The 55,546-nt window shown below is 67.9% G+C and carries 54 protein-coding genes and 1 tRNA gene (1 of these 55 cut by a window edge); 33 read left to right on the top strand and 22 right to left on the bottom strand.

Annotation, left to right across the window (positions count from 1 at the left end; genetic code table 11):
- The 5 genes from FZ938_RS19120 to FZ938_RS19100 form a co-directional block, all read left to right on the top strand.
- Positions 1–96 carry the end of a branched-chain amino acid ABC transporter permease gene (locus FZ938_RS19120; RefSeq protein WP_149200059.1) on the top strand. Its footprint begins 777 nt before the window's first position, so 96 of the gene's 873 nt are visible here — the last part of the coding sequence; the start codon falls outside the window, past its left edge; the stop codon is at positions 94–96.
- The gene (locus FZ938_RS19115) at positions 89–1,804 is read left to right on the top strand and encodes a branched-chain amino acid ABC transporter ATP-binding protein/permease (protein WP_149200058.1); all 1,716 of its coding nucleotides are present in this window, start codon (positions 89–91) and stop codon (positions 1,802–1,804) included. Before FZ938_RS19120 ends, FZ938_RS19115 begins: the two co-directional genes overlap by 8 nt.
- Positions 1,801–2,502 (top strand): ABC transporter ATP-binding protein, encoded by a 702-nt coding sequence (locus FZ938_RS19110; protein ID WP_149200057.1) that lies wholly within the window; start codon positions 1,801–1,803, stop codon positions 2,500–2,502. Before FZ938_RS19115 ends, FZ938_RS19110 begins: the two co-directional genes overlap by 4 nt.
- A gap of 126 nt (positions 2,503–2,628) precedes the next feature.
- Complete coding sequence (locus FZ938_RS19105; RefSeq protein WP_149200056.1) at positions 2,629–3,957, top strand: hypothetical protein; 1,329 nt, start codon at positions 2,629–2,631, stop codon at positions 3,955–3,957.
- Between the two features lie 61 nt (positions 3,958–4,018).
- Entirely contained in the window at positions 4,019–5,860 is a 1,842-nt protein-coding gene (locus tag FZ938_RS19100) for a chloride channel protein (protein WP_149200055.1), read from the top strand.
- A 16-nt stretch (positions 5,861–5,876) separates the two neighbouring features.
- Here FZ938_RS19100 and FZ938_RS19095 read toward each other — a convergent pair whose 3' ends face one another.
- Both FZ938_RS19095 and FZ938_RS19090 read right to left on the bottom strand, forming a co-directional pair.
- Positions 5,877–6,323, bottom strand: a complete 447-nt coding sequence (locus FZ938_RS19095; RefSeq protein ID WP_149200054.1) for a TIGR02588 family protein — start codon at positions 6,321–6,323, stop codon at positions 5,877–5,879.
- 30 nt (positions 6,324–6,353) lie between these two features.
- On the bottom strand, positions 6,354–7,220 hold the full coding sequence (locus FZ938_RS19090; protein WP_149200053.1) for a TIGR02587 family membrane protein: 867 nt from the start codon (positions 7,218–7,220) through the stop codon (positions 6,354–6,356).
- A gap of 196 nt (positions 7,221–7,416) precedes the next feature.
- Between FZ938_RS19090 and coxB the strand changes: the two genes are divergently transcribed.
- Genes coxB through FZ938_RS19075 form a run of 3 tightly spaced genes read left to right on the top strand, consistent with a single transcriptional unit; the run spans position 7,417 to position 11,363 of the window.
- On the top strand, positions 7,417–8,436 hold the full coding sequence (coxB, locus tag FZ938_RS19085; RefSeq protein ID WP_149200052.1) for a cytochrome c oxidase subunit II: 1,020 nt from the start codon (positions 7,417–7,419) through the stop codon (positions 8,434–8,436).
- Positions 8,433–10,988 carry a cytochrome c oxidase subunit I gene (gene ctaD, locus FZ938_RS19080; RefSeq protein WP_149200051.1) on the top strand — a complete coding sequence of 852 codons (2,556 nt, stop codon included), beginning with the start codon at positions 8,433–8,435 and terminating at the stop codon, positions 10,986–10,988. Before coxB ends, ctaD begins: the two co-directional genes overlap by 4 nt.
- A gap of 12 nt (positions 10,989–11,000) precedes the next feature.
- Positions 11,001–11,363 carry a hypothetical protein gene (locus tag FZ938_RS19075; RefSeq protein ID WP_149200050.1) on the top strand — a complete coding sequence of 121 codons (363 nt, stop codon included), beginning with the start codon at positions 11,001–11,003 and terminating at the stop codon, positions 11,361–11,363.
- Between the two features lie 115 nt (positions 11,364–11,478).
- Here the strand turns inward: FZ938_RS19075 and FZ938_RS19070 are convergent, their stop codons facing one another.
- From FZ938_RS19070 to FZ938_RS19060, 3 genes are all read right to left on the bottom strand, one after another.
- On the bottom strand, positions 11,479–12,147 hold the full coding sequence (locus FZ938_RS19070; RefSeq protein WP_149200049.1) for a peptidoglycan-binding domain-containing protein: 669 nt from the start codon (positions 12,145–12,147) through the stop codon (positions 11,479–11,481).
- A 141-nt stretch (positions 12,148–12,288) separates the two neighbouring features.
- Positions 12,289–13,458: a c-type cytochrome gene (locus tag FZ938_RS19065; protein WP_149200048.1), complete on the bottom strand. Its 1,170-nt coding sequence runs from the start codon at positions 13,456–13,458 to the stop codon at positions 12,289–12,291.
- 4 nt (positions 13,459–13,462) lie between these two features.
- Positions 13,463–14,302, bottom strand: coding sequence for a cytochrome c oxidase assembly protein (locus tag FZ938_RS19060; protein ID WP_149200047.1), 840 nt, complete (start codon positions 14,300–14,302; stop codon positions 13,463–13,465).
- A gap of 698 nt (positions 14,303–15,000) precedes the next feature.
- Between FZ938_RS19060 and FZ938_RS19050 the strand changes: the two genes are divergently transcribed.
- The 3 genes from FZ938_RS19050 (at position 15,001) to FZ938_RS19040 (ending at position 17,085) form a co-directional block, all read left to right on the top strand.
- Positions 15,001–16,194, top strand: coding sequence for an OpgC family protein (locus FZ938_RS19050; protein WP_149200045.1), 1,194 nt, complete (start codon positions 15,001–15,003; stop codon positions 16,192–16,194).
- A gap of 97 nt (positions 16,195–16,291) precedes the next feature.
- Entirely contained in the window at positions 16,292–16,735 is a 444-nt protein-coding gene (gene panD, locus FZ938_RS19045; protein ID WP_149200044.1) for an aspartate 1-decarboxylase, read from the top strand.
- A 53-nt stretch (positions 16,736–16,788) separates the two neighbouring features.
- Positions 16,789–17,085: a hypothetical protein gene (locus FZ938_RS19040; protein WP_149200043.1), complete on the top strand. Its 297-nt coding sequence runs from the start codon at positions 16,789–16,791 to the stop codon at positions 17,083–17,085.
- Between the two features lie 73 nt (positions 17,086–17,158).
- On the opposite strand, the gene FZ938_RS19035 is transcribed toward FZ938_RS19040, so the two are convergent.
- Together FZ938_RS19035 and FZ938_RS19030 are read right to left on the bottom strand one after the other, a co-directional pair.
- Positions 17,159–17,599 carry a PRC-barrel domain-containing protein gene (locus FZ938_RS19035; RefSeq protein ID WP_149200042.1) on the bottom strand — a complete coding sequence of 147 codons (441 nt, stop codon included), beginning with the start codon at positions 17,597–17,599 and terminating at the stop codon, positions 17,159–17,161.
- Positions 17,600–17,736: 137 nt separating this feature from the next.
- Positions 17,737–18,363, bottom strand: a complete 627-nt coding sequence (locus tag FZ938_RS19030) for an ATP-dependent Clp protease proteolytic subunit (protein WP_149200041.1) — start codon at positions 18,361–18,363, stop codon at positions 17,737–17,739.
- A gap of 412 nt (positions 18,364–18,775) precedes the next feature.
- Here FZ938_RS19030 and FZ938_RS19025 point away from each other — a divergent pair, with 412 nt between their 5' ends.
- The 5 genes from FZ938_RS19025 (at position 18,776) to FZ938_RS19005 (ending at position 24,836) form a co-directional block, all read left to right on the top strand.
- Positions 18,776–19,621, top strand: a complete 846-nt coding sequence (locus tag FZ938_RS19025) for a glycosyltransferase family 2 protein (protein ID WP_246458040.1) — start codon at positions 18,776–18,778, stop codon at positions 19,619–19,621.
- Positions 19,622–19,715: 94 nt separating this feature from the next.
- A complete protein-coding gene (locus tag FZ938_RS19020) occupies positions 19,716–20,063 on the top strand; it encodes a hypothetical protein (RefSeq protein ID WP_149200039.1) in 348 nt (115 codons plus the stop codon).
- A 103-nt stretch (positions 20,064–20,166) separates the two neighbouring features.
- Entirely contained in the window at positions 20,167–21,321 is a 1,155-nt protein-coding gene (locus tag FZ938_RS19015; protein WP_149200038.1) for an efflux RND transporter periplasmic adaptor subunit, read from the top strand.
- Between the two features lie 4 nt (positions 21,322–21,325).
- Positions 21,326–24,439, top strand: coding sequence for an efflux RND transporter permease subunit (locus tag FZ938_RS19010; protein ID WP_149200037.1), 3,114 nt, complete (start codon positions 21,326–21,328; stop codon positions 24,437–24,439).
- Between the two features lie 16 nt (positions 24,440–24,455).
- Positions 24,456–24,836, top strand: coding sequence for a response regulator (locus FZ938_RS19005; RefSeq protein WP_149200036.1), 381 nt, complete (start codon positions 24,456–24,458; stop codon positions 24,834–24,836).
- A 121-nt stretch (positions 24,837–24,957) separates the two neighbouring features.
- Here the strand turns inward: FZ938_RS19005 and FZ938_RS30650 are convergent, their stop codons facing one another.
- From FZ938_RS30650 to folK, 3 genes are all read right to left on the bottom strand, one after another.
- Positions 24,958–25,116: a hypothetical protein gene (locus FZ938_RS30650; RefSeq protein ID WP_167393189.1), complete on the bottom strand. Its 159-nt coding sequence runs from the start codon at positions 25,114–25,116 to the stop codon at positions 24,958–24,960.
- 296 nt (positions 25,117–25,412) lie between these two features.
- Positions 25,413–25,820: a dihydroneopterin aldolase gene (locus FZ938_RS19000; RefSeq protein WP_246458042.1), complete on the bottom strand. Its 408-nt coding sequence runs from the start codon at positions 25,818–25,820 to the stop codon at positions 25,413–25,415.
- A 99-nt stretch (positions 25,821–25,919) separates the two neighbouring features.
- A complete protein-coding gene (gene folK, locus FZ938_RS18995) occupies positions 25,920–26,453 on the bottom strand; it encodes a 2-amino-4-hydroxy-6-hydroxymethyldihydropteridine diphosphokinase (protein WP_149200035.1) in 534 nt (177 codons plus the stop codon).
- Between the two features lie 202 nt (positions 26,454–26,655).
- On the opposite strand from folK, the gene FZ938_RS18990 reads away from it, so the two are divergent.
- The 3 genes from FZ938_RS18990 (at position 26,656) to FZ938_RS18980 (ending at position 28,488) form a co-directional block, all read left to right on the top strand.
- On the top strand, positions 26,656–27,114 hold the full coding sequence (locus FZ938_RS18990; protein ID WP_149200034.1) for a hypothetical protein: 459 nt from the start codon (positions 26,656–26,658) through the stop codon (positions 27,112–27,114).
- A gap of 143 nt (positions 27,115–27,257) precedes the next feature.
- Positions 27,258–27,977, top strand: coding sequence for an SRPBCC family protein (locus tag FZ938_RS18985; protein ID WP_149200033.1), 720 nt, complete (start codon positions 27,258–27,260; stop codon positions 27,975–27,977).
- A 130-nt stretch (positions 27,978–28,107) separates the two neighbouring features.
- Positions 28,108–28,488 (top strand): c-type cytochrome, encoded by a 381-nt coding sequence (locus tag FZ938_RS18980; RefSeq protein ID WP_149200032.1) that lies wholly within the window; start codon positions 28,108–28,110, stop codon positions 28,486–28,488.
- Positions 28,489–28,605: 117 nt separating this feature from the next.
- On the opposite strand, the gene pepN is transcribed toward FZ938_RS18980, so the two are convergent.
- The 6 genes from pepN to FZ938_RS18950 all read right to left on the bottom strand — a co-directional run bounded on the left by pepN (position 28,606) and on the right by FZ938_RS18950 (position 33,885).
- Complete coding sequence (pepN, locus tag FZ938_RS18975; protein ID WP_149200031.1) at positions 28,606–31,263, bottom strand: aminopeptidase N; 2,658 nt, start codon at positions 31,261–31,263, stop codon at positions 28,606–28,608.
- Positions 31,264–31,401: 138 nt separating this feature from the next.
- The gene (locus FZ938_RS18970) at positions 31,402–32,019 is read right to left on the bottom strand and encodes a hypothetical protein (RefSeq protein ID WP_149200030.1); all 618 of its coding nucleotides are present in this window, start codon (positions 32,017–32,019) and stop codon (positions 31,402–31,404) included.
- A 25-nt stretch (positions 32,020–32,044) separates the two neighbouring features.
- Positions 32,045–32,485 carry a hypothetical protein gene (locus FZ938_RS18965; RefSeq protein WP_149200029.1) on the bottom strand — a complete coding sequence of 147 codons (441 nt, stop codon included), beginning with the start codon at positions 32,483–32,485 and terminating at the stop codon, positions 32,045–32,047.
- A gap of 151 nt (positions 32,486–32,636) precedes the next feature.
- Complete coding sequence (locus tag FZ938_RS18960) at positions 32,637–32,903, bottom strand: hypothetical protein (RefSeq protein WP_149200028.1); 267 nt, start codon at positions 32,901–32,903, stop codon at positions 32,637–32,639.
- Positions 32,904–32,911: 8 nt separating this feature from the next.
- Entirely contained in the window at positions 32,912–33,271 is a 360-nt protein-coding gene (locus FZ938_RS18955) for a hypothetical protein (RefSeq protein WP_149200027.1), read from the bottom strand.
- Positions 33,268–33,885 (bottom strand): hypothetical protein, encoded by a 618-nt coding sequence (locus FZ938_RS18950; protein ID WP_149200026.1) that lies wholly within the window; start codon positions 33,883–33,885, stop codon positions 33,268–33,270. Before FZ938_RS18950 ends, FZ938_RS18955 begins: the two co-directional genes overlap by 4 nt.
- 243 nt (positions 33,886–34,128) lie before the next feature.
- On the opposite strand from FZ938_RS18950, the gene FZ938_RS18945 reads away from it, so the two are divergent.
- Positions 34,129–34,698: a hypothetical protein gene (locus FZ938_RS18945; RefSeq protein ID WP_149200025.1), complete on the top strand. Its 570-nt coding sequence runs from the start codon at positions 34,129–34,131 to the stop codon at positions 34,696–34,698.
- Positions 34,699–34,764: 66 nt separating this feature from the next.
- Here the strand turns inward: FZ938_RS18945 and FZ938_RS18940 are convergent.
- From FZ938_RS18940 to erpA, 4 genes are all read right to left on the bottom strand, one after another.
- Positions 34,765–34,854: transfer RNA gene (locus FZ938_RS18940), tRNA-Ser, on the bottom strand.
- A gap of 85 nt (positions 34,855–34,939) precedes the next feature.
- On the bottom strand, positions 34,940–35,512 hold the full coding sequence (locus FZ938_RS18935; RefSeq protein WP_149200024.1) for a hypothetical protein: 573 nt from the start codon (positions 35,510–35,512) through the stop codon (positions 34,940–34,942).
- 119 nt (positions 35,513–35,631) lie between these two features.
- Positions 35,632–36,405, bottom strand: a complete 774-nt coding sequence (xth, locus tag FZ938_RS18930) for an exodeoxyribonuclease III (RefSeq protein WP_149200023.1) — start codon at positions 36,403–36,405, stop codon at positions 35,632–35,634.
- 62 nt (positions 36,406–36,467) lie between these two features.
- On the bottom strand, positions 36,468–36,824 hold the full coding sequence (gene erpA / locus FZ938_RS18925; protein WP_149200022.1) for an iron-sulfur cluster insertion protein ErpA: 357 nt from the start codon (positions 36,822–36,824) through the stop codon (positions 36,468–36,470).
- Positions 36,825–37,016: 192 nt separating this feature from the next.
- Here erpA and FZ938_RS18920 point away from each other — a divergent pair, with 192 nt between their 5' ends.
- From FZ938_RS18920 to FZ938_RS18860, 13 genes are all read left to right on the top strand, one after another.
- On the top strand, positions 37,017–38,228 hold the full coding sequence (locus FZ938_RS18920) for a deoxyguanosinetriphosphate triphosphohydrolase (RefSeq protein ID WP_149200021.1): 1,212 nt from the start codon (positions 37,017–37,019) through the stop codon (positions 38,226–38,228).
- Between the two features lie 43 nt (positions 38,229–38,271).
- Positions 38,272–40,032, top strand: a complete 1,761-nt coding sequence (gene argS / locus FZ938_RS18915; protein ID WP_149200020.1) for an arginine--tRNA ligase — start codon at positions 38,272–38,274, stop codon at positions 40,030–40,032.
- Positions 40,029–41,102 carry an SPOR domain-containing protein gene (locus FZ938_RS18910; protein ID WP_174757519.1) on the top strand — a complete coding sequence of 358 codons (1,074 nt, stop codon included), beginning with the start codon at positions 40,029–40,031 and terminating at the stop codon, positions 41,100–41,102. Before argS ends, FZ938_RS18910 begins: the two co-directional genes overlap by 4 nt.
- A complete protein-coding gene (gene nagZ / locus FZ938_RS18905; RefSeq protein ID WP_149200019.1) occupies positions 41,074–42,168 on the top strand; it encodes a beta-N-acetylhexosaminidase in 1,095 nt (364 codons plus the stop codon). Before FZ938_RS18910 ends, nagZ begins: the two co-directional genes overlap by 29 nt.
- Before the next feature lie 16 nt (positions 42,169–42,184).
- The gene (locus FZ938_RS18900) at positions 42,185–42,862 is read left to right on the top strand and encodes a site-2 protease family protein (RefSeq protein ID WP_149200018.1); all 678 of its coding nucleotides are present in this window, start codon (positions 42,185–42,187) and stop codon (positions 42,860–42,862) included.
- A 10-nt stretch (positions 42,863–42,872) separates the two neighbouring features.
- Positions 42,873–43,703 (top strand): segregation and condensation protein A, encoded by an 831-nt coding sequence (locus FZ938_RS18895; RefSeq protein ID WP_149200017.1) that lies wholly within the window; start codon positions 42,873–42,875, stop codon positions 43,701–43,703.
- Positions 43,696–44,313, top strand: coding sequence for an SMC-Scp complex subunit ScpB (scpB, locus tag FZ938_RS18890; RefSeq protein ID WP_149200016.1), 618 nt, complete (start codon positions 43,696–43,698; stop codon positions 44,311–44,313). Before FZ938_RS18895 ends, scpB begins: the two co-directional genes overlap by 8 nt.
- A 185-nt stretch (positions 44,314–44,498) precedes the next feature.
- Positions 44,499–44,753: a twin-arginine translocase TatA/TatE family subunit gene (locus FZ938_RS18885; protein WP_149200015.1), complete on the top strand. Its 255-nt coding sequence runs from the start codon at positions 44,499–44,501 to the stop codon at positions 44,751–44,753.
- A gap of 75 nt (positions 44,754–44,828) precedes the next feature.
- A complete protein-coding gene (tatB, locus tag FZ938_RS18880; protein WP_149200014.1) occupies positions 44,829–45,353 on the top strand; it encodes a Sec-independent protein translocase protein TatB in 525 nt (174 codons plus the stop codon).
- Between the two features lie 15 nt (positions 45,354–45,368).
- Positions 45,369–46,160: a twin-arginine translocase subunit TatC gene (gene tatC / locus FZ938_RS18875; protein WP_149200013.1), complete on the top strand. Its 792-nt coding sequence runs from the start codon at positions 45,369–45,371 to the stop codon at positions 46,158–46,160.
- 130 nt (positions 46,161–46,290) lie between these two features.
- Positions 46,291–48,975 carry an alanine--tRNA ligase gene (gene alaS / locus FZ938_RS18870; protein ID WP_149200012.1) on the top strand — a complete coding sequence of 895 codons (2,685 nt, stop codon included), beginning with the start codon at positions 46,291–46,293 and terminating at the stop codon, positions 48,973–48,975.
- A 74-nt stretch (positions 48,976–49,049) separates the two neighbouring features.
- Positions 49,050–49,382 carry a DHCW motif cupin fold protein gene (locus tag FZ938_RS18865; protein ID WP_149200011.1) on the top strand — a complete coding sequence of 111 codons (333 nt, stop codon included), beginning with the start codon at positions 49,050–49,052 and terminating at the stop codon, positions 49,380–49,382.
- Between the two features lie 28 nt (positions 49,383–49,410).
- Positions 49,411–50,253: an AAA family ATPase gene (locus tag FZ938_RS18860; RefSeq protein ID WP_109153035.1), complete on the top strand. Its 843-nt coding sequence runs from the start codon at positions 49,411–49,413 to the stop codon at positions 50,251–50,253.
- 137 nt (positions 50,254–50,390) lie between these two features.
- On the opposite strand, the gene FZ938_RS18850 is transcribed toward FZ938_RS18860, so the two are convergent.
- Both FZ938_RS18850 and FZ938_RS18845 read right to left on the bottom strand, forming a co-directional pair.
- Positions 50,391–54,152 (bottom strand): AAA family ATPase, encoded by a 3,762-nt coding sequence (locus FZ938_RS18850; RefSeq protein ID WP_149200010.1) that lies wholly within the window; start codon positions 54,150–54,152, stop codon positions 50,391–50,393.
- Positions 54,152–55,396 carry an exonuclease SbcCD subunit D C-terminal domain-containing protein gene (locus FZ938_RS18845; RefSeq protein WP_149200009.1) on the bottom strand — a complete coding sequence of 415 codons (1,245 nt, stop codon included), beginning with the start codon at positions 55,394–55,396 and terminating at the stop codon, positions 54,152–54,154. The genes FZ938_RS18850 and FZ938_RS18845 overlap by 1 nt, the downstream gene beginning before the upstream one ends.
- Positions 55,397–55,546: the final 150 nt, after the last annotated feature.

The following is a 55,546-nucleotide window of genomic DNA, read 5'->3' as shown; positions in this document are numbered from 1 at the left end:
CCGGTGGCGCTGGGGGCCTTGTACCTGACGCTGCTGGCGATCCTGGTCCTGCGGCCGCAAGGGCTGTTCGGCGAAGCGGTGCGCCGCCGTGGCTGAGCGTCGGTCGGCCGTCATTCTCACCGCCGGCGCCCTCGCCCTGCTGGTCTATGCGCTCGCCTTCGCCTCGCCCTACGGCCTGCGCGTCCTGACCGTCGCCGGGGTCTATGCGCTGGCGGCCTTCGGCTTCCAGATCGTCTTCGGCCTCGGTGGCGCGCTGTCGCTGGCGCAGGGCGCCTTCTTCGGCGTCGGCGCCTATGTGACGGGCATCCTCGGCAGCCGCCATGGGCTCGGCTTCGAGGCGACCTTTCCGCTGTCGATGCTGGTTCCGTTTCTGCTGGCGTTGCCGGTCGGGCTGGCGGTGCTGCGGCTGGAATCGCATTACTTCGCCCTTGCGACGCTGGGGATCGCGCAGGTGCTGCATCTGCTTGCCGTGAACCTGCCGGAGCTGACCGGCGGCTCCAATGGGCTGGCCGGGGTGCCGGCGGCGGTGCTCTTCGGCTGGGCGGTGCCGCGCGGGCTGCCGATGGCCGGGCTGGTCTGGGGGCTGGTGGCGCTTGGCGGGCTGATCGGCTGGCGTCTGGCGCGGGGAAGGCTCGGCCGGTCGCTGACCATGCTGCGTGACGATCCGCTGGCGGCGGGAACGCTGGGGCTGGATGTCGGCCGGCTGCGGCTGGCCGCCTTCGGCATCAGCGCGCTGTTCGCCGGGGCCGCCGGAGCGCTGGCGGTCCACACCCAGCGCGTCGTGTCGCCGGAGGTGCTGGAATTCCCGGTCATGGTCTCCATCCTCACGATATCCATCGTCGGCGGGCGGGGACGAATGGCCGGGGCGGTGCTGGGCGCCGTGCTGCTGCTGCATCTGCCGGAATGGTTCCGCTTCCTGGAGCGCGGCTATCTGGTCATCTACGGCGCCGCGCTTCTGCTGACCATCGTGCTGGCGCCGGACGGGCTGACCGGGCTCCTCCACCGCCTCACGGCCCGCCTGTACGGCGGCAAGCCCCGTGCGCTGGTGGAGGCGAGGGAGCCGCCGCCACCACCCGCCCTGCCGGAGGGGCTGGCGGTCGAGGGCTTGCGGAAATACTTCGGCGGCGTGCAGGCGGTGGACCGCGTGTCGCTGGACCTGCGGCCGGGCACCATCACCGGGCTGATCGGGCCGAACGGGTCGGGCAAATCCACGGTCATCAACCTGCTGTCGGGGCTGGAGCGGCCGGATGCCGGGCGGGTGCGGCTCGGCGGGCAGGACGTCACCGGCGCTCGCGCCGACCGGCTGGCCCGTGCCGGACTGGCCCGCAGTTTCCAGGCGGCGGCGCTGCCTGCCGGGGCCGGCGTGCTGGAGGCGGTGGCCGCCGCCCGTCTCGCCTTCGATCGGGACGCCGCGACGGCGGAGGCGCATGCGCACTGGGCGCTCGACCGGCTGGGCGTCGGCGAGCTTGCCGGGGAATCCTGCGACGGGTTGCCGGCGGCACTGCGCCGGCGGGTGGAACTGGCCCGCGCCCTGGTCCGTCGCCCGGCGGTCCTGCTGCTGGACGAGCCCGCCGCCGGCCTGACCGATGGCGAGAAGGCGGATCTGGCGGCCCTGCTGCGCGATTTGGCGGGGGAGGGGATGGCGATCCTGCTGGTGGAGCATGACATGGGATTCCTGCTGCCGCTGGCCGGCCGGGTGCTGTGCCTCGATCGTGGGCAGTTGATCTATGACGGTCCGGCCGGCGAGGTGCGCCGGGATCAGGCGGTGGCGACGGCATACCTGGGCAGGGCGGGATCGGCATGAGCCCGCTGCTGTCCATCCGCAACCTGACCGCCGGCTATGGTGGGGCGAGCGCGCTCGACGGCGTTTCGCTGACTGTGGCGGCGGGGGAGACGGTGGCGTTGCTCGGCGCCAACGGGGCGGGGAAGTCGACGCTGTTGAAGGCGCTGCTCGGCCTCGTGCCGGCGCGGGGGGAGCTGCGTTTCGACGGCGCCGATCTCGGCCCGCTGGCGACCGAGGCGCGGGTGAGGCGCGGCATCGGCTATGTGCCGGAGGGGCGGCGGGTCTTCCCCGGCATGAGCGTGCGCGACAATCTGGAGGTCGCCGGCCTGCCCGCCGCCCGCGACCGCGCCCGGGATGTCGAGCGCGTCTTCGCCCTGTTCCCCGACCTTGCCGTCAAGAGCGGCGAGAGCGCCTGGCGCCTGTCCGGCGGCCAGCAGCAGATGCTGAGCCTGGGCCGCGCGCTGATGGGCCGGCCGCGCCTTCTGCTGCTCGACGAACCGTCGCTCGGCCTGTCGCCCAAGCTGGCCGACGAGGTCTTCTCCGCCGTCGGCCGCATCGCCGCCGCGGGCACGGCCGTGCTGCTGGCCGAACAGAGCGCGGCACGTGCCCTGGCGGTCGCGCCGCGCGCCGTCCTCCTGCGGCTGGGCCGCGTGGTCGGCGATGGGCCGGTGGCGTCGCTGTCCGACGAGGCGCTGCGCGGGGCGTTCTTCGGGGGGTAGGAGCATCCCCCTGCGTGTCCCGTGCAACAGGTGTCAGCCTCCCGCAACCGGAAGGGCGGTTGGGCTTGCGGATGGGGGCGGTCGCGGATAGCTTCGCCGCCACAACCATCTATGGATTACCTCGTGATGACCGCCCGCCTTGCCGCTTCGCTGTCCGCGCTTCTCCTGCTGGGGGTGGCGTCGACTCCGGCGGTGGCGGAGCTGGTGCCGGTCGAGCCGAACATGCCGCCGGCCGCCTATTACGGGCTGCCCGAGCCGGAAGAAGAGATCCTGACTCCTGCCGCGCCGCAGCAGGGTGCCAAACCAGCCAATCCGCCTGCCGCCGGCGCCCCCGGCGGCGACAAGGCCGCCGCTCCGCCCAAGCCGGAAGGGCCGGGCGAACTGATCGAGAGCTGGGACGGCGGCGCCGCCAAGAAGAAGGACGGCAGCTTCGCCTATTGCGTGGCGGAGGGGGAATTCACCTCCGGCCATGTGCTGATGTTCGCCCGCAGCCCGAAGGGCGAGATCAACATCGGCATCGGCATTCCCGGCGCCGATCTGCCGAAGGGCGGCGAATGGCCGGTGACCATCGAGGTCGACAAGAAGCTGAAGCGGGAACGGACCGCCATCGCTTCCCAGCCGGACATGCTGGTGGTCTCCAACGGCAAGGACGAGGAACTGGTCACTGCCCTGATGGGTGGCAACGAGCTGGTGGTGTCGTCGGCTTCCGACCGCATCGCCTTCAAGCTGGACGGCACCAAGAAGGTTCTGGGCGACCTGAAGACCTGCGTCGACAAGGGCGGGAACGTCCCGCCGATCAAGGTCGCCGCCGGCCGCCCGGCGGCGGAGAAGAACCGACTGCCGGAAGGGCTGGACAGCCTGCTGACGGCGGCCGGGGTGCACGACGCCGAACTGGTGCCGATGGACAAGGTCCCGCAGGAGCGGCGCCCGGCCGATGTCGCTTGGCGTTTCGGACCCATCGTCGGCGGCATCCGCGAGCGCGCGGTGGGCGAGGGCGCCAAGATCGACGAGTTGTCGGACAGCTTCGCCGACGCCATGAAGCAGCGCTGCGAAGGCACGCCGACGGTCAGCCTGAACCCGTCCGAACAGGCCGGTGCGGTCTGGCTGCGCACGGGATCGGTCGATTGCGCGATGCCGCAGGGGAAGCTGCACGTCACGCTGAACTTCCTGCTGTCGCAGCGTCGGCTGTTCACCGTGATCTTCCACGAGGCCGGCGAACCCGACGTTGCGCTGGCCGACAAGGTGCGCGACAACCTCGCCCAGGTGCTACGCCGTGCCGGCACCGCGCCGGCGCCGGCCACCACGGACGCGGCGCCGGTTCAGCCTGCGCCCGTTCAGACGGCCCCTGCGACGCAGACCCCCGCGCCGACCCCCGCACCGGCCCCATCCACTCCGTCGGCGCCCGCTCCGGCGACGGTGAAGCCGCAATCGAAGCCGCAACAGGCGAAGCCCTGACGGAACTCACGCCCTTCCGGCCCATTGTCCCCTTACGGAAGGGCTACCAATCAGCGTGATCATGCCTGACAACTCGGCTTCCCTCGACGGTGTGGGCGACAACGCCCGCGCCGGCACCGATCCCTATGCGACGCTCGATGCGTCCGCGGCCACAACCGTGTCCGACCGCTGGAGCGTCCGCAACAGCGTGCTGGCGGTGGTGGTGCTTGCCGCGCTGCTCGGCGGGGTGGTCGGGCTGGCGGTCGGTCTTCTCCACGAAGCGGTGCTGCTGATGCAGGCGCTGGTCTTCGACCTGCCGGAGGGAGAGCGGCTGGGGCAGGGCACGCCCGACCTGCTGCGGACGCTGGGTGTACCGGCCGCCGGCGGGCTGCTGCTGGGCATCCTGTCGACGCTGGTGCGGCGCTGGCGCCCCAACGCCATCGTCGACGCGGTGGAGGCGAACGCGCTCTATGGCGGCAAGATGTCGCTGATCGACAGCCTGCGGCTGACGGTGACGACGGCGTTGTCCAACGCTTCCGGCGCGTCGGTCGGCATGGAGGCCGCCTACACCCAGGCCGGCGCCGGGTTGGCGTCTTCGTTGGGCCAGCGGCTGCGGCTGCGCCGGGCCGATCTGCGCACCATGGTCGGTTGTGGGGCGGCGGCGGCCATCGCCGCGGCCTACCACGCGCCGTTGGCCGGCGCCTTCTACGCCTTCGAACTGGTGCTGGGCGGCTATACGCTGGCGGTGCTGGCCCCGGTCGGGGCGGCGGCGGCGATGGCGGTGGCGGCATCGGCCCTGCTGACGGGCGGCGAGGTGCCGCTGGCGCTCGGCCGCCCGGTTGAGATCGCCAGTTGGGATTATGCCGCCTGCGGCGTGGTCGGCTTCCTGGCCGGCTGGCTCAGCATCCTCGCCATGCAGGCGGTGACGGTGGCGGAGCGCGGATTCAACCGGCTGCCGGTCCCGCGTTGGATGAGGCCGGCCATCGGCGGGGTGATGGTGGGCGCGCTGGCACTGGCCGTGCCGGCGGTGATGGGCAGCGGCCCCGGCGCCGTCCCGCCGGAGCTGGCGGGTGGCGCGCTGGCGCTGGCCTTGACTCTGGTGGCGAAAATCCTGGCATCGGCGTTGTCGCTGGGCTCGGGCTTCCGCGGCGGCCTGTTTAGCGCCTCGCTGTTCATCGGCGGGCTGTTCGGCGGCCTGCTGGGGCAGACGACCTCCGCCTTCCTGCCGGGGCTGGGGATCGACAGCGGCCTGCTGCTGCTGGTCGGCATGGGATCGGTCGCCGCCGGCATCGTCGGCGCGCCGGTCACCATGGTGCTGCTGGTGCTGGAGACGACGCAGGATCTGTGGGCGGCGTCGGGCGTGCTGATCGGGGTGGTGCTGTCGACGACCGTGGTGCGTCAGGCTTTCGGCTACTCCTTTGCCACTTGGCGCTTCCACCTGCGCGGCGTGCCGATCCGCGGCGCCTACGACATCGGCTGGCTGTCGGAACTGACGGCCTTCCGGCTGATGCGCCGCGACGCCAAGACGGTGCCGGCCACACTGACGGTGGAGGCGCTGCGCCGCCTCTACCCGCTGGGGTCAACCAAGGCGGTCTTTGCGGTGGACGAGATGGGGCGCTATGCCGGAATGGTCGACATGTCGATGATCCACGACCCGGACCAGGACGCGGCTGCGACCGAGACACGGGTCGGATCGCTGGCCTGCAAGGCCGACGCGGTCCTGATGCCCGGCGACGACGCCCGCACCGTGCTGAACCGCTTCGGCAGCGAGGAGGTGGAGGCCCTGCCGGTTCTGTCCTCGCCCACCGACCGACGGATCATCGGCTATGTAACGGAGTCCTTCGCGCTCCGCCGCTATTCCCAGGCGCTGGAGCGGCAGCGCGGCGAGGATCTGGGCGAGCGGGGGCTTTGGGGGCGCGACTGAGCGGCCTGGCTGTCCGTCAGGGTTCGCTGTAGCCGGTGGGGACGATCCGCAACTCGTAGCGGGCCGGGTCGTTCTGGAAGATCAGGCCGCCGAAGCGTTCGGAATAGGGCGGCAGATAGTCGAACTGCGCCTCCGCCGTCTCCACCACTTGGTCGCCCGACCGCAGCTCTCCACGAACGATCAGCGTTGCGGCGGTCGCGGCGGTCCGGTTGCGGATCTGGAAACGCACGGTGTGGCCCAAGCCGCCGGTCCTGGATTCCATCACGGTCACGTCCATCTCGCCGGGGACCGAACTGTGCTCCTTAAGGGCGTATTGCACCATGTAGACGATCATCGCGGCGATCAGCAGCGCGCCGAGCCCCGCCGCCACCCATTCGAGGGGGGAGGTCGGCGGTGCATGCTCCGCCCCGTCATTTGCCCGTGACCCTTCGTTCACCCGCGGATCGTCGCCGGTCGTCGCCATCGGCCTCTCTCCCCCTTCACAGGATCAGGGTCACAGGATCAGGCGGGCCGCCGCCGCGCCGATGGCGCAGGGGAAGCCCAGGACCACGGTGGCGCTGATGATCTCCGCCAAACCGGTGCCGTCGGTCCGGCCGAAGGTCCACAGCAGGTAAAGGCAGATCGCCAGCACGATCACATAGCCGACGACGGTGAAGCGCAGGAACAGGCTCCAGAACCCGACGCCGCCCGGCGGCTTCGCCCCGCCGGGGAACTCCACGGCGTAGACGAAGGCATGCATCAGCACCAGCGACAGCAGCAGCAACGCGATCTCCCGCCACGGATCCATCATGTAGGACAGCAGCACCATCTCCTCCGTCGGGGCGACGTTGAGGCCGAGGAACAGCGCGCCCACCCCCATCAGGAACAGCTCCTGCGGATAGCTCATCGCGGTCTGACGCTGCATGCTCTCGCTGCTCTTCTCGCCCAGCTGGTCGCGGGCCAGCATGGCGCCGATGGCGGCGGGGAAGCTCTGCAGCGCGATCTTGCCGATCACCTCGCGCGCCGGCATGTCGACGGACAGCACCTTGAAGATGCCAAGGATGACGACCGACATCACCACCGCCACGGCGATGGCGACGAAGGCGTCGGCGATGTCGTCGCGCAGGCTGGCGGTGGATTTGAAGCCGCTGACCACCGACAGCCCGACCAGCAGCGGGATCAGCAGCACCAGCAGCAGGACCAGCCGCCAGGAGGCCATGGTGAAGCCGATCCACCACATCTCCATCGTCATCAGCATCGGCAGCGAAAAGATCAGCGCCCCGGCAAAGGCGCGCGCCAATCCGACGAGGAAGGAGCGATTGTCCTCGTAGACGGGCCTGTCCGGCAACGTCGCCTCCGCCCGGCCTGTGTCGACGGTCATGCATCGTCTCCTCAAGCACCCTTTCCAACCCCGCCGCGATTGCCGGAGCCGTATTTCCCCCTTCAACGCTTACGGCCACGCACAGGTTTCGTGATTTCGTCCGGGAACTTCGGATTGCCCACGAAACCGTCGAGCCTCGGCTGTGTTGACCCCGAGGGGGAAATGGGCGTGGACCGGCGACGGGGAGGCGAGGGACATGAACCGGGCGAACCGGCGAACTGAGAGAGCCTTTCTGCGGCCCGGCTTGCCCATTGCGGCGCTTGCCCTTTCCGGATTCGCTCTGGCCGGATGCGAGGGGCGGCAGTCGGCGCTGGATGCCGCCGGCGTCAGCGCGCGGGAAATCCTGGCCACCACCTGGATCCTGTTCATTGGCGCCGGGGTGATTTTTGTGCTGGTGATGGCGCTGGCGCTCTATGCCGCGCTGATCCGGCCGGAGCGGTTTCCCGGCCGCCGCGCCTGGGTGATCGGCGGCGGCATCCTGTTCCCGCTCGTCACGTTGACGGCCCTCCAACTCCATGAATTCGCCCTTGCCCGCCGGTTGGCGACCCTGACGCCGGAACCGGAACTGGTGGTCGAGGTCACCGGCTACATGTGGTGGTGGGACGTCCGCTATCATGTGGAGGGGCAGGAGCCGCTGCGCGGGGCCAACGAACTCGTGCTGCCGGTTGGGCGGCAGGTGGAACTGCGGGTCGCCAGCGCCGACGTCATCCACAGCTTCTGGGCGCCGAGCCTCGCCGGCAAGATCGACATGATCCCCGGCCATGTGAACCGGCTGCCGATCGTGGCGCAGCGGCCGGGGCTCTATCGCGGCCAATGTGCCGAATTTTGCGGGGCGCAGCATGCGCTGATGGCCTTCGACATCCGGGTCCTGCCGGCGGACGAGTTCGACGACTGGATGACGGCGCAGCGGCGCCCGGCGCCGGAGCCGGTAACGCCGCAGCTTGCGCGTGGCCGTGACGCCTTCTTCTCCTTCGGCTGCCAGTCCTGCCACGCGGTCCGCGGGACGGAGGCGGCGGGGCTGGTCGGTCCGGACCTGAGCCGCGTCGGCGCTCGGCCGTCGCTCGCCGCCGGGACGCTGCCGACACGGGTGGAGACCCTCGCCGCCTGGATCCAGGGCGCCCAGCACATCAAGCCCGAGAATCGCATGCCGTCCTTCGACGTGATGGACGGCGAGACCCTAGACGCCATGGCCGCCTGGCTGGAGAGTCTGAAATGACGCTGCGCAGCGACGAGCCCCGCGACGAGTTCTCCGACGGCAGGCCAACTCCCAGCCCCGTCCCCCGCCCGGAGGGGGAGGAGGAGAGGCTTCGCCGCCTCTGGCGGCTGCCGCGGGGGATCGCGCTGCTGACCGCGGTGAACAATACAAAGGTTGGCGTCTGGTACATTGCCACGGCGCTGCTGTTCTTCCTGATCGCCGGGGTGCTGGCGCTGGTGATGCGCCTGCAATTGGCGGTGCCCGACAACGACCTGCTCGACCACGACACCTACAACCAGTTCTTCACCGTCCACGGCACCGGGATGATGTTCCTGTTCGCCGTGCCGATCGTCGAGGCCATCGGCGTCTTTCTGCTGCCCTCCTTCCTGGCGGCGCGCGACCTGCCCTTTCCCCGGCTGTCGGCCTTCGCCTTCTGGGCCTATTTCTTCGGCGGCATATCCTTCTTCTGCTCGCTGATCTTCGGTGCGGCGCCCGACGGCGGCTGGTTCATGTATCCTCCTCTGACCAGCTACGAGTATTCGCCGGGCATCAACGCCGATTTCTGGCTGCTCGGCATCGGCTTCATCGAGATCTCGGCCATCGCCGGCGCCATCGAGATCGTGGTCGGCATCCTGCGCACCCGTCCGCCCGGCATGACGCTGGACAAGCTGCCGATCTATGCGTGGTCGATGCTGGTGATGGCGGGGATGATCATCTTCGCCTTTCCCGCCGTGATCGTCGCCACCGCGCTGCTGGAGATCGAACGCGCCTTCCACTGGCCCTTCTTCATCGCGGACAAGGGCGGCGACCCGCTGCTGTGGCAGCACCTGTTCTGGTTCTTCGGCCATCCGGAGGTCTACATCATCTTCCTGCCGGCCGCCGGGCTGGTGTCGATGATGGTGCCGACCCTGGCCCGCCGTCCGCTGATCGGCCACGATTTCGTGGTGCTGGCGCTGGTCGGGACGGGATTCTTCAGTTTCGGGCTGTGGGTCCACCACATGTTCGCCACCGGCATCCCGTCGCTGTCGCTCAGCTTCTTCTCCGCCGCCAGCATGGCGGTGGCGGTGCCGAGCGGCATCCAGGTCTTCGCCTGGATCGCCACGCTGGGGGCTGGGCGGGTACAATGGACGGTGGCGACCCGCTTCCTGTTCGGCTTCCTGTTCATCTTCGTCCTGGGCGGGCTGACCGGCGTGATGGTGGCGGTGGTGCCCTTCGACTGGCAGGCCCATGACAGCTACTTCATCGTTGCGCATCTGCATTACGTGCTAATCGGCGGCATGGTGTTCCCGGTCTTCGCCGGGCTTTACCACTGGTGGCCGACGCTGAACGGCCGGCTGCTGTCGGAGCGGTTGGGAAATTGGGCCTTCTGGCTGATGTTCATCGGCTTCAACGTCGCCTTCTTCCCCATGCACATCAGCGGCCTGCTGGGCATGCCGCGGCGGGTCTACACCTATCCCGGCGATCTCGGCTGGAACCTGCTGAACATGGTGTCGACGGTGGGCGCCTTCGTGCTGGCGCTGGGCGTGCTGCTGGTTCTGGTCGACATGGCGCGCAGCGCTCTGGGCTGGGGGGAGAAGGCGTCCGACAACCCGTGGGATGCCGGGACCTTGGAATGGCTGCCCAACGAGCTTTACGCCGTCCGCAGCATCCCGCACGTTACCGGCCTTTATCCCCTGTGGGACAATCCCGACCTGCCGCGCGAGGTGCGCGAGGGCGCCCATTTCCTGCCCGGCGCGCCCACCGACAGGCGGGAGACCATCGTCACCAGCCCGGTCGAGGCGAAGCCGCAATATCTGATGCCGCTGCCGGGGCCGCATTGGGCGCCGTTCCTGGCCGGGCTGTTCACCGCCACCCATTTCATCTGCCTGACGCTGAAGTTCTACTATTTCTCCCTGGTCCCCGCGGTGCTGGCGGTCGGACTGGTGATCTGGTGGCTGTGGGGCCTCGACAAGGGGGCGGACCACCCGCCGCAGGATGTCGGCGGCGGCTGGCGCGTGCCGGTCTATGTGCAGGGGCCGAAGAACCATAGCTGGTGGGGCACGGTGGTGCTTCTGCTGGTGGACGGCACCGCCTTCGCCTGTCTGATCTTCACCTATCTGTTCCTGTGGACGGTCAGCCCGGATGTCTGGCCGACGGATGGGGACGGATTGCCCGGCCTGCCCTGGCTGGCCGGCGGGCTGGCGCTGTGGGGACTGTCGGCGTTGGCCATCGGATGGGCGCGCAAGTCGGTCGACCGCAACCGGCACGGCCGCGTCCGCATCGGCCTGATCCTGGCCTGGGCGGCGATGGTCGGCGGCATCCTGCTGGACGCCACTGCGCAGATGCAGACCGGCCTCGTCGGTGCGGCCAGCGCCTATGGCGCCATCACCTATATGCTGGTGGCGTGGCAGGGATTCCATGTCGCGGTGATGACGCTGATGCTGGGCTATACGCTGGCGCGCTCCGCCGCCGGGCTGCTGCATTCGGAGCGGCGGGTGACCTTCGACAACACCATGCTGATGGGATGGTACAGCGCGGCACAGGGTGGAACCGCCCTGCTGCTTCTGCACCTGTTCCCCCGTCTGGCGATCTGAGGGAGGAGCGCCATGGCAAGCCGCAGCTTTCCAGGCTTCTTCATCGGGATGCTGGCGCCCTTCCTGATCTGGGCGGCGCATTTCGGCGTGGTCTACGGCATCAACGGGATGGTCTGTGCCCGCAGGGCGGAGGACGCGCAACTGTTGGGCTTTCCAATGTCCGTGGCGCTGATCGGCATCGCGACGCTGCTCGCCCTGGGCTGGGTCGCAGTCCTGCTGGTGAAGGCGTGGTGCGGCGCCGGGCCGGGGAAGCATGTCGGCGCCGCCGACCCGCGCCGCTTCGCCCGCTGGTTCGCCATTGCCGGATCGGGTGCGGCGCTGGTGGCGATCCTGTGGGTCGGCATGCCCGCCCTGATGGTCCCCGCCTGCGGCTGAAAGGCGCGTCAAACGAACTACGCCGGTTCCCGGACGCCACGGCGGCTTGAGGTGCCGTCGCGATGTCCCGGAACCGGCGTAGGGGATCGGCCTTCAGTCAGCTGTCAAGCCGGGGTTAGTTCCTGGTGCCGGTCTGACCCATCGAGCCCTGCGGGGTGGTCTGGTTCTGCGGGGTGTCACTGGGCATTGCGTTGCCCCGCGGGGTGCCGGTGTTGCCCATGTTGTTGGTGTTGCTGGTCCCGCTGGTGCTGCCGGACGTGCCCGTGGTGTTGCCGCTCAGGTTCAGCGCAGCCATGGTCTGCTGGTCGGCGCGGCCGGTGGCGCGCAGACCGTTGTCGCGCTGGAACTTCATCAGGGCGCTGCGGGTGTTGGCGCCCCAGACGCCGTCGACGGTGATGTCGCGGCCGTCGTTGCGGTCATTCAGCGCCTGCTGGATCTCGCGCACCTGCTCATGGCTCATGCTGGTGGTCGAGGCCATGCCGTGACGGGAGGACGAGCGCTTGGAGGACGAATCGTCCGACACCTCCTCGCGGACTTCGCGGGTGGCGCGGTCGGTCACGCGGTCGGTCTTCTTGCTCAGGCTTTCGTCCATGCTGTTGCCGGCGACCGCACCGCCGACGCCGCCCACCACCGCGCCGACCGGGCCGCCGACGACGGCGCCGGCCACGGCACCGGTGCCCGCACCCGTCGCCGTCCGCGAGGTATCGGTGCTGCCGCAGGCGCTGAGGGCGAACAGGGCGCCGGCCGCGGTGGCGGTCATGACGATCTTCGAAATCCCACGCATGGTTGCCATCCTTCTCGATTACGATTCGATGTTGGCGACCCGCCGCCCGGTGCGGCCTGTACTGTCCTGCCGCACGGCAAGCGACAGCTGGGTCATGTGATGAACAATCAGCAGCGGGCCTTCTTGTTCCCTGACGTCCCTTCAGGATTTTCCGTCGTCGCCCTTCACCATGGCGCGTTCGGGGGCGCGGCGGGAGTAATACTCCGCCACTGCATCGATCTGTTCGTCGGTCATGCGGCGGACGGCGGCCTCCATGATTCGGGACAGCGCCGTGTTGCCCCGCGCCCCGTCGCGCCACAGCCGCAACTGAGCGGCGAGGTAAGACGCATGCTGTCCGTCCAGGGACGGATACCGGGGATCGCGGGCATGCCGGGTGTCGCCTGCCGTTCCCCCATGGCAGCCGGAACAGGCGGCGACGCCGTCGTCCGGGGCACCCGACGCCGCGATCCGCCGGCCCGACTCAAGCAGTTCCGGTGCGGGATCGGCGGTCTTAACCGTTGCCGTTGCTGGCTTTTGTGCCGCGTAATGCCCGGCCAATGCGCGGATCGCGTCATCGTCCAATCCGGCCGCCACCGGCTGCATGATGCCGCTGAAGCGGTTGCCGTCGGCGTAGGCCTGCAGCGTTTCCCGCAGATATTCCGCCGACTGTCCGGCGATCCGCGGGAAGGCGCCGATGCTGTCGCCGTTTCCGTCATGGCCATGGCAGCGGGCGCAGTCCCGCAGGGTCTCCGCCAAACCTCCGCTCATCGGACCACTGGTTGGGCCGGTCAGCTCGGTGACCCGGGCATGGTCGTCGGCCCGCGTCCGACCGAAAGCGAGGCCGTGATATTCTTCCGCGCTCATCCCTTTGAGCTGCAGGAGAAAGGCGGTAACCGCCCAGGGTTCGTCCTTGCGCTGCTGGGCCGGCCAAGCCGGCATGCCGGCATATTTGATGCCGTGCAGCGTGATCCAATACAACTCCCGCGGCTTCCACTCCGCCACCTTGTCGGGCAGATAGGGCGGCTCCGGCATCATATGGCGGGAGATCGGGTTGCGCGGCGTGTCGGGGGCGCCGTGGCAGGGTGCGCAGCCGTCCTCGTAATGGCCGGCGCCGCGGCGGACCAGTGCCGGGTCATTCAGGTCGGGCGGCTCGCCGACGGATGCGGCATGCGTCTCTACCGAACGGCGCATCGCCATTTCGAAAAACATCTCGACCGGCGTCCAGTGCGCCTTGCTCGCCGCCACGCTGTACAGGCCGGACCAGGCGAACAGGAGCCCGCCGATCCCGGCCGCCACGCCTGCGATGGCGAGTGTCTTCAGGGTCCGCCACATGCCCTCAACCGGCCTTTCCGCTGGAGAGTTGTCCGTCGTCCCCCTGACCGTCCTCTCGCTGGCGCAGCCAGCGTGCCGAGCCGGCCAGCACCAGCGCGACATAGGCCAGCGCGCCGACGACCCCCATGATCAGGCCGCCCAGTTGCTGGTCGGCCAGCGGCGACAGGCCCCAGGGTGCGGTGGTCGTCAGGTGGTATGGAAACAGCGGCGTTCCGGCGAAGATCAGCAGCGCCGCCAGCATCGCCAGATGGACCGAGGTGCCGAAGGCCGCCAGCAGGCTGCGCAGGCGCATGGCGGTGTCGGTCGGGGCCAGGACGGTCCGCCAAGCCGCCACCGCCCCGGCGAACAGCGTGCCGTGCATCAGCCACAGCACGGCGCCGTTCGCCAGCGCGGCCATGTACGGCCCCGGCAAATGCCAGACCCACAGCGTGATGCCGAACAGACCCCAGGCCAACTCCGGCTTGCCCAGGGGTTTCGCCATCCTGCGCATTGGCTCCGGCCACCGCACCGTCCCGGCCGGCCAGCCGAGCACGAACAGCGGCGCCGCGACCTGGATGGTCAGCAGATGCTGGGCCACGCGGGCGGAGAACAGGGCGGAGGTCAGGCTGCACAACGGGGAGACGAAGGCGATGCCCAGAACCAGCCAGCCGGCGGCCAGACAGATGGACCGATGACGGGCATGTCCGCCGTGGCCAGCCGGCCGGCGCACCAACACCGTCAATCCGGTCGCGGCCAGGGCAAAGGCGCCCAGCAGCACCGGATCGCCGTTCCAGGCGGTCGACAGCTCACCCGGTACCGGCGGGACACCGCAGTAGGGAACGAAGGGAACGCTGTCTGTCGCCATTGCGCGGCCTCGCGGGTTCCGGAGTCGGTGATCTGGAGCCAGTGATCTGGAGTTGGTGATTCTGCCGTCTCTGCATGCTGTCCAATAACCGGCATGGCGGGTTGTTCCCTGGCACGGCGAAGTTTCCGGCGGCAAATGACCCGATGGACAGGGAGCAGATCGGTCGGCGGGGTGTTGAACCGCGCAAGGCCCATCGGAAATGCAGCCGGGGACCGCAATACCCGTCGCCCCGCCCCGCCGCCCCCGGAATTGACCGCCGCACCGGTGGAAAGCCGCGCCGTTGCCCCTCTGTCGGAGTTCATCGGCCGGATCGAGGCCATCCGCTCCTCCGTGAGGGCGATCTGCTCCATGTGACCGGGCATGACCGAACGGCTGCGCGGTCGCCCGCGTGCCGTCCAGGCGGAGAGCAAGCATGCCTGAAGCGTGGCCGGACTAACCTTGCGCCCGCCCGATAACGGGGTGGTTGCCACAGCCCCCATGAGAAGGGCTTAACGCTTTTTCCCTCAGGCGCCGCGTTGGAAGGATTCCCCCATCGCGTTGGACACCCGGCCGGCGAAAATGTCCATGGTGGGCTACATCCGCCGTGGCGGTGCCGAACCTTCGGTGGTCCGGCGCCACCGCGATTCGTCTGCTGACCCCCCCTCAGGGCGGCATCCGCCCCGCCGGGGAGCCCGCCACAGCAGGAGAGGCACGGCTGCATGCAGCAACGTCAGGCACGCGACGCACGTCTCGATCTATTCAAGGGCGTGGCCCTTCTGATCATCTTCATCAACCATGTCGGCGGGAACCCGCTGGCAAAGCTGATGCCCGCCCGTTTCGGCCCATCCGATTCCGCCGAGATCTTCGTCTTCATCTCCGGCTATGCCATCGCGCTGGCCTATGGTCCGGTGCTGGCGGAACGCGGGTTCGCCGCCTGCCAGCGCAAGGCGCTCGGCCGCTGCCGACAGCTGTGGACGGCCAACATCATGACCTTGCTGGTCAGCGCGCTGGTCGTGGCGCTCGCCGTCCATGTCGGCGACCTGCCGATGGAGGCGTCGAACCGGCTGGAGAGCTTCGGGCCGCTGTTCGACACCCCGGTGACCGCGATGGCGTGGCATCTGGTGCTGATGTATCTGCCCTTCGCCTTCGACATCCTGGCGCTTTACATCCTGTTGGTGGCGCTGGCGCCGCTGTTCCTGTGGACCTATGCCCGCTTCGGCTATGCGGCGGTGGCGTTGTCGCTGGTGCTCTATCTGGTCGCGCAGGCAATGCCCGGACTGATTCCCCCCAACCTGTGGGACGAGGACTGGAACTTCAGCCCGCTGGCCTGGCAATGCGTGTTCTTTCTCGGCACCAGCCTGGCGCTGGTGGTGCGCAGCGGCCGGGTCCGGCTTCCGCGGTCCGGCTGGCTGTTGGCCGGGTCGCTGACGCTGCTGGTCGGCATGGCGCTGTGGAAGTTCGCGGCATCGGACATCGGTCATGCGCTGACGCCGACGGCTCTGCAAGGCTGGCTGCCGGAGCAGAGCATTCCCTGGGCCGACAAGGACACGCTGGGGCCGATGCGGCTTCTGCATTTCCTGGCGCTGGCCTGTGCGGTGGCGCTGCTGGTGCCGCGCGATGCGGGGTGGCTGCGCTCCGCCCCCGCCGGGCTGCTGATCGCCTGCGGCCGGCATTCGCTGCCGGTCTTCTGCGTCGGCGTCGTGCTGTCCATCGCCGGCACCGCCGTGCTGCTGGCCGAGCGGAGCTCCGTAACGGTGCTGGCGGTCAATCTGGCGGGGATTGCCGTGCTGCTGGCGATGGCGATGGTTCTGGAGCGGCGGCGGACCCGCCGGCAGAGGGCGAAACAGGCGCCATCGCTCGTCTCTTCTCCCACCCCGTCGCAGCCAGGGGCCGCCTTGCCGGAGACTCCCTGAGACATCCCGCGGTGCAGCGAGACTCTGCTTGCCCTTTCCATCATTGCCGCTACAAACGAGCGCGACGGGCGGAACCGTTTTCCAGGGGGGCTGGGCGATGATCAAGGTGGTACGGGCGAAGCTGCATGGCATCCGCGTGACGGACGCCAATCTGAACTATCAGGGCTCCATCACCCTGGACCCGGAGCACTGCGAGGCGGTGGGCATCGTCCCGCTGGAGTTCGTCGAAATCTGGAACAAGAATTCCGGCACCCGCATCAGCACCTATGTGATCTATGGCGAGCGCGGGTCGCGCGCCTGCGTGCTGAACGGTTCGGCGGCGCGCAGCTGCCAGCCCGGCGACGAGGTGATCATCGCCGCATCCTGGTACTGCCAGCCGACCGAGATCGCGGCGCTGAAGCCGCGCGTCCTGACCTTCAACGCCGACAACAGCATCGCCAGGACCCTGCACTACGATGTGACGGCCCTGGAGGAAGGGCGCTACGGTTTCGCCATCCGTGATGGCCTCGTCCCGTCGGAAGCGCTGGAACCGGCCGAATGACGGCTACGGCCGCGCTTCTTGAAACCTGCGCCGGGTAGGCGCATATTTTTGGAATGCAATTCAACCCGGCCATACCGTCCTACCAGACGCTGAAGCCAACGCCGCAGCTGACGCCCGCGGCGCAGATCGCCATGTCCCCGGCGGTCCAGGCGGCGCAGCAGGTGGCGCCGCCGGTGCGTACCCAGACGGTGGCCGCGCCCCCGGCCATCGGAAAGTCCGACCAGTCCCGCGATACCCGCACGGCCACCCAGAACAATCAGGCGGTCGACACCACTGCCGGCGCGCTCGCCGCCCGGGTGAATGCCCAGGGCTATCGCCAGCGCGGCTCGCTGCTGGACGTATCGGTCTAGGGAAACACCGCTCCGCCCAAGGAAAAGGCGGCGGAGGGCTTTCCCTCCGCCGCCCTTCTTTCCACGCGCGGTTTTAGTGGGACAGCTCGCTCAGCGGACCCTTGCCCTTCACGGTCTCGTAGCGGCCCTTCTGCCACTTCTCCAGGCCCTGAAGCTGCTGCTCGGTCATGTTGAGGGTGACCTTGTCGCCCTTCATATGCAGCTTGTTCAGCGGCAGCACGACGTCCTTGTCGCTGACGTCGACGGTATGGTCGACGTCGATCACGGCATAGAGCTTGTTGTCATAGCGGACGACATCCTCGATCTCCGCCATGTTCTCGCCCTTGGCGCCGTAGATGTCCTTACCCTTCAACTGGTCGACATGCATCTTCATCAGCGCCGGGTCGACGCTGTCGTCCACTGCTGCGACCGTGGGGTTGCTGGATTTGGTCACGCTGTTGTCCGAAGACGCGGCCAGGGCCGGCGTGGCGGTGAGAAGCGCGGCAGTGCAGCCCAGGACAAGATAGCGTTTCATCGGTCGGCTCCATCTTATTGAGATGTTGTGGCGGATCAACACTCCTGCCGGCCGATGGGTTTCCGATTGCCCAAAAGAAATTGGGCCTTCCTCTCATTTGGAGGAAGGCCCAATTTCTTTGGACTATCGTGGAACCGTTACTTCAGCTCGTCCATCGTGTTGATGACCTGGCTGACGATACCGTAGTCCTTCGCCTCTTCGGCGAACATCCAATAATTGCGATCGGTGTCCTTGGCGACCTTTTCGTACGGCTGCCCGGTCTCACGCGCGATGATCCTGTTCAGACGCTCGCGCATGCGGATGATTTCCTTCGCCTCGATGGCGATGTCCGTCGCCCGGCCGCCCGTTCCGCCCAGCGGCTGGTGGATCAGGAAGCGGGTGTTGGGCAGGCAGAAACGGTCTTCCTTCTTCGCCGCCAGATAGATGTGGCAGCCGGCGCTGGCGACCCAGCCCGTGCCCAGCATCTTCACCCGCGGCTTGATGAAGCGGATCATGTCGTGGATGGTGTCGCCCGCCTCGACATGGCCGCCCGGCGAGTTGACCACGACGGTGATGTCGTCGTCGTTCTCATGCGCGAGCGCCAGCAGCTGGGCCGACACGACCTGCGCCAGCTTCATGTCGATCTGGCCGAAGATCAGGACCGTACGCGCCTTGTACAGGCTCTGCTGCACGGCGGCGAACTGCGGCTGGGCGCTTTCCTTCGACTTCTCGTCCGGTTCCTTTTCAGGTTCGTCGTCGAACCGGGTGTATCCGACCTGCGCCATTGATGTTCTTCTCCCTGGTATCGGAAGCGGGGTATCGGGACCGGGATGCGCCGCCGGAGAAATCCCCCGGCTGCCGTCCCGCTGCCGCATGCGCCTTGCCTGCTTCACCACATAGCCCGTCCGGCCTTCATGTTCAACGTCCGGCAGGCCAAAATCGAAGGGTGGGGCCGCGGCCGAATGGAACGGCGTGAAACAGTTTTCCGGAGATGTTCCACTGTTCCATTCACCGAACACGCGGGCGTCCTTCCGGTTGGCGCGGCACGATGTCCTTTCCTACCATGGGGCGCCCCGGCGGGTAAGGGGTGGTTCCAAAACCGGGCATGAGCGGCGGGCGGCATGATTGCGCGGCATTGACGCCATTCGCCGCCCGCAGCCAAACTCCGCCGCGCGAATGGATGGGGAATGCGGCGGAATGCGCGGGAACGAAATGGGCGTGTCGGTCATCATCGCCGCCCACCATGCCCACGGCACCATAGTCCGGGCGGTGCAAAGCCTGCTGGACCAGGATTGGACGACGTGGGAGGCGGTGATCGTCAGCGACGACGGCACCGATTACCGCCCGACGCTGCGGGCCGCCGGGATCGACGATTCGCGGCTGGTCTTCGCAAGCACCGGTCGGGTCGGCGCCGGGGCGCCCGCCGCGCGCAATGCCGGGCTGGATGCTGCGCGGCTGGCGCTGGTGGCGCCGCTGGACGCCGACGACCGTTTCCGTCCCGGCCGGCTGTCCGCGCTGGCTCCGATCGCGCTGGCGCGGGGCGCGGCTTTCGACAATGTCGCGGTGGTGCGTGACGAGGACGATTCGCCGCTGCTGCGCCTGTTCGAGGATGGACAGGCCCCGGCCCTGTTGGATGGCGAGCGGTTCCTGGCGACCTCCGTGCCGATGTTCCCGCTGGTGCGGCGCGATCTGGTGCCGGGCTGGGACGAGGATGTGAATTTCTGCGACGACGTGGTCTTCAACGTCCGGGTGCTCGACGCCACCGGCCCGGTGCCGCTGGTGGCGACGCCCTTCTACGAATATCGCCAGCGCGCCGGCTCCATCACCTTCTCCGCCGACAGCGGCGAGCGGGCGGAGCGCTGCTACCGCCATCTGCTGGACCGGCTGGCCGACGATGGATTGGGTATCCGGAACGAGGGGTTGCGCCATCGCTTCACGCAGGCGATCGCCGCCAAGCGTGCCCGCAACGCCGCCTATGAGGACGCCTTCAAGGCCGGCCGCTGCGCCAATTTCCAGGAGTTTCTGGCGCTGGGGGACGGGTAATCCCGGGAAGACCAAGCTCCCGCTGGTTTTGCTTTACCATTTTGTGTCAGTTTTAGTGCGTCGCACATAGCCGGACCGGACACGGGTAAATTCCATGAACGCCCCGACCTGTTGCCTCGCCCGCATCCCCGCCAATGGGAAGTTCTGGTTGAAGAACGCGCGGGTCCATGACGGATTTCGTGACATCCGGATCGAGAATGGCCGGGTCCGTGCCCTTGTGGCGGCCGGCGAGTCGCCCTGCTGCGCGCCGGGACTCGATCTGGAGGGTGGAGAAGTCCGCCGGATGGACGGCGACGGTCCGGTGGCGGCCGGCGATTCCGCCGATCTCTGGGTGACGCTCTGCGGCGGCCGGACGGTGCCGATGCGGGCCGGCCGGCTGGAGAGCGGTGGGCCTCAGGACGTGGCCGCCACAAACGGACCTGCGGACGGTTCTGATCGCTGAACCTTCTCGACTCCGGATGTGAACTGAACGATATAGTTCAGTTTGCCCCGCGCCCCTTTCGGTTGCGCTGCGGTAGAACGAAACCCGTCCGGATCCCGGTTCCATGCGCCACACGCTTCGCATCGCTGCACTCCTCGTCCTGGCGGCTATCGCCGGCGGGGCCTACTGGTATTTCGTGAAGCAGGGGGGGACCGTCGCCGGGCTGACCACGATGGTGACTGGTGCCGTGTCCGGCGGTGCGCCCGCTCCCGGGGGCGCCTCGGGGGGCGCCTCGGGGGGAGCGAAGCCGCCGGGCGGCGCGCCGCCGATGCCAGTGGAGGCCGTTCCGGTCCGCGTGGGGATGGTGGAGCGGACGGTGACCGCCGTCGGGTCGCTGCTGTCCAACGAATCGGTGGTGATCCGGCCGGAGATCGCCGGACGCATCAGCGAGATCGCCTTCAAGGAGGGGCAGCGCGTCGCAAAGGGCACCGTGCTGGTCCGGCTGGACGACGCCATCGCCCGCGCCACCCTGGCCCAGGCGCAGGCGAGTATCGCCTTTTCCCGTGCCGAGCTGTCGCGCGCCGACCAGCTGATGCGCCAGAACACCGGTCCCATGCGCAACCGCGAACAGGCGGCCGCCAAGCTGCTGGCCGACGAGGCGGCGGTGCAACTGGCCAGGGCGCAACTCGACAAGCAGGTCATCACCGCGCCCTTCGACGGCGTGCTGGGGCTGCGCAAGGTGTCGGTCGGCGATTTCGTCCAGGCCGGCAAGGACATCGTCAACCTGGAGGACATCGACACGCTGAAGCTGGACTTCCGCGTGCCGGAGATGTTCCTGCCGGCGGTGAAGGTGGGACAGACGGTGAAGGTGGCGGTGGATGCCTTCGGCGGGCGCAGCTTCGACGGCACCGTCTATGCCATCGACCCGCTGGTGGACGTGAACGGCCGCGCGCTGGCGATCCGCGCCCGCGTGCCGAACCCGGACGGCTCGCTGCGCCCCGGCCTGTTCGCCCGCGTGTCGCTGACGCTGACCACGGTGCCCGACGCGGTGCTGGTGCCGGAACAGGCCATCGTCGCCTTCGGCAAGGACCAGTATGTCTTCAAGGTGGTGGAGGGCAAGGTGGCGCAGACCCGCGTCACGCTGGGCGAACGCCGCAATGCGGAGGTGGAGATTTCCAAGGGTCTCGCCCCCGCCGACATGGTGGTCACCGCCGGCCAGCTGAAAATCCGCGACGGCGCGCCGGTGACGGTGGTTCCGAACAAGCCGGCCGGGAGCTGAATCCATGGTCCTGTCCGACATTTCCGTCCGCCGTCCCGTCCTGGCGACGGTGATGAGCCTCGCCCTGATGCTGATCGGCATCGTGTCGTATCAGCGCCTGTCGGTGCGCGAATATCCCAAGATCGACGAGCCGGTCGTCACGGTGGAGACGACCTACAAGGGCGCCTCGGCCCAGATCATCGAAAGCCAGGTCACCCAGACGCTGGAGGACAGCCTTGCCGGCATCGAGGGCATTGACGTCATGTCCTCGATCAGCCGGGCGGAGAAGTCGCAGATCACCCTGCGCTTCCGGCTGGACCGCAACGTCGATGTCGCCGCCAGCGACGTGCGCGACCGGGTGGGCCGCGTCCGCGCCGCGCTGCCGTCGGAGATCGACGAGCCGGTCATCGCCAAGGTGGAGGCCGACGCCCAGCCGATCATCTATCTGGCCTTTTCCTCCGACCGGCATTCGCCGCTGGAGGTGACGGACTTCGCCGACCGCTACGTCAAGGACCGGCTGCAGAACCTGCCCGGCGTGGCGCAGGTCCGCATCTTCGGCGAGCGTCGCTTCGCCATGCGGCTGTGGCTCGACCCGCAGCGGATGGCCGCCTACCGGGTGACGCCGCAGGACGTCGAGAATGCGCTGCGCAAGCAGAACGTCGAGATCCCGGCGGGCCGCGTCGAAAGCGTGGCGCGCGAGTTCACCGTGGTGTCGGAAACCGACCTGCGCACCCCGGCGGAATTCGAGAACATCATCCTGCGCGACGATTCGGGCTATCTGGTCCGGCTGCGCGACATCGGCCGGGCGGAACTTGGTGCGCTGGACGAGCGCGTCAGCGCCCGCTTCAACGGCCGCGGCGCCGTCGCCATCGGCGTGGTGAAGCAATCCACCGCCAACCCGCTGGACGTGTCGAAGGCGGTCAACGAGGCGCTGCCGAAGATCCGCGCGGCGGTGCCCGAGGGCATGGGGGTGGATGTCGGTTACGACAGCTCCGTCTTCATCGCCAAGTCGATCGACGCGGTGTTCCACACGATCTTCGAAGCGATCATCCTGGTCGTGCTGGTCATCTTCTTCTTCCTGCGCTCGCTGCGGGCGACGCTGGTGCCGCTGGTGACCATCCCGGTATCGCTGATCGGCGGCTTCGCCCTGATGTACGCCTTCGGCTTCTCCATCAACACGCTGACCCTGCTGTCGATGGTGCTGGCCATCGGCCTCGTCGTCGACGACGCCATCGTCATGCTGGAGAACATCTTCCGTTACGTGGAAGAGGGGATGAACCCGTTCCAGGCGGCGCTGAAGGGATCGCGCGAGATCGGCTTCGCGGTCATCGCCATGACCATCACGCTGGCCGCGGTCTATGCCCCCATCGGCTTCATGACCGGCCGCACCGGGCGGCTGTTCACCGAATTCGCGCTGACGCTGGCCGGAGCCGTCATCGTGTCGGGCTTCGTGGCGCTGACGCTGTCGCCGATGATGTGCTCCAAGCTGTTGAAGCACGAGACCAAGCACGGCCTGCTGTACCGCGCCATTGAGCGCCTTCTGGAGGGGATGACCAACGGCTATCGCCGGCTGCTGCGCCTGTCGCTGCGGGTGCGGCCGCTGGTGCTGCTGATCGGGCTGGGCGTCGCGGCGGCCAGCTATGTGCTGTTCACCGGGCTGAAGTCGGAACTGGCGCCGGTGGAGGACCGCGGCACCATCGTCGGCATCGCCATCGCACCGGAAGGCTCGACGCTCGACTACACCATGGGCTACGCCCAGCGCATGGAGGCGCTGTTCCGCCAGATCCCGGTGCTGGAGAAGTTCTTCGTCGTCGTCGGTTTCCCCGTGGTGAACCAGGGCATCGCCTTCGTCCGCCTGATCGACTGGGACGAGCGCGACGTGAAGCAGCAGGCGATCACCGCCCAGCTGTTCCCCAAGATGTTCGGCATTCCCGGCATTTTGGGCTTCGTCACCAACCCGCCCTCGCTGGGCCAGAGCCCGATCGACAAGCCGGTCAACTTCGTCATCCAGACCTCGCTGCCGTTCGAGGAACTGCAGACGATGGTCAACGCCATGATGGCGGAGGCGCGCAACTTCCCCGGCCTGACCAACCTCGATACCGACCTGAAGCTGAACAAGCCGGAATTGCGGGTGTCGCTGGACCGCGACAAGTCGGCCGATCTGGGAGTGGATGTCGACACCGTCGGCCGCACCCTGGAAACGCTGCTGGGTGGACGGCAGGTCACGCGTTTCAAGAAGGACGGCAAGCAGTATGACGTGATCGTCCAGGTCGCCAATGTCGACCGCCGCAACCCGGACGACATCGCCGGCATCTATGTCCGTGGCGGCACCAGCGCGACGGGCGGTGCGGGCCAGATGATCTCGCTCGCCAATCTGGTGAAGGTCGAGGAGCGGGTGGCCCCGAAGGAGTTGAACCACTTCAACAAGCTGCGCTCCGCCACCATCACCGCGACGCTGGCGCCGGGGACCTCGCTGGGCGAGGCGCTGGCGGTGATGCAGGCGGCGGCGAACAAGGTGCTGCCGGCCACCGCGCAGACCGACTATGCCGGGCAGAGCCGCGAATTCCGCGAATCGGCGACCGGGCTCTATTTCGTCTTCATCCTGGCGCTGGCCTTCATCTATCTGGTGCTCGCGGCGCAGTTCGAAAGCTTCATCGATCCCTTCGTCATCATGCTGACGGTGCCGCTGTCGATGACCGGCGCGCTGGCCGCCCTGCAGTTCAGCGGTGGGACGATGAACGTCTACAGCCAGATCGGCCTCGTCACCCTGGTCGGCCTCATCACCAAGCACGGCATCCTGATCGTGGAGTTCGCCAACCAGCTCCAGCGTGCCGGGACCGACATCCGCAAGGCGGTGGAGGAGGCGGCCGTGCTGCGCCTGCGCCCGATCCTGATGACCACCGGCGCCATGGTGCTGGGTGCCGTGCCGCTGGCCTATGCCAAGGGGGCCGGTGCGGAAAGCCGGCAGGCCATCGGTGCCGTCATCGTCGGCGGCATGACGCTGGGCACGCTGCTGACCCTGTTCGTCGTGCCGACGGTCTACAGCTATCTCGCCCGCAAGAAGCCGATGCAGGATGAGGCTGCGGAGCAAGGCGCGGATGGAGGCTCGGCCCACGGCGTGCCCCATCCGGCGGAGTGAGGAGGGGACCGGCGCCATGGCCAGCGTGCTGATCATCGATGACGACGACGTCGCCCGCGCGGTGCTGCTGCGGACGCTGACGATGGCCGGCCATGAGGCGGTCGGCGCCCGCGACGGGGTGGAGGGGATGTTGCGGTTCCGCGACCGCCCGGCCGGCGATCCCGTCGATCTGGTCATCACCGACATCTTCATGCCGAACCAGGAAGGGCTGGCGACGATCATGGAGCTGCGGCGCGGCGCGCCGTCGCTGAAGATCATCGCGATTTCCGGCGGCGGCGCCCGCGCCTCGCTGGATGTGCTGCCGGTGGCGGAGGCGCTGGGCGCGCACCGCACCCTGCGCAAGCCCTTCACCCCGGCGGAGGTGATGGAAGTCGTGCGCGAGGTTCTGGAGGGGTGACCCTCTTTCCCCGAATTGCGAAGCGCCGCCCTCCGGTGGAAGGCGGCGCTTCGTTTTGTGGTGTTCCAGCCGATTGGCCTGACCGGGCCTTATTCAATGCCAGGGTCAGGATGCCCGCAGGTCAGGCGGCGAGCCGTTCTTCCTGTACTCGGCGGCTCCGGCGAAGGCGTTCGAAAAGCTGCTGGACGCTGTCGGGGCTGATCCCATCGCGCGCCATCACGGCGATCACGATCGGATCTTCGAGCAGTTCGGAAAGGGTCGGCGTCGTGCTGCGGTCCATGCGTCCCTCCCTTAGAGTCCGGCTTCCGGGGGCCGTTGCCGTCCCGGAAGGGGGATCGGCGGACGGTCGAAGCCGGCAATGGCGATTGGCCTAATCCCTGCTGCGCTCTCGTCTCGGCTTTCGGTATCCGGATCGCCGCCGGGGATATACCCCGTCCGGTCCGGATTGTGGGTCTAAAATACAATATGGCGACCATAACTCAGACCAGGTGGTATTGTCACCCGTCCTTTTGTCAACAGGCGCTATATCTTTGTTCAATGCAGTAATGATCAGCCGCGCGGCGGCGACGGACGTGGTCAGGCGAGGCCGGGCCGGCCGCGCGTCAGGCTGGCGCCGGCCGAGGAAGCGTCCGAGTCGGCCGCGGGAATGGTGACGTCGACCTGGACGCGGCGCACTTTGGCATGGGACAGGCAGAGATCGGCGGCACGGTCTGCCAAGTATTCGGCGCCCGATACGTTGGATTCGGCACAAAGACGACGCAAGTCTTCGACGATGTCCTCGTAAGACATCACCGCGGCGATGTCGTCGGGAAAGCCGGGACCGGGATGGGTGACGGTCAGCGTCAGGTCGAAGCGGACGTCCGGCCGGTCGGTGCGGCCGGCGAGCGCCACCGCGGCGGCGAACCCGCGCACCAGAATGGTGTAGGTGAGCGGCGCGCCGCCCGGCTGGACCAGCATGGTCCGTTTCACGCTATCGTCCGACAACACACTCTCCCGGCCGGCGGACGGGCGCCGGCGTTGCGTTCAGGCCGGCACTATAAGCGGTGCGGCGGCCGCATGCCACCGCACTCGGGAGCCCCCCCGTCAAAGCCTGTCGGCGATGCGGACGACGGTCTGGCGGCCGGGAACCTCGTCGCGCAGGGCGTCGATCCGCCGGTTCAGCACCGGGTGGACGATGTCGGCCGCGATGTCGGCCAGCGGGCAGAGGACGAAGGCGCGCTCCGCCATGCGGGGGTGGGGGATTTCCAGATCAGGCTCCGCCACAACGCGGTCGGCGTAGAGCAGGATGTCGACGTCGATGGGGCGCGGGCCGAAGCGCAGGCCGCCGAGATCGCGTCCCAGCGTCGCCTCGATCTCCTTCAGGAAGCGCAGCAGACCCAATGGGCCGAGGCGGGTGGTGCCGCGCACCGCCATGTTCAGGAAGGCCGGCTGGTCGGTCACGTACATCGGCGCCGTCTCGTACAGGGCGGACTGCGCGTCGATCTCCACCGCCTCGCCCAGCCGCCGGATCGCCTCAGCAAGATTGGCGGCGCGGTCGCCCATGTTGCCGCCGAGCGCGAGATACACCGTCACGGCGGAGGTCGATGAGGGCGAAAGGGGTGGCGTAAGCTCGGCCATGGCGTCGGCGGTTCCGATATGCTGGTATGGGCAGTGGACGGAACTCCTAGCAAATCCGGGCCCGTCCGTCACTTCCGGGCCGCAATGCTCTTGGTCACACTGGCCCTTCGGGGAACGGACGGGCGGCGGCGGGGTTTCAGCACTGTATCAACCGGTTGAGAAGAACCCGGCGATGACACGATATTCTGGTGGAGGACGAGACATGGGTAAGGCAAGGACCGCGGGCGCTGCGATGATCCTTCTCGGCGGCACGGCCGTCCTCCTTGCCGGCTGTGCCACCGGCCCCGATCCGGAGATTGCGCGCCGCGCCCAGACCGCCATGGTCGGCATGCCCAAGGCCGACCTGCTGGCCTGCGCCGGCGTGCCGGACCGTCAGGCGACGGCGGCAGGGCGCGAATACTACACCTATGTCGCCCGTCCGGCGGTGGCCTACAGCCCCGGAAGCAGCATCGGCATCGGTGCCGGCAGCTTCGGCGGCAGCGGCGGGGTGGGGCTCGGGCTCGGCTTCGGGGTGCCGGTCGGCGGCAGCACCTCGACCGGTTGCGAGGCGACGGTGGTGATCGGCACGCGCGGCACGGTGGAGCAGGTCAGCTACCCGGCCGGCGCCTCGCTGTCCGCCTGCACGCCGATCGTCAGCAACTGCATGACGCCGCGCGGGTGAGGGCCCGCAGTAAGACTTTGAGATGAGGCGGCCGGGGCTGTCGCAGCGCCCGGTAATGCCATATTCTCGACCGTAACCCCGGCCGCAGCCGGGGCACCGACGCCCGAAAAGGGCCGCATCTTGGGTTGGAGGAACCACGAACCATGGATATGAGCGGAAGCCACCGGATCGAGGCCAGCCGCGACGCGGTTTGGGCGGCGCTGAACGATCCGGAGATCCTGCGGCAGTGCATCCCCGGCTGCGAGGAGGTCGTCCGGCAGTCCGACACCGAGATGACGGCCAAGGTCGTCGCCAAGGTCGGCCCGGTCAGCGCCAAGTTCGCCGGCAAGGTCACCCTGTCCGACCTGGACCCGCCCAACGGCTACACCATCACCGGCGAAGGGTCTGGCGGTGCCGCCGGCTTCGGCAAGGGCGGCGCTACCGTGACGCTGGCCGACGATGGCGGCGCCACGCTGCTGACCTACACCGCCAAGGCCCAGGTCGGCGGCAAGCTGGCGCAGATCGGCTCCCGGCTGGTCGACGCCACCGCCCGCAAGATGGCGGAGGAGTTCTTCGCCCGCTTCACCCGGATCGTCGGCCCGGCGCCTGACGAGGCGGCACCTGTGGAGGCGGCCCCGGTGGCGGAACCGGTGGCGGCCGCGGCGGCCGGTGCCGCCCCCGCGCCCCAGCCGGCCGTCCGGCCCGCGGTCTATTCCGAGCCCGCGACGAAACCCGCCACCCGCGTGGCGGAATCGCCGCCGGAGATCCCGCTGCCGCTGCCGGTCGGACGCGGCAAGGGGGGCGGAGCCGGCAATTTCTACGTGCCGTGGGCGGCAATTCTTGTGGTTGTGGTTCTGTTCGCAGCGCTTGCCTGGATGAATTAGCGCGGCAAATTGTTCATTGGTCGTACGGCGGCATCAAAGGGGGTTCGAGCCCCCTGCGGAATGTGTATGCTGCCGCGCGATTCCGGCCGGCGCCGTCGGCCGGTGGATCCATCGGAAGGGAAGCCGAAGAATGAAGAAGCTGTTGATGGGCGTTGCCGCCATCGCCGCGGTCGTGATGGGTGCCGGTGCCGCCCAGGCGGCCGATGCCGCGGCCGGCAAGGAAGTCTTCAAGGTTTGCATGGCCTGCCACACCGCAGAGCAGGGCAAGAACAAGGTCGGCCCGTCGCTGTTCGGCGTCGTCGGCCGTCCGGCCGGCTCGGTCGAAGGCTTCAAGTACTCGGCCCCGATGAAGGAAAAGGGTGCCGGCGGCCTGGTCTGGACCGCTGAGAACCTGGACGCCTACATCAAGGCGCCGAAGGAAATCGTCCCGGGCGGCACGATGGCCTTCGCCGGCCTGAAGGACGACGCCAAGCGCGCCGACCTGATCGCCTTCCTGTCCGAGCAGAAGTAAGACCGCATCCCCCCGCCCGGCGGTAGGGGGACAGCGGCCAAGATCACGGACGGCGAAAGGGCCGGTGGCGATGCCGCCGGCCCTTTGTTTATGTGCCCGGTCCTTTGGTCCCGAGTCTCAGCCGGCGGCCTCCAGGCTCTTGCTCGCGACCTCGTAGACGTCCGGGGACAGGCCCGGCGTCGCGACGACCCGCTGCAACTCCGCCTTCATCAGCCCCTGACGGGCCGCGTCATAGCGCCGCAGGCGGGAGAAAGGCCCCATCAGACGGGCCGCAACCTGCGGGTTCATCGGGTCCAGACGCAGGACCTGATCGGCCAGGAAGCGATAGCCGGCGCCATTCGCGTCATGAAAGCGGACCGGGTTGCCGTTGGCGAAGCCGCCGATCAGCGCATAGACCTTGTTCGGGTTCCGGATCTCGAAAGCCGGATGGCCGAGCAGGGCGGTGACGCGATCCAGCGTGTCGGCGCGGTGCGACATCGCCTGCACGCTGAACCACTTGTCGACCACCAGCGCCTCGCCCTTCCAGCGCTCGTAGAAGTCGGCCAGCGCCTTCTCTCCTTCCGGCGAGGCGGCGTTGGACAGGAACTGCAGCGCCGCGATCTCGTCGGTCATGCCCTGGGCGCCGCGGTACTGCGTCAGGCACAGCTCCAGCGCCTCCGCGTCCTCCAGCGCCATCAGATAGGCAAGGCACAGGTTCTTCAGCGCCCGCTTGCCGATGGCCTCGGCATCGACGGAGAAGGGTTCCTGGCTGCTGTTGCGGCGGTAGAGGTCGAGGAACTGGGCACGCCGGCGCCCGGCCAGCGTCTTGCGGGCGAATTCCCGCACCGCGTGGATGGCGTCGGGATCGACCACCGCCATCTGGGTGCCGAGATAGGCCTCCGTCGGCAGCACCAGCGCCTGGGCGGCGAAGGCGGGGTCGCGCTGCGCGTCGTCCAGGATCCTGGCGAAGGCGTCGGCATAGCCCTCCGGCAGCACAAGATCACGCCCGGCCTGCTGGTCGGCGACGAGGTTCAGCAGGATGCGGGTGCCGAGAATCTGCCCGGCCTCCCACCGGTTGAAGGCGTCGCTGTCATGCGCCATCAGGAAGGTGAGGTCGGCGTCGGTCAGATCGGTCTTCAGCTTCACCGGGGCCGAGAAGCCGCGCAGCAGCGACGGCACCGGCCGGGCCGGGATGTCGCGGAAGGTGAAGCTCTGGCTTTCCGCCGTGACGTGCAGGATCCGGCTGGTGCCGGCGGCGCTCTCCTCGCCCTCCAGATGCAGCGGCAGATCCTGGCCGTCGGGGCCGAGCAGACCGACCGCCAGCGGGATGTGCATCGGCTGCTTGGTCGGCTGGCCCGGCGTCGGCGGCACCGTCTGTTTCACCATCAGGGTGAAGGTTTTGGCGGCCGGATCGTAGCTGCCGGCGATGTCCAGTTCCGGCGTGCCGGCCTGCCGGTACCACAGCTGGAACTGGGTCAGGTCGACGCCGCTGGCATCGGCCATGGCGGCGACGAAATCATCACAGGTCACCGCCTGCCCGTCATGGCGCTGGAAGTAAAGGTCGGTGCCCTTGCGGTAGTTTTCCGGCCCCAGCAGGGTGTGGATCATGCGGATGACTTCCGCACCCTTGTTGTAGACGGTGGGGGTGTAGAAGTTGTTGATCTCGACATAGCTGTCCGGGCGCACCGGATGGGCCATGGCGCCGGCATCCTCCTGGAACTGCACGGTGCGCAGCCCCTGGACGTCGGCGATGCGCTTCACCGCGCGGGAATGCATGTCGGACGAGAATTCCTGGTCGCGGAAGACGGTCAGCCCTTCCTTCAGCGACAGCTGGAACCAGTCGCGGCAGGTGACGCGGTTGCCGGTCCAGTTGTGGAAATACTCGTGCGCGACCACCGCCTCGATGTTGAGGAAATCGGTGTCGGTCGCGGTCTCCGGCTTGGCCAGGATGTATTTGGTGTTGAAGACGTTGAGCGACTTGTTTTCCATCGCTCCCATGTTGAAGTCGCCGACCGCGACGATGTTGAAGATGTCGAGGTCGTATTCCAGACCATAGACCTCCTCATCCCAGCGCATCGACTTGATGAGCGAGCGCATGGCGTGGTCGATCTTGTCCTCGTTCCCCGGCTCGACATAGATGCGGAGCGTGACGTCGCGGCCGGACGCGGTGCGGAAATGGTCCTCGCCATGGACGAGCTTGCCGGCGACAAGCGCGAACAGGTAACAGGGCTTGGGGAAGGGGTCCTCCCAGCGCGCCCAATGGCGCCCGCCCTCCAGATCGCCCGAATCGGCCAAGTTGCCGTTGGACAGCAGCACCGGATAGCGCGCCTTGTCCGCGGTGATGGTGTTGCTGTAGCGCGCCATCACGTCCGGCCGGTCGGCGAAATAGGTGATCTTGCGGAAGCCCTCCGCCTCGCATTGCGTGCAGAAGTTGCCGGAGGACTTGTAGAGCCCTTCCAGCGCCGTGTTCTCCTGCGGCTTGATGCGGACGACGGTTTCCAGGGTGAAGCTGTCCGGCACCTGCAGCACGATCAGGTGATCGGGGGTGACGGTAAAGTCGTCCGGCCCCAGCGTCCGGCCGTCCAGCGCCACCGACACCAGATCCAGCCTCTGCCCGTCGAGCGACAGCGGTTCCGTCGCGGCATCGGGGCGGGCCGGGTTGCGGCGGATCGCCAGAACCGCGCGGACGGTGGTGACATCCTCGCCCAGGTCGACGAACAGGTCGACCGTGTCGATCAGATGCGCCGGCGGGCGATAGTCCTGAAGCCGGATGGCCTTCGGCGTGCCTTTGTCCATGTGCCTTGTCTCTGGTCTGTGTCTGTCTTGCGGATCAAGCCGTTCGGGACAGGTCCGAGGGACAAGGACTGTAGCAAGGCGGGACCGGGCTGTCTTGAGTGGGAATGGGGGAGGGGCGCGGCGCGCCCCCGGAATGCCTTACCTCGTGACCTGCGCGACCTTCAGCAGGGTGAAGGCGCCCATCTGGTCGATGTATTGCTGATAGAAGAAGCGCCATTTCTTGCCGTTGCGCACACCGACCAGCGTGACCTTGACCCCGTCGGTGCCCGGCACGTTCATGTATTGCGACTTGTGCAGGGTGGTGGCGTGCATGCGCATGCCCTGGCGCAGCCCGGCTTCGTCGATCCGTCCCTGGGCGGTCTGGAGATTGCCGTGGGAGGCGGAGTAGGTGCCGCCGCCATGATCGCTGAAACCGAAGGAACAGCCATCCATCGTCGGCGTGAACATCACGTCGGCGTCATCCTCCAGCACGACGAGATGCTTGAAGTCTTGGTCGTAGGGCAGCCAGTAGGCGTTCCAGCTGCCCGGCCGGTTGCCCTGGTCGTAGCGCACCGACCAGACATCGACGTTCTTGGTCGAGAATTGCGAGATGATGCCGGTGCCCTTGCGGGTGCAGGTCATGCCGTCGTCGCTGAGGCTGAAGCTCTTGACGCCGCCGACGCGGTAGTTGGGCTGGTAGGACTGATACTGGATCCAGATCAGGTTGTTCTTGAGGAAGCTTTCCGGGTTCGCGACCAGATCGGCGATGTTCGGCATATGCGCGACTTTCCTGCGGAATGGATCAGAGGACGCCGAAGACGGGGCGCTTGTATCCGGTCTCCGTCTCGTTGCCGGACAGGAACCAGTAGGCCTTCATCAGCGCAAACTGCTGGTTGTCGTCGCGCAGCAGCACATAGGCGCAATAGACGGTGCCATCGTCCGGCCGCAGGAAGGCGGCGATCCACGGATTCTGCCGGGTGCCGATGTGGGCGGCATGGCCCAGCTTGCGCGTGATGTCGTTGCGGTAGCCGACCAATGTCGCCGCATGTCCCTGGCGGAAGGGCAGCGCCGAAAGTTCCTGATAATTCTGCAGGATGCGCGGGTTGCCGTCACCTTCCTCAGCATACCACTGCGCCACCTCCATGTACTCGTTGGCCCGCGCGTTCGCACGGTCGTACCGCGCCTGCTTCTGCCGGTCGGTATGACCGGCGGCGGTCTTTTTCAGAAAGCTGATGAGTCCCATGGTCCGCGCCCCTTCCGTAACCCGGATTGGACGCTAGCAGAGCAATCGGAGAGGCGCAAAAGGGTGGGGGTCATATGAAGGTATGCGGCTTGGGGGCAAGGAGATGGAATCCGAACGCTCTCCCCCGTTTCCCCGATCTTCAGTCCGGCTATTAGGACGCCGGCGTAACGACCGTGTCGCCCCGGACCACCGCGCCACAGTCTCTGCGCCACCCCCGCATGTTGTAAGGCGTACATTGCGGCGGAAGTGGTGACTTGGGGACATAGCGAAGCAGATCTTCCGGCGCCATGTCCTCTATCCGGATGGCCGCTGCTCTAATCAGTTCGCAGTCGCCATCGAATAGCACAGTTGTTTCAAGCTTCTTCTCCTTTTCAGAAAATGAGTGATCTTGTTCAATAATTTTCTTGGCATTGCCCATCAACGCCGTCAGCACCGGCGGGGGGTGATGCGGGTGGTGCCCGGACCATAGCCAAAGCCAATCGACTGGGCGACCCTCCAATCCGTGTTCATGATGAAGTCGTCAGGATCGAACAACCGGATAAACAACTCGTTCCCCAATCGGACATAGGGAAAGCCGTTTCGCGCCAACGCTTCCGCCATATTATCGACAAACACCTCACGTATCGGGCCATCGAAGTAATAACGGATGATCCGCCCCCCGCAGGAGGGGCGATAGCGCTCGATCGGCGCATAGACAAGGACAAGGAGAAGGGCGACCGGAAATCCGACGACCACCAGCCACCGTCGACCGCCCCACCGTTTCACCGAAGGCTTCAGTCCGTTCACCGCGAAGCCGGCGTAATGACTGCGTCGCCGCGGACCACCGCGCCACAGTCTCTGCGCCATCCCCGCATGTTGTAAGGCGTACATTGCGGCGGGAGTGGTGACTTGGGGACATAGCGAAGCAGATCTTCCGGCACCATGTCCTCGATTCGGATGGCTGCGGCCCTAATCAGTTCGCAGTCATCTCTGAAAAGAACATTCGTCTCCCTTTTCTTTTTTGTCTCGGAAAGTGACGGGTCACCTTCCACTGCCTGTCGTGCCTTATCCATGATATCTATAAGGATGGGTGGGGGAGAAAACCTGCTATTGCCTTGACCGTAACCCAGACCAATCGCCTCGGCAATTTTCCAGTCATTGTTGATGATAAAGTCATCAACATCATAAAATCTGATGAAGACGCTATTCCCAACACGGATATGGGGAAAGCTATCCTCCGCCATTGCCTCCGTCATTTTGTCGACGAACACCTGCCGCATCGGTCCATCAAAGTAATGGCGGACTTTCCAGCCTCCACAAGAGGGCCGATAGCGCTCGATCGGTGCATAGATCAGCGTTAGAACAAGGGCGACCGGAAATCCGACGATCGCCAGCCACCGCCGGCCGCCCCACCGCGTCATTCGAGAATTCCCCCATAAGGCTTTGAGTAGCGTTATCGTCCCGTCGGGTTCGTGCCGCGCTTGCAGCGGAAAGATTGCATATCCCGCAGGCGCCGGTCCATTAGATTGAGCTGTTTCATACTTTACAGCGCCTTTCGATAGACAACCACATATTGCTGTCTCATTATCAAGCGGTTGCACTGAACGATAGGCGTTCAAACTCCGGTAAGGGACGGAGTCGTTGCGCATTGACTGGGGGCATTTGTGAAAAATACGGCTTTTGTGGTGTTGTTGGGGGCATTGGCTGTCACCGGCTGTGCGTCTATCACGGCGGGCACGACGCAATCCGTGGCGGTGAATACGCCGTCCAAGGACGGGGCCGAATGCAAACTGTCGAACGAGAAGGGCAGTTGGACAATCCCAAAGACTCCGGGGGCGACAACCGTTACAAAGGCTTATGGTGATTTGACCGTGGCCTGCGAACATGTTGACGGATCGAAGGGTTCCACCTCCGTCACGTCGAGCACTGCGGGGGCGGCGTTCGGCAACATCATTGCTGGAGGCATCATCGGCGCAGCCGTCGATATGGGCTCCGGTGCTGCTTATGTGTATCCGTCCAACGTGTCAGTGGTTTTGGCCCCTCCTGCCGGAAACATCCCAACTGGCGGCGCTTCGCAAGGCGGTCCGTTGGTCATGAGCCCGGCGGTGGCGCCTCGTCTGAGCAAGGAGGATGCAGAGGCCAAATTGAAGGATCTGGCTTCGCTTAAAAAACAGAAGCTGATTACGGAAGCGGAGTATCGCGACCGGTCGCGTGAGATTATTGGTCAAATGTGAGAGCGTGGAGCGCATCCCTTTTTGGGGTGCGCTTCCAACTGCAGTTGAATTGCGGCATCGCAAGATTGGCGGAAGAGGTGGGATTCGAACCCACGGTAGGCTCACACCTACGACGGTTTTCAAGACCGTTGCCTTAAACCACTCGGCCACTCTTCCTTCGGCCCACGGGAGTAGCGAATGCGTGGCGGTGGGTCAAGTGTCGCGCGCAGGCTGCTGCGATTTGCCCGTCAGTTGCGGCCCATCAATTCCGGATCGGGCGCCCCAGGGTGCGCAGGCGGCGGGTTGGTTTGGGTGGGCTGGGGCTGTCGGAGAAGTCGGGAAGGCTGGGGGCGCGGGCGATGGTCTTGCGGATCAATTCCGCCGTGGCGTCCAGATCGTCCAGAATCTCCGGCGCCACGCGGTCGGCATAGCGGGGGCTCAGCAGGCGGGTGCGGGTCTGGTCGATGCTGCGCAGTTCCGGCTCGAACAACTCGCGGGCGCCGATGGGCAGGACCTGATCCTCGCGCATGCCGGAGAAGTAATTGCGCATCGCCCGCACCAGCATGCGGGTCAGCAGCAGATCCATCCGCTCGAACTCGGCGCGCAGGTCGGTCAGGCGCGACTCGTCGACGCCTTGCAGATGCTCCTCGGTCAGGGCGAAGAGGGCGCGGATCTCCTCCACCTTGCGGCGGAAGTCGAGGAAGGAGGCGAAGCGGTCGTCGCCCATGTCGCGCTGGGCGCGCTTGGCAAGCTGGGAGGCCTCGGTCGCCTGACGTTCCAATGCCGCCAGCAGAGACTTCACCCGTTCCCGGCCGTTGTCGCGCCCCCACGCCATGCCTGCCCGTCGCTCCCCCGATGACCGCGCCCACCCGGTTGTCGTCCGGGGCGCGCTGTCATCCTAGAAGCGAAAGTTTTAACAAAATGCTTTTTGTCACGCGGATTCCACCGCCGCGATCAGGCGTCGCGCAGTTCCAGGATGACCGGGGTGTGGTCGGAGGCCTTTTCCAGGCCGCGCGGGCCGCGGTCGATGGTGCAGCCGGCCAGACGGTCGGCGGCCTGCGGCGACAGCAGGAAATGATCGATGCGCAGGCCGTTGTCGCGCGGCCAGCTGCCGGCCTGATAATCCCAGAAGGTATAGGCGCGGTCGTCGTCATGCAGGGCGCGGTACGCCTCGGTCAGGCCGAGATTCAGCAGGGCGCGGAACTTGGCCCGCGATTCCGGGCGGAACAGCGCGTCGCCGGCGAAGGCCTGCGGCGAGTAGACGTCGCGCGCCTCGGGGATGATGTTGTAATCGCCGCCCAGAACCACCGGGATTTCCTGCGCCAGCAGGGTCCGGGCATGGTCGTATAGCCGGTCCATCCAGCGCAGCTTGTAGGCGAATTTCTCGCCCGGCACCGGGTTGCCGTTGGGCAGGTAGAGCGAGGCGATGCGAACGCCGGACACGGTGGCCTCGACATAGCGGGCCTGCTCGTCCTCCGGCTCGCCAGGCAGGCGGGTCAGCACGTCCTCCGCCGGGGTCTTGGACAGCAAGGCGACGCCGTTGTAGGCCTTCTGCCCGACGGCATTGACGTGGTAGCCGAGATCCTCGAACGCCGAGCGCGGGAAGGCGGCGGTCTCGCATTTGATTTCCTGGAAGAGCACGACGTCCGGGGACGCCGCGCGCAGCCAGTCGGTGATCAGCGGAAGGCGGGCCTTCGCCGAGTTGACGTTCCAGGTGGCGATCTTCACGAAAAAGGCCTGCCTTCTTTTCTTGGTCTTGTGAAGTCGGACCGCGGCCTTAGACCGCGGCCCTAAACCGCGAACGAGTTGCCGCAGCCGCAGGACGCGGTGGCGTTCGGGTTCTTGATCTGGAAGGCGGCGCCCATCAGGTCCTCGACATAATCCAGTGTCGCGCCGGCCAGCAGGTCGAGCGAGGCGTCGTCGGTGACCACCCTGGTCCCGTCCTTCTCGAAGACATGGTCTTCGTCGGACGCGGTCTCGTCGAAGGTGAAGCCGTACTGGAAGCCGGAGCAGCCGCCGCCGGAGACGGTCAGGCGCAGCATCAGGTTGGGATTGCCCTCCTGCGCGATCAGGAAGGCGACGCGCTTGGCGGCGCTTTCACTGACGCCGAGGACGCGGGTTTCTGTGGGCAGTGCGGTGTCGGGCATGGGATGGCCCCTCTGGTGCGGTGCGGGAGTTGCCACAAATGTAAGGGGGATCGGAGGCTTCGTCAAAGTATGGGCTCCATTGCGCCAAACCGTTGCGCTTCTGGCACGCTTGTCCGCCGCCAGCGCCGGGGGGCGGGGCATAGCACGCCTTCGCCGTTGCGCCTGCGTTTCCCCGCCGGTAGTGTCCGCCCCATGACGGCGGACTGTTCCCACGATCGGCTGGCTCCCTATGCCTGCAACCCGGCGGACACGCGCGGGCGGCTGGCGGCGGAGCCTGAAAGCCCGACGCGCTCGTGCTTTCAGCGCGACCGCGACCGCATCGTGCATTCCGGGGCCTTCCGCCGGCTGAAGCACAAGACGCAGGTCTTCGTCTATCACGAGGGCGACTATTACCGCACCCGGCTGACCCACAGCCTGGAGGTGGCGCAGATCGCGCGGTCAATCAGCCGCACGCTGGGCCTGAACGAGGATCTGGCGGAGGCGGTGGCGCTGGCCCACGATCTGGGGCACACCCCCTTCGGCCATGCCGGGGAAGAGGCGCTGAACGCCTGCATGGAGCCGTTCGGCGGCTTCGCCCACAACGACCAGACGCTGCGCATCCTGACGCGGCTGGAACGGCGCTATGCCGAGTTCGACGGGCTGAACCTGACCTGGGAAGCGGTGGAGGGTGTGGTCAAGCACAACGGCCCGCTGCTGCCGCTGCTTCCCGGCCACCGTCTGCCGACGACGATCGCCGCCTTCCAGGACGAGTGGGATCTGGAACTGCATACCAATCCGGGGGCGGAGGCGCAGGTGGCCGCGCTCGCCGACGACATTGCCTACAACAACCACGACATCGACGACGGGCTGCGCGCCGGACTGTTCACGGTCGAGGAGGTGGCGGAGCTGCCGCTGGTCGGCCCGATCATCCGCGAGGTCTGCGACCGCTATCCGGGGCTGGAACGCTCCCGCCTGATCCACGAGACGGTGCGGCGGATGATCAACGCCATGGTTGTCGATCTGGTGACGGAGACGCGGCGGCGGCTGGCGGAGCACAAGCCGGGCAGCGCCGCCGAACTGCGCGCCCTGCCGCTGGCGATGGTCAGCTTTTCCGACGGCATGCTGGAGACGCAACGGCCGTTGCGCGCCTTCCTGCGCCAGCGCATGTACCGGCACTATCGCGTGAACCGCGAGATGAGCAAGTGCAAGCGCGTGGTGCGCGCCCTGTTCGAGCTGTTCATGGACGAGCCCAACACCCTGCCGACCGAATGGCAGCGCGATATCGCCAAGGCTGGCGCCAAGCATGGCGGCGACGCCGACCTTGCGGTGCGCGCCCGCCATGTGGCCGACTATATCGCCGGCATGACCGACCGCTACGCGCTGGCCGAACATGACCGGCTGTTCGACCTGCATGTGAAGACCTGAGCCGCGAGGCTCCTGTGACCTCCTGAAAAGACGACCTGAGACGATGAATATTTTCAAGGCCTTCGAGACCGATATTCGCAAGCTGCTGGAAGAGCTGGCCGCGGAGGGTGCCATCCCCGCCGGGCTGGACAGCAGCCGTCTGACGGTCGAGCCGCCGCGCGAGGCCTCGCATGGCGACCTGTCCACCAACGCCGCCATGATCCTGGCGAAGCCGGCGAAGATGGCGCCGCGCGCGCTGGCGGAGCTGCTGGTCGCCAAGCTGAAGGGCCGCGCCGACGTGGCGTCGGTCGAGATCGCCGGTCCGGGCTTCGTCAACCTGCGCCTGACGCCGGACGTTTGGCGCGACCGCATCCGCGACGTGCTCAACGCCGGTACCGCCTATGGTGACAGCGACCTGGGCGGCCGGACGCCGGTCAATGTGGAATATGTGTCGGCCAACCCGACCGGCCCGCTGCATGCCGCCCATGGCCGCGGCGCGGTGTTCGGCGATGCGCTGGCGTCGCTGCTGGAAAAGGCCGGCTACGCCGTCACCCGCGAATATTACATCAACGATGCCGGCGCCCAGGTCGACGTGCTGGGGCGGTCCACCTTCATCCGCTACCGCGAGGCGCTGGGCGAGGAGGTGGGCGAGATCCCGGCCGGCCTCTATCCCGGCGAATATCTGAAGGAGGTCGGTCAGGCCCTGGCCGAGCGTGACGGCAACCGCTGGGTCGGCACCGAAGAGTCCGAATGGCTGCCGGCCTGCCGCGACTTCGCCATCGCCATGATCATGGGCTGGATCAAGGAGGATCTCGGCGTGCTGGGCGTCACCATGGACGTCTACAGCAGCGAGCGCGCGCTGGTCACCGCCGGTGCGGTCGACAAGGCGCTGACGGCGCTGGAGGAACGCGGCCTGATCTACACCGGCGTGCTGGAGCCGCCGAAGGGCAAGAAGCCCGACGATTGGGAGCCGCGCCCGCAGACCCTGTTCAAGTCGACCGACTTCGGCGACGACGTCGACCGGCCGCTGAAGAAGTCGGACGGCTCCTTCACCTACTTCTCGAACGACATCGCCTATCACTTCGACAAGTACAAGCGCGGCTTCGGCAGCCTGATCGACGTGTGGGGCGCCGACCATGGCGGCTACGTCAAGCGCATGCAGTCGGCGACCACCGCCGTGACCGAGGGCAAGGCCTCGCTGGACGTGAAGCTCTGCCAGCTCGTTCATCTGATGCAGAACGGCCAACCGGTGAAGATGTCCAAGCGCGCCGGCACCTTCGTGACCCTGCGCGACGTCATCGACCAGGTCGGCCGGGACGTCGTCCGCTTCATCATGCTGACCCGGCGCAACGACCAGACGCTGGATTTCGACTTCGCCAAGGTGACGGAGCAGTCGAAGGACAACCCGGTCTTCTACGTGCAGTACGCCCACGCCCGCTGCCGCTCGGTGCTGCGCCATGCCGCGACGGCGCTGCCGCAGCTGGACCAGTCGCCGGCGGCGCTTGCGGCCTCGGCGAACCTCGCCCGGCTGGACGCGGAAGAGGAGATGGCGCTGGCCAAGCGCATGGCCACCTGGCCGCGCGTGGTCGAGGCGGCGGCGGAGGCGCATGAGCCGCACCGCATCGCCTTCTTCCTTTACGATCTCGCCAGCGACTTCCACGCGCTGTGGAACCGGGGCCGCGACGATGCCTCGCTGCGCTTCCTGATCGACGGCGATGCGGAGCTGACGACGGCCCGTCTGGCGCTGATCGCCGCGGTGGCGACGGTCATCGCGTCGGGTCTCAAGGTGATGGGTGTCGAACCGGTGGAGGAACTGCGTTCATGAGGTACGACGGCGACGTCAACTACGCGGCCGACCCCTATGGGATGCCGCCCCGACAGGCCGCGAGCAAGCGCGGGCTGCTGGCGCTCGGCTTTGCCGTGGTCGGCGTCGTTGCCTTCGCCGGTACGGCGGTGGTGGCCTTGCGCGGGCACGACCGGCTATCCGGCGATGGCCCGCCGCTGTTGAGCGCCGATGCCACCCCGGCCAAATCGCGTCCCGACCAGCCCGGCGGGATGGAGGTGCCGCACCAGGACATCCTGGCCTATGAGCGGCTGCGCGACCATGACGGCGGGCGCGGCAATCAGGTGGAACGGCTGCTGCCGCCGCCGGAGGTGCCGCTGCCGCGTCCGGTGGTGACGCCGCAGATGCCGGCCGTCGTGCCGCTGCCGTCGGTGCCGTCGGTGGCCCAGCTGCCGCCGGGCTCCACCGCCACCGTACCGCGCGACAACCTTGCCGCGGCGGTCGCGGCGGCGGCTCCGCTGGCCGCTCCGGAGCCGGCGCCCGGCCTGCCTGCAACGGCGGCGCCGGCCGCCCAGGTTCCGGCGGCGCAGGTGCCCTCCGTCCAGGCTCCGGCCAGCGTCGCCGCCAAACCGCAACAGCCCCCGGCCGCTCCGGCCAAGCCGGCCCCGGCTCCCCAGCAGCAGGTCGCCTCCGCCGCCAAGCCCCCTGCGCCGCCGGCCGCACCGCTGGCGCAGCAGAACGCCGCCCCGTCGATGGGACAGCTGATCGCCAAGCTGGAGGCCGCCTCCCTGCCGGCCGCCCCGGCAAAGGCGGCGGCGCAGCCGGCGAAGTCCGCGGCGGCTCCCGCTCCGGCGGCTGGCGGCAGCGGCGGCTGGCGCGTCCAGCTGGCGTCGGTGCGCAGCGAGGGCGAGGCCGCGGCCGAATGGCGCCGTCTCGCCGGCCGTCATCCCGACGCGCTCGGCGGTCTGTCGATGCAGGTCGCCAAGGTCGATCTCGGCGAGAAAGGCATCTTCTATCGGGTGCAGGGCGCCGGCGCCGACGAGGCGCGGGCCAAGTCGGCCTGCACCCAGCTGCGCGCGCAAAATGTGGGGTGTGTGGTTGTCCGTCCCTGATTCGGTGAGTTCCACCCCGGTCGCCAACCCGCGCGCGGTCGTCTTCGGCTGCGCCGGCCTGGAGGTGACGCCCGACGAGGCCGACTTCTTCCGCGATGCCGATCCGCTCGGTTTCATCCTGTTCCGCCGCAACTGCGACAGCCGCGACCAGATGCGCCGGCTGGTGGACGATCTGCGCGCCAGCGTCGGCCGGCCCGATGCCCCGGTCCTGATCGACCAGGAGGGCGGCCGGGTCGCGCGCATGCGCCCGCCGCACTGGCCGGCCCACCCGCCGATGGGCGTGTTCGGCACGCTTGCCGCGCGCGACGCCGCCGGGCGCGAAGCCGCCCAAGAGGCCGCCCGAGAGGCCGCTTGGATCAACGGCCGGCTGCTCGCCCACATGCTGGCGGAGGTCGGCATCACGGTGGATTGCGCGCCGGTCTGCGACGTGCCGGTGGAGGGCGCGCATGACATCATCGGCGACCGCGCCTTCTCGCGCGACCCTGCCCTGGTGATCGCGCTGGCCCGCGCCACCGCCGACGGGCTGCTGGCCGGCGGCGTGCTGCCGGTGATCAAGCATATCCCCGGCCACGGACGCGCCTTTGCCGACAGCCATGCCGAGCTGCCGGTGGTCGAGGCCGATCGCGCCACCCTGGAAGCCACCGACTTCGCCCCCTTCCGCGCCCTGGCCGACCTGCCGCTGGCGATGGTGGCCCATGTTGTGCTGAAGGCCATCGACCCGACCGCTCCGGCCAGCACCTCCGCCATCGTGGTGCGCGAGGTGGTGCGGGGGCCGTCGATCGGCTTCGGCGGGCTGTTGTTCAGCGACGATCTGTCCATGAACGCGCTGCAGGGCGACCCGAGGGCACGGGCGGAAGCGGTGCTGGCGGCCGGCATGGATGTCGTGCTCCACTGCAACGGCGATCTGACCGAGATGCGGTCTCTGGTCGATGCCGTGCCGGTGCTGAGCGGCGCGGCGGCCAAGCGCTGGGCACGGGCCGAGGCGATGCGCCACGCGCCGGAACCGGCGGACATCGCGGCATTGACGACACGGTTGGCCGAGCTTCTCGGCACGGCCCAAGCCTGACGGACGGGAGCGGACGATGGAGGAATGGATCTTCCAGGTGACGGCCGTGGCCCTGCCGGCCATCCTCGCCATCACCTTTCACGAGGCGGCGCACGGTTTCGTCGCCTGGAGACTGGGCGACGACACCGCCTATCGGCTGGGGCGCGTCACCTTCAACCCGATCCGCCACATCGACCCGTTCGGGACGATCCTGCTGCCGGCGCTGATGTATTTCACCACCGGATTCGTCTTCGGCTGGGCCAAGCCGGTGCCGGTCAACTTCGCCCGGCTGGACCATCCGCGCCGCGACATGGTGTGGGTGGCGCTGGCCGGTCCGGGGACCAATTTCCTGCTGGCGGTGGCGTCGGCGGTGATCTGGCGGCTGGTCAATTCGGAGAACAGCTATATCGAGCTGTGGATCCGCTCCGCCGCCGAGGTGTCGGTGCTGGTCAACGTCATCCTGATGGTGTTCAACCTGATCCCGCTGCCGCCGCTGGACGGCGGACGGGTCGCGGTCGGCATCCTGCCGGACTTCCTGGCGGTGCCGCTGGCGAAGCTGGAGCGCTTCGGACTGCTGATCCTGATGGCGGCCTTTTTCCTGCTGCCGATGCTGGGGCGGCAGATCGGCATGGACCTCAGCGTCATGCATTGGGTGCTGGGCCCGCCCGTAGACGCGGTGATCGACTTCATCCGCATCCTGACCGGCAACGACTGAAAGCGATCATATGGCTGATCTGGTGGCCGAGCGCGTGGGCGAAACCCCTGCTGCCGCGGAGGCATCGCCGTCGGAGCAGCTTCTGCTGGTTCTGGACGGCTTCGAGGGACCGCTCGACATGCTGCTGGCGCTGGGGCGCGACCAGAAGGTCGACCTGACGCGCATTTCCATCCTTGAGCTGGCCGACCAGTACCTCGCCTTCGTGGCGGAGGCGCGGAAGGTGCGGCTGGAACTGGCGGCCGACTATCTGGTGATGGCGGCGTGGCTGGCCTATCTGAAGTCGCGCCTGCTGTTGCCCGAACCGGAGGGGGAGGAGCCGTCCGGCGAGGACATGGCGGCGGCGCTCGCCTTCCAGCTCCAGCGGCTGGAGGCGATGAAGGGGGCGGCGGAGAAGCTGTTCGCCCGTCCGCGCCTTGGCATCGACATCCACCCGCGCGGCGCGCCGGAGGATTTGGACCTGCAGCGCAAGTCGGTCTACGAGGTCACGCTGTTCGACCTGCTGCGCGCCTATGGCCAGCAGCGCGCCCGCAAGGACGCCTCGGTTCTGCACATCGCCCCGGTCCGCCTCTATTCGATGGAGGAGGCGGTGCAGCGCCTGTCGTCGCTGCTGGGCCGCATGCCGGACTGGGCGACGTTGGCAAGCTTCCTGCCGGGCGGGGAGGGCGGCGGGCTGCTGACCCGCTCCGCCCTGGCCGCCCATTTCGCGGCGACGCTGGAACTGGCCAAGGCCGGCCGGGTGGAGTTGCGCCAGGAGGGCGCCTTCGCCCCGCTCTATGTCCGCGGGCGCGCCAAAAGCCCACAGGACGGCGACATTTCGGAAGAAGCGCATTCGCATGATTAAGGAAGTCACCGACGCCCACGAGGCGGAGGCCCGCATCGGCAGGCTGCGCCTGTTGGAGGCGTTGCTGTTCGCCTCCGCCGAGCCGCTGGACGAGGAGACGCTGGCCGGACGGATCGGGTCGGAGGTCGGCCCGCTGTTGGAGGAACTGCGCGCCCATTACGCCCCGCGCGGGGTCAATCTGGTGCGCACCGGCGGCGGCTGGGCCTTCCGCACGGCGGTCGATCTGGCCCCCGAGTTGCGGCGGGAGGAGGAGGTGTCGCGCAAGCTCTCCCGCGCGGCCATCGAAACGCTGGCGATCATCGCCTATCACCAGCCGGTGACCAGGGCCGAAATCGAATCCATCCGCGGCGTGGCGACCAGCAAGGGCACGCTGGACCTGCTGATGGAACATGGCTGGATCCGGCCGGGCAAGCGGCGGGAGACGCCGGGCCGGCCGCTGACCTGGATCACCACCGACCATTTCCTCGATCATTTCGGGCTGGAGACCCTGCGCGACCTGCCCAGCGTCGACGACCTGCGCGCCGCCGGCCTGCTCGACAGCCGCCCGGTGCTGCTTGGGCTGGGGACCACCGGCGACGACAGCGCGCTGGGGGCCGACGACGAGGGCTGACGACGACGACTGACGACGAGGGCCGACCCTGGTCCGTACCCGCGTTTTTGGGGGCGCTCACGCGAATTCCCGTGAAAGCTCAATGACAACCGTTTAAGGATGGTGGGGCGAACGTTGCGGCCCAACGGCCTTTCTGCCATAGTGCCGCCCCGCCGCTAAGGCCGTTCAAACGTGATAGGCGCGCCATGGGTTCTTTCAGCATCTGGCACTGGATCATCGTTCTTCTGATCGTTCTTCTGCTGTTCGGCGCCGGAAAGTTGCCGAAGGTGATGGGCGATCTCGCCAAGGGCGTGAAGTCCTTCAAGGCGGGCCTGCAGGACGATAGCGACGATGCCGCATCCGGTGCGAACGCCCCGGGTGCAAACGCCAAGACCATCCCGAACCAGCCGGCCAACACGGCCGATACCGCGGCCAAGAAGGACGAGGCGGTCCGCAACTGACCGGCGGGCGCGCGGGCGCCCTTTCGGAACGCCGCGCGCCGACCCTGCCCACCGCATTCGTGAAGCCGGAAGAACATGTTCGACATCGCTTGGTCCGAACTGATGGTGATCGCCGTCATCGCCCTTGTGGTCATCGGGCCCAAGGATTTGCCCAAGGCGATCTTCACGCTCGGCAAATGGGTGCGTAAGGCCAGAGGCGTCGCGCGCGAATTCCAGACCCACATCGACGACATGATGCGGGAAACCGAGTTGGACGAGCTTCGCAAGGAAGCGCTGAAGACCCGCGACCTGAACATCAAGAAGATGATGGAGGACACCATCGACCCGAAGGGGGAGGTGGGCAAGGCCTTCGATCCCAAGAGCTTCGATGTCGGGCTGAACGGCCATCACGGCAGCACCCCGGAACCGGACCTGCCCCAGGCTCCTCCTCCGGCTGTTCCGCCTCCCACCACTCCGGCGGTGACCGACAGCGTGGCGCCGTCGGCGGCTCCCTCACCGATCACCACTGAACCGCCGCAACCGGTGCCTGCGCCGCAGCCCGCTCCGGCCCCGCGGCCGGATGCCGTGGCGTCCGCCCAGCCGACCGACAAGCAGACCTGAAGATAAAGACGGGCCATGACCGGCGAAACGCAGCAGGACGAACTCGAAGACAGCAAGATGCCGCTGATCGATCACCTGATCGAGCTGCGGAACCGGCTGATGTGGTCGATCGGTGCAATCCTGATCGCCTTCCTGCTGTGTTATGCGGTGTCCGACAAAATCTACAACTTCCTGGTCCAGCCGCTGGCCGACCTGCTGGCGGGGCAGGGGCGGCGGATGATCTACACCGGTCTGACGGAAGCCTTCTTCACCTATGTGAAGGTGGCGTTCTGGGCCGGCTGCTTCATCTCCTTCCCGATCATCGCCAGCCAGATCTGGATGTTCGTGGCGCCGGGGCTGTACAAGCACGAGCGCAAGGCCTTCCTGCCCTTCCTGGTGGCGACCCCGGTGATGTTCCTGACCGGCGCCGGCATCGTCTATTACTTCATCTTCCCGATGGCCTGGCGCTTCTTCCTGGGATTCGAGTTCCATCCCGGCGGCGACGGCAACGCCCTGCCCATCGAGTTCGAAGCGCGCGTCGGCGAATACCTGCATCTGGTGATGTCGCTGATCTTCGCCTTCGGCATCGCCTTCCAGCTGCCGGTCCTGCTGACCCTGCTGGTCCGCGTCGGCATCATCAGCACCGACGCGCTGGCGTCGAAGCGGCGCTATGCCATCGTCGGCGCCTTCATCGCCGCGGCTGTGCTGACCCCGCCCGACGTCATCAGCCAGGTCAGTTTGGCGGTGCCGCTGATCGCGCTCTACGAAATCGCGATCATCATCGGCCGCCGGATCGAAAAGGCGCGGGCCGAGACGGAAGCCCAATAGTCGGCCGGGCTTTTTGTCTGCCGTGACGCAGGGTAATAATCCGTCCGTCGTGGACATGCCGCCATTCTCGCGCTAAAAGCACGGTTCGGCCAATGGAAGGCCGCAGCCGCGCACCCGGAGCCTTGACCGTATGCAGACCGCCAACGACATCCGTCGCACGTTCCTGGATTTCTTCGCCAAGCAGGGCCATCAGAAAGTCGACTCGTCGCCGCTCGTGCCGCGCAACGACCCGACGCTGATGTTCACCAACGCCGGCATGGTCCAGTTCAAGAACGTCTTCACCGGTGCCGAGACGCGGCCTTACAAGCGCGCCGTCACCTCGCAGAAATGCGTGCGCGCCGGCGGCAAGCACAACGACCTGGACAATGTCGGCTACACCGCGCGGCACCACACCTTCTTCGAGATGCTGGGGAACTTCTCCTTCGGCGATTATTTCAAGGACGACGCCATTGCGTTCGCCTGGAACCTGATCACCAAGGAATACGGGCTGCCGGCCGACAAGCTGCTGGTGACGGTCCACACCTCCGACGAGGATGCGGCGGCGATCTGGCGCAAGGTCGCCGGCCTGTCGGACGACCGCATCATCCGCATCCCGACCGACGACAATTTCTGGCGCATGGGCGACACCGGCCCCTGCGGCCCGTGCTCCGAAATCTTCTTCGATCACGGCCCGTCCATCGCCGGCGGCCCGCCGGGCAGCCCGGACGAGGATGGCGACCGCTTCATCGAGATCTGGAACCTCGTGTTCATGCAGTATGAACAGCTGGGTCCGGACAATCTGGTGCCGCTGCCCAAGCCGTCGATCGACACCGGCATGGGGCTGGAGCGTCTGGCCGCCGTGCTGCAGGGCAAGCACGACAATTACGACATCGACCTGATGCGGGCGCTGATCATGGCGTCGGCCGAGGCGACCAAGACCTCGCCGGACGGTGCGCATGCCGTGTCGCACCGGGTGATCGCCGACCATCTGCGCTCCACCTCCTTCCTGATCGCCGACGGCGTGCTGCCGTCGAACGAGGGCCGTGGTTACGTGTTGCGCCGCATCATGCGCCGCGCCATGCGCCACGCCCACATGATCGGCGCGCGCGAGCCGCTGATGCACCGTCTGGTCCCGGCGCTGATCCAGCAGATGGGCGACGCCTATCCGGAGCTGAACCGCGCCCGCGCCCTGATCGTCGAGACGCTGAAGCTGGAGGAGACCCGCTTCAAGCAGACGCTGGAGCGCGGCCTGCGCCTGCTGGAGGACGAGGTCGGCCATCTGGGCGAAGGCCAGCCGCTGGCCGGCGACGTCGCCTTCAAGCTGTACGACACCTACGGCTTCCCGCTCGACCTGACCCAGGACGTTCTGCGCGGCCAGGGCCGTGGCGTCGACGAGGCCGGCTTCAAGGCGGCGATGGACGAGCAGCGCCGCAAGGCCCGCGAATCCTGGGCCGGCTCGGGCGAGGTCGGCACCGAGAAGCTGTGGTACGAGATCAAGGACGAGCTGGGCGCCACCGAGTTCTTCGGCTACGACACCGAAGTGGCCGAGGGCAAGGTGACCGCCATCGTCAAGGGCGATGCCCGCGTCGAGGCCGCCACCATCGGCGATCAGGTGATGGTCGTCGTCAACCAGACGCCCTTCTATGGCGAATCGGGCGGTCAGGTCGGCGATGCCGGCGTGATCTTCTCCGCCAATGGGGCCGAGGTCGCGGTTTCCGACACGCTGAAGAAGCTGGGTGCCGTGTGGGCCCATGTCGGCACCGTCACCAAGGGCACGCTCAAGGTCGGCGACGTGGTCGAACTGCGCGTCGACAGCGAGCGCCGCGCCGCCATCCGCGCCAACCACTCCGCCACCCACCTGCTGCACGAGGCGCTGCGCCATCGCCTGGGCGACCATGTCACCCAGAAGGGCTCGCTGGTGGCGCCGGAGCGTCTGCGCTTCGACATCAGCCAGCCGACCGGCCTGTCCGCCGCCGACATCGCCGCCATCGAGGACGAGGTGAACCGCCGCGTGCTTGCCAACAGCGAGGTCGTCACCCGCCTGATGTCCCCGGACGAGGCCCGCAGCCAAGGCGCCATGGCCCTGTTCGGCGAGAAGTACGGCGACGAGGTCCGCGTCGTCTCCATGGGCGGTCCGCATGGCGAGATGGACCGCGAATACTCGATCGAGCTGTGCGGCGGCACCCATGTCCGTCGCACCGGCGACATCGGTGTGTTCAAGATCGTCTCGGAAGGGGCGGTTGCCGCCGGCGTCCGCCGCATCGAGGCGCTGACCGGCACCGGCGCCAAGGCGTGGCTGTCCGAGCGTGACCATCTGCTGACCGAGACGGCGAGCGTCCTGAAGGTCAAGCCCGACGAGGTCCCCGCCCGCGTGGCGGTCCTGGTCGAGGAGCGCCGCAAGATGGAGCGCGAACTGGCCGATCTGCGCCGTCAGGTTGCCCTTAGTGGAGCGATGGGGGGCGGTGGTGCCAAGGCCGACGGCGGCAACGAGGCGAAGGACGTCGCCGGCGTCAAGGTCGCGGCCCGCGTGGTTGAAGGCCTGCCGGCCAAGGACCTGAAGCCGATGGCCGATGAGTTGAAGAAGCAGGTCGGCTCCGGCGTCGTTGTGCTGATCGCGTCGAACGAGGGCAAGGCCTCCATCGTCATCGGCGTGACCGACGACCTGACCGGGTCTTTGAGCGCCGTCGATCTGGTCCGCGTCGGCGCCGAGGCGCTGGGCGGCAAGGGCGGCGGCGGCCGGCCGGACATGGCGCAGGCCGGCGGCCCTGACGCCTCGCTGGCCCCTGCTGCAATCGAGGCCATCGAAAAGGCGATCGCGGCCAAGAAGGCGCCCTGATCATACCGAAACCCGGCCCCCGGTTCGCTCCGGGGGCCGTTTTTCTGTTCGTGCCGTTTTCATAAGGTCCGGCGATGGAACTCCCGACTCTTCCCTTCACCGTGACCGACTGGGCCGCTGTCCCGGTCACCGAACATCCGGGCGAAACCGGCAAGGCGCTGTGGCGCAGCTTCCACGCCGGGGATCTGCGGGTGCGGCTGGTCGAATACACGCCGGGCTATCTCGCCGACCATTGGTGCGACCGCGGCCATGTGCTGTTGGTCGTCAGCGGCGAACTGATCACCGAGTTGAAGGACGGCCGCCGCTTCGTCCTGACCGCCGGCATGAGCTATCAGGTGTCGGATTTCGGCGACCATCCGCATCGGTCCTCGACCGAAACCGGCGCCACCCTGTTTATCGTGGACTGATACCTTCTCGCTTTGAGGGAGCCCATCCATGCGCTTCACCGGAACCGACCGCTATGTCGCTACCGACGACCTGATGGTGGCGGTCAATGCAGCCATCACGCTGGAGCGGCCGCTTCTGGTGAAGGGCGAGCCCGGCACCGGCAAGACCGTGCTGGCGGTGGAGATCGCCCGCGCGCTGAACAAGCCGCTCTTGTCCTGGCATGTGAAGTCGACCACCAAGGCGCAGCAGGGCCTTTACGAGTACGACGCGGTCAGCCGCCTGCGCGACAGCCAATTGGGCGAGGCGAAGGTCCACGACATCGCCAACTACATTGTCCGCGGCAAGCTGTGGGAAGCCTTCGAGGCGCCGGAGTCTCCGGTCCTGCTGATCGACGAGATCGACAAGGCCGACATCGAGTTCCCCAACGACCTGCTGCTGGAACTCGACCGCATGGAGTTCCACGTCTATGAAACCCGCCAGACGATCAAGGCGGCGAAGCGCCCCATCGTCATCATCACCTCCAACAACGAGAAGGAGCTGCCGGACGCCTTCCTGCGCCGCTGCTTCTTCCACTACATCCGCTTCCCCGAGCGCGAGACGATGGAACGCATCGTCGAGGTCCATTATCCAGGCTTGAAGTCCGCCCTGCTGCGCGAGGCGCTGAACCTGTTCTACGACCTGCGCGAGGTTCCGGGCCTGAAGAAGAAGCCGTCCACGTCGGAACTGCTGGACTGGATCAAGCTGCTGATGGTCGAGGACGTCGATCCCGAGACCTTGCGTGCCAAGGATGCCCGCACGCTGATCCCGCCGCTGTGCGGCGCGCTGCTGAAGAACGAGCAGGACGTGCACACGCTGGAGCGGCTGGCGTTTCTGGCCAAGCGCGGGCGGTGAGGGGCGGGCAGAACTTGCCCCCACCCTAACCCTCCCCCGCTGGGCGGGGGAGGGGACACGCGCTTGTCCAGTAAAACGGCGGCAGTCCCTCCCCCGCCCAGCGGGGGAGGTTAGGTGGGGGGCTAACTTAGGCCCCCTCAAACCCCCTCCACCTCCTCCATTGCCACGCCCAGCGCCGTCCCCGTAACCGACTGCACCGTCACCCGGCTGCGCCCGCCGCCCAGCGGCATCACGCGGATCTGTGTGCCGATGCGCTCGACCATCGCCGGAACGTGGCTGATGACGCCGACCTGACGCCCACCGGCCTGCAGAGCCTCCAGGCAGGACAGCGCCACGTCCAGGCTGTCGGGGTCGAGCGTGCCGAACCCCTCGTCGATGAACAGCGTGCCGATCCCGCCGACTGTCCCCGCCGCCATCGCCGACAGGCCGAGCGCCAGGGCCAGCGACACCAGGAACAGCTCGCCGCCCGACAGGCTGTGCACGCCGCGCCGCTCGTCGCCCATCTCGCGGTCGACCACCTGGATTTCCAGATCGGCCCCCGTCACCCGCTCCAGCCGATAGCGGCGGGCGAGGTCCTCCAGATGCCGGTTGGCGTGGGTCAGCAGCAGATCCAAACTCAGGCTCTGGGCGAAGTTGCGCATCTTCTGCCCATTCGCCGAGCCGATCAGCTGCGCCATCTTGCCCCACAGCGCACAGCGTGCCTGCTGCGCCTCGATCGCCACCCTCAGCCCGGCCAGCCGCTGCCGGTTGGCGTCGTCGGCCTCCAGCCGTCCGCGCGCCGAACCCAGCCGGTCGCGGTCCCGTTCCAGCACCGTTCGGGAATTCTCCGCGGCGGCGGCAGCCTCTCCGACGCTCAGCGCCGGCCCGCCCGCCGCATGGTGATCGGTGCGCTGTCGCCGCCGCTCGGCAACCACCAGCGCGGCATCGCCGCGCGCCCGCTCCAGCACTGCCAATGCCAGCTCTTCCGCCTCCAGTTCGCTTTCGGCCGTGGCCAGCAGTCGGCGAACCTCCTCCAACCCGGCGCCACGCTCCGCCGCCGCGCGCTCCAGCCGCTCGCCGGCCGCCCGTGCCTTGTCTGTGCACTGCCGGGCCGCCTCGCCACGGGTCTCGCGCTCACGCTCCGCCGCCGACAGCCGCGCGACGGTGTCCTGCCGTGCGAACGTGGCCTTTTCCACCAGGGCTTCGGCCTCGTGCCGCGCCCCGGCCAGAGCCTTCCGCACCACTGCCACCGGCTGCCCGCCCAGCAGGGCGCTCCGCGTCGCCCGCGCCTCCGCCAGCCGGCCGGCGAGATCGTCCGCCCGCTTGCGCGCCTCCTCCTCGGCCCGCAGCGCGGCGTCCAGCTCCGCCGTCTGCACCGCGAGTTCGCCGGTGGACCGTTCCACCTCGCGTGTGGCACGGGCCAGCGCCTCGGCTTTTTCCCGGAACTCGGCCACCCGCGACGCCACAGCGGCCCGATACCCGTCCGCCTCCCGTTCCAGCCGCGCCCGCCAATCGGCGTCCCCGGCCAATCCCTCATCCAGTTCGGCCAGGGCGGCATCCCGATCTGCCTTTGCCCGGTCCAGCGCCACCACTGCCAGCGCCAAAGCCTGCCGTCCGTCGGCCAGCCGCTGCCGGTTCGCCTCGCACTCCGCCGCCAGTCCAGCCGCCGCGGTCTCAAGCCGCCGATGTTCCTGCTGTGCGGCATCCACCCGCCTGCGGTGGTCGAGTGCCCGTTCCTCTTCGGCCGCAATGGTCGCCAGCCGCCGCTCCACCTCCTCGACCGCCTTGCGGATGTCGGCCAGCATTCCGCCCTCGGCCTGCCAGCCGGCGGCCGTCGCCTGCTCCGCCCAGCGCAGTTCCAGCCCCTCGGCGTCCCGCGCCATGGCGGCCAGCCGGGCCGTCAGTCCATCGGCGCCCTTGCGCGCCGCCCCTTCCGCCGCCTCCAGCGCGGCATGGCGGGCGACCGTCGCGGCAAGCGCCTCCCGCAATTCGGCACGGCGCTTTTCCTGATCCCGCGTCACCCGGACGAGCGGCGTCGCTCCCGCATCCGCCCAGGGATGCTCCGCCGATCCGCAGACCGGGCAGGGCTCTCCCTCCACCAGCCGCCCGCGCAGGCTCTCCACATCCTCGCGCTGGGCCAGCATCAGCCGTTGCAGCGTGTGCTCGGCCTCATCGACCGCCGCCTGTTGCCCGACGCGAAGCTCGGCAAGCTCCCGTGCCGCCGTCCCGTCGCGCTCCGCCTCGCCAAGCAGCCGCAGCCGCTCACCCTCCGCGGCTTCGCGCTCGGCGGCCAGCCGGTGCCGAGCTTCGCCGGTGGCAAGCAGCGCCAGCAGCCTGTCCCGCCGCAACCCCGCCGTGGCCCGCGCCTGTCGCGCCTCCTCCAGCGACGGAACCGCCTCATCCCGAAGGCTTTCCAGCGCGCGTTCCGCCGCCTGACAGCGCTCGCGCGCCTCCGCCAGCCGGGTGTCCGCCGCCTCGGCGGTGGCGGCGGTCGCCGCAAGCTCCCGCTCCTGCCGCCCGCGCTCCCGCGCCGCCGCCTCGCCGGCCCGGGTGTCGGCGATGGCGCGTGCCAGCAACCGGTCCCAACGCTCCCACTGTCCGGCCACCGCGGCGAGGCCGGCCTGCTCCCGCAGCCAGATCTCCAGCCGCGCCACGTCGTTCCGCGCCGCCGACAGCATGGTGTCGATGTCGCGCACCGCCTTTCGTGCCGCCCCGACGCGCTGCGTCGCCACCCTCGCGGCCGCCTCGGCAGTCTCCTGCTCGCCGGACAGCATCGCGATCCGTCCATCCAGATCGGCCGCGCGTTCAAGATCGGGTTCGGCCTTCATCTCGGCCGAGCGGGCATCCTCGAACCGTCGCCGGGCCTCGCCATGGCGGGTGGCGGCTTCCTCCACCGCAAGCCGCGCCTTTTCCCAGGCCTCCGCCGCCCGGTCGACCGCCGCTGCGGCCTCCGCCGCGTCGCCGTTCGCCCGGTCGGCATCGGCCAACAGCGGCCGAAGCGGTTGCAGGCCGCGCAGCCGGGCGGCCGCCTCGCGCCGCTCCTCCGCCTCGTTCCAGGCCCGTTCCGCCGCGTCCGCCGCCTCGACCGCCTTGCTCTCCGCCGCCGCGAGCTGCCCGTCGCGCTCATGCCAGGCCAATGCCGCCTGGGCGAGCGCCAGTGCCTGCTCGCCGTTCCGCACCGCCTTCGCCGCCTCTTCGGCTTCCGTCTGCAAGGCCGCGCGGTCGTCGTCGCTCAGCACGCCGATGCCGCCGCCTTCCGCCAGTAGCGTGTCGAGCCGCTGCGTCTCCGCTTTCGCTCGTTCATGTGCCGCAAACGACAGGCGAGAATAGATTTCCGTCCCCGTCAGCAGTTCCAGCAATTCGGAGCGGTCCCGCGCCGGCGCCTTCAGGAAGGTGGCGAAATCGCCCTGCGCCAGCAGAACCGCGCGGCGGAATTGCTCGAAGCTCAGGCCGAGCCGTCGTTCGATCTCCTCCTGCACGCTCTTCTTGCCGTCGCCGAAGCGCCGCTCGCCATCCAGGCTGCACAGCGACATGCTCTGCTGCTGCAAGGCCCCTTGCGCCTTCTGCCGGGCCCGTCGCACCTCCCAGCGCGCGCGATAAGCCTCGCCGTCGATCCCGACGAAATCGACCTCGGCCCAGCCGAAACCGGCTCCGCGCCGCAAGACCGTGCGCACATCGGTGGTGCGGATGCCGTTGGGATCGCCCTCCGGCCCCAGCATTTCGCCGCGCCCTTCCGGCAGCCTCGGCATGCGGTCGAACAGGGCAAGACACAGGGCATCCAGGATGGTGCTCTTGCCGGCGCCCGTCGGCCCGGTGATTGCGAACAGCCCGGCCCGCCGCAATGGCTCCCGGTCGAAGTCGACGGCGAAGGGACCGTCCAGGCTGGTCAGGTTGGCGCCGCGCACCGCGAGAATCCGCATCACATCGTCTCCTGCACGCCGGTCAGCAACTCGTGGAAGGCCGCCATCAGGTCCGGTTCGGGATCGCCCTCGTGGTTGCGGCGGTAAAGGCGGCGGAACACGTCCTCCGGTTCCAGCGAGGCCAGATCGACCGGCGGCGCGCTGTCGGCCAGCGTCTGGCCGCTGCCGGTCAGCCGCACCCCCAGCTTCAGCAGGCGCACCGGCCGGCCGGCCAGCACCGCCTCGACCTCGTCGCGCAGGGCGGGGCGCGGTGCCGGCAGGGCGACCGTCACCTCCAGGAAGGGCCAGGCATCGCGCGGCAGGGCATTATCCAGTTCCAGCCGCTTCAGCCTCTCCAGCGCCGCATCCGGGTTGGCCTCGCTGATTCGGTGGATTGGCACATGGCGCGGTACGCGCAGGGACTCATGCCCGACCAGCCGGCCGCCCGCGAACTCCGCCAGCACCACCTGATGGGGATAGGGCTCCTCGTCCAGCGCCAGCGGAATCGGCGAGCCGCTGTAGCGCACGGCCTCGCGCCCGCCGACCGCCTGTGCCCGGTGCAGGTGGCCCAGCGCAACATAAGCCGCGTCTTCGGGAAAGATGTCGACCGGAAGGGCATGCAGGTTGCCGCCCAGGATCTTGCGCTCGCTAAGCTCCGACAGGGCGCCGCCGCGCATATAGCAGTGGCCGGTGAGAATCAGCGCTTCTCCGCGTCCGCAGCGTTCCCGTCCCCCGGTCCAGGCTCGTGTGTAGAGCCGCCGCACGCCCTCGATCAGCGGATCTGTGTCTTCGCCTTCCTCGATTGTCGGAAGGTCGGACGGTCGCAGATAAGGCATGGCGACGCAGCGCGCGGCGACGGTCCCATCGGTATCGCGCAGTGGCACGATCAGAGGTGCCGGATCGAACAGGCCTTCGGCCGAGGAGGGCAGGGTGCCGATCACCCGCACGCCCATCTCCGTCATCAGCGGCGACGGTGCCTCCAGCCGGCTGGCGCTGTCGTGGTTGCCGGCGACCACCACGATGTCCAGTCGTGGATGCAGAGCCTTCACCCGCGCAACGAACCGGTAGAAGAGCGCCAATGCCGGGATCGGCGGATTCTGCCCGTCAAAGACATCGCCGGCGATCACCAGCGCATCCACCTGGTGATCGCCGATGCGATCGATCAGCCAGTCGAGGAAGCAGGCATGCTCGACATCGCGGGGGATGCCGTGCAGCGTCTGGCCGAGATGCCAGTCGGCGGTGTGGAGAAGACGGAAGTTTCGCATGATCCTGCGCTCGCAACGAAACGATGCGCCACTCTACGGACCCCGCTTCGGTCGGGGTTTACGAAAAAATGACGAGGCGATGAAAAAAGCGCTTGCGTGGTTTGGGGGCGGGCGCCTATAAACCGCTCCACCGACGGCGGGGCGCTGAAC

This window comes from Azospirillum oryzae (assembly GCF_008364795.1).
Lineage (GTDB): Bacteria > Pseudomonadota > Alphaproteobacteria > Azospirillales > Azospirillaceae > Azospirillum > Azospirillum oryzae.
Note: the sequence above shows the minus strand (reverse complement) of the source record. Positions and strands in the feature narration are given on the sequence as shown.

Excerpts from the sequence above, each read along its gene's own strand:
- FZ938_RS19110 (WP_149200057.1), top strand. The coding sequence starts at position 1,801 with ATGAGCCCGCTGCTGTCCATCCGCAACCTGACCGCCGGCTATGGTGGG.
- FZ938_RS19105 (WP_149200056.1), top strand. The coding sequence starts at position 2,629 with ATGACCGCCCGCCTTGCCGCTTCGCTGTCCGCGCTTCTCCTGCTGGGG.
- FZ938_RS19100 (WP_149200055.1), top strand. The coding sequence starts at position 4,019 with ATGCCTGACAACTCGGCTTCCCTCGACGGTGTGGGCGACAACGCCCGC.
- FZ938_RS19095 (WP_149200054.1), bottom strand. The coding sequence starts at position 6,323 with ATGGCGACGACCGGCGACGATCCGCGGGTGAACGAAGGGTCACGGGCA.
- FZ938_RS19090 (WP_149200053.1), bottom strand. The coding sequence starts at position 7,220 with ATGACCGTCGACACAGGCCGGGCGGAGGCGACGTTGCCGGACAGGCCC.
- coxB (WP_149200052.1), top strand. The coding sequence starts at position 7,417 with ATGAACCGGGCGAACCGGCGAACTGAGAGAGCCTTTCTGCGGCCCGGC.
- ctaD (WP_149200051.1), top strand. The coding sequence starts at position 8,433 with ATGACGCTGCGCAGCGACGAGCCCCGCGACGAGTTCTCCGACGGCAGG.
- FZ938_RS19075 (WP_149200050.1), top strand. The coding sequence starts at position 11,001 with ATGGCAAGCCGCAGCTTTCCAGGCTTCTTCATCGGGATGCTGGCGCCC.
- FZ938_RS19070 (WP_149200049.1), bottom strand. The coding sequence starts at position 12,147 with ATGCGTGGGATTTCGAAGATCGTCATGACCGCCACCGCGGCCGGCGCC.
- FZ938_RS19065 (WP_149200048.1), bottom strand. The coding sequence starts at position 13,458 with ATGTGGCGGACCCTGAAGACACTCGCCATCGCAGGCGTGGCGGCCGGG.
- FZ938_RS19060 (WP_149200047.1), bottom strand. The coding sequence starts at position 14,302 with ATGGCGACAGACAGCGTTCCCTTCGTTCCCTACTGCGGTGTCCCGCCG.
- FZ938_RS19050 (WP_149200045.1), top strand. The coding sequence starts at position 15,001 with ATGCAGCAACGTCAGGCACGCGACGCACGTCTCGATCTATTCAAGGGC.
- panD (WP_149200044.1), top strand. The coding sequence starts at position 16,292 with ATGATCAAGGTGGTACGGGCGAAGCTGCATGGCATCCGCGTGACGGAC.
- FZ938_RS19040 (WP_149200043.1), top strand. The coding sequence starts at position 16,789 with ATGCAATTCAACCCGGCCATACCGTCCTACCAGACGCTGAAGCCAACG.
- FZ938_RS19035 (WP_149200042.1), bottom strand. The coding sequence starts at position 17,599 with ATGAAACGCTATCTTGTCCTGGGCTGCACTGCCGCGCTTCTCACCGCC.
- FZ938_RS19030 (WP_149200041.1), bottom strand. The coding sequence starts at position 18,363 with ATGGCGCAGGTCGGATACACCCGGTTCGACGACGAACCTGAAAAGGAA.
- FZ938_RS19025 (WP_246458040.1), top strand. The coding sequence starts at position 18,776 with ATGCGCGGGAACGAAATGGGCGTGTCGGTCATCATCGCCGCCCACCAT.
- FZ938_RS19020 (WP_149200039.1), top strand. The coding sequence starts at position 19,716 with ATGAACGCCCCGACCTGTTGCCTCGCCCGCATCCCCGCCAATGGGAAG.
- FZ938_RS19015 (WP_149200038.1), top strand. The coding sequence starts at position 20,167 with ATGCGCCACACGCTTCGCATCGCTGCACTCCTCGTCCTGGCGGCTATC.
- FZ938_RS19010 (WP_149200037.1), top strand. The coding sequence starts at position 21,326 with ATGGTCCTGTCCGACATTTCCGTCCGCCGTCCCGTCCTGGCGACGGTG.
- FZ938_RS19005 (WP_149200036.1), top strand. The coding sequence starts at position 24,456 with ATGGCCAGCGTGCTGATCATCGATGACGACGACGTCGCCCGCGCGGTG.
- FZ938_RS30650 (WP_167393189.1), bottom strand. The coding sequence starts at position 25,116 with ATGGACCGCAGCACGACGCCGACCCTTTCCGAACTGCTCGAAGATCCG.
- folK (WP_149200035.1), bottom strand. The coding sequence starts at position 26,453 with ATGGCCGAGCTTACGCCACCCCTTTCGCCCTCATCGACCTCCGCCGTG.
- FZ938_RS18990 (WP_149200034.1), top strand. The coding sequence starts at position 26,656 with ATGGGTAAGGCAAGGACCGCGGGCGCTGCGATGATCCTTCTCGGCGGC.
- FZ938_RS18985 (WP_149200033.1), top strand. The coding sequence starts at position 27,258 with ATGGATATGAGCGGAAGCCACCGGATCGAGGCCAGCCGCGACGCGGTT.
- FZ938_RS18980 (WP_149200032.1), top strand. The coding sequence starts at position 28,108 with ATGAAGAAGCTGTTGATGGGCGTTGCCGCCATCGCCGCGGTCGTGATG.
- pepN (WP_149200031.1), bottom strand. The coding sequence starts at position 31,263 with ATGGACAAAGGCACGCCGAAGGCCATCCGGCTTCAGGACTATCGCCCG.
- FZ938_RS18970 (WP_149200030.1), bottom strand. The coding sequence starts at position 32,019 with ATGCCGAACATCGCCGATCTGGTCGCGAACCCGGAAAGCTTCCTCAAG.
- FZ938_RS18965 (WP_149200029.1), bottom strand. The coding sequence starts at position 32,485 with ATGGGACTCATCAGCTTTCTGAAAAAGACCGCCGCCGGTCATACCGAC.
- FZ938_RS18960 (WP_149200028.1), bottom strand. The coding sequence starts at position 32,903 with ATGGGCAATGCCAAGAAAATTATTGAACAAGATCACTCATTTTCTGAA.
- FZ938_RS18950 (WP_149200026.1), bottom strand. The coding sequence starts at position 33,885 with ATGACGCGGTGGGGCGGCCGGCGGTGGCTGGCGATCGTCGGATTTCCG.
- FZ938_RS18935 (WP_149200024.1), bottom strand. The coding sequence starts at position 35,512 with ATGGCGTGGGGGCGCGACAACGGCCGGGAACGGGTGAAGTCTCTGCTG.
- erpA (WP_149200022.1), bottom strand. The coding sequence starts at position 36,824 with ATGCCCGACACCGCACTGCCCACAGAAACCCGCGTCCTCGGCGTCAGT.
- FZ938_RS18920 (WP_149200021.1), top strand. The coding sequence starts at position 37,017 with ATGACGGCGGACTGTTCCCACGATCGGCTGGCTCCCTATGCCTGCAAC.
- argS (WP_149200020.1), top strand. The coding sequence starts at position 38,272 with ATGAATATTTTCAAGGCCTTCGAGACCGATATTCGCAAGCTGCTGGAA.
- FZ938_RS18910 (WP_174757519.1), top strand. The coding sequence starts at position 40,029 with ATGAGGTACGACGGCGACGTCAACTACGCGGCCGACCCCTATGGGATG.
- nagZ (WP_149200019.1), top strand. The coding sequence starts at position 41,074 with ATGTGGGGTGTGTGGTTGTCCGTCCCTGATTCGGTGAGTTCCACCCCG.
- FZ938_RS18900 (WP_149200018.1), top strand. The coding sequence starts at position 42,185 with ATGGAGGAATGGATCTTCCAGGTGACGGCCGTGGCCCTGCCGGCCATC.
- FZ938_RS18895 (WP_149200017.1), top strand. The coding sequence starts at position 42,873 with ATGGCTGATCTGGTGGCCGAGCGCGTGGGCGAAACCCCTGCTGCCGCG.
- scpB (WP_149200016.1), top strand. The coding sequence starts at position 43,696 with ATGATTAAGGAAGTCACCGACGCCCACGAGGCGGAGGCCCGCATCGGC.
- FZ938_RS18885 (WP_149200015.1), top strand. The coding sequence starts at position 44,499 with ATGGGTTCTTTCAGCATCTGGCACTGGATCATCGTTCTTCTGATCGTT.
- tatB (WP_149200014.1), top strand. The coding sequence starts at position 44,829 with ATGTTCGACATCGCTTGGTCCGAACTGATGGTGATCGCCGTCATCGCC.
- tatC (WP_149200013.1), top strand. The coding sequence starts at position 45,369 with ATGACCGGCGAAACGCAGCAGGACGAACTCGAAGACAGCAAGATGCCG.
- alaS (WP_149200012.1), top strand. The coding sequence starts at position 46,291 with ATGCAGACCGCCAACGACATCCGTCGCACGTTCCTGGATTTCTTCGCC.
- FZ938_RS18865 (WP_149200011.1), top strand. The coding sequence starts at position 49,050 with ATGGAACTCCCGACTCTTCCCTTCACCGTGACCGACTGGGCCGCTGTC.
- FZ938_RS18860 (WP_109153035.1), top strand. The coding sequence starts at position 49,411 with ATGCGCTTCACCGGAACCGACCGCTATGTCGCTACCGACGACCTGATG.
- FZ938_RS18850 (WP_149200010.1), bottom strand. The coding sequence starts at position 54,152 with ATGCGGATTCTCGCGGTGCGCGGCGCCAACCTGACCAGCCTGGACGGT.
- FZ938_RS18845 (WP_149200009.1), bottom strand. The coding sequence starts at position 55,396 with ATGCGAAACTTCCGTCTTCTCCACACCGCCGACTGGCATCTCGGCCAG.